Source organism: Arthrobacter sp. zg-Y895, from assembly GCF_020731025.1.
Classification (GTDB): Bacteria; Actinomycetota; Actinomycetes; order Actinomycetales; family Micrococcaceae; genus Arthrobacter_B.
Genome location: NZ_JAJFZY010000010.1, coordinates 113541 through 171211 on the forward strand (window position 1 = coordinate 113541; position 57671 = coordinate 171211).

General features: G+C 64.7%; 53 protein-coding genes (2 of these 53 cut by a window edge). 39 read left to right on the forward strand and 14 right to left on the reverse strand.

The features are described 5' to 3' along the window. Window positions 1–444, forward strand: the 3' portion of a protein-coding gene (locus LJ760_RS14925; protein WP_227924112.1) for a Clp protease N-terminal domain-containing protein. 138 nt of this gene lie to the left of the window's left edge; only the last 444 of its 582 coding nucleotides appear in the window; the start codon falls outside the window, past its left edge; the stop codon is at window positions 442–444. A gap of 21 nt (window positions 445–465) precedes the next feature. Here LJ760_RS14925 and LJ760_RS14930 read toward each other — a convergent pair whose 3' ends face one another. From LJ760_RS14930 to LJ760_RS14950, 5 genes are all read right to left on the reverse strand, one after another. Then, entirely contained in the window at window positions 466–1071 is a 606-nt protein-coding gene (locus LJ760_RS14930) for a class I SAM-dependent methyltransferase (protein ID WP_227924114.1), read from the reverse strand. A gap of 76 nt (window positions 1072–1147) precedes the next feature. After that, the gene (locus LJ760_RS14935) at window positions 1148–1708 is read right to left on the reverse strand and encodes a hypothetical protein (RefSeq protein ID WP_227924115.1); all 561 of its coding nucleotides are present in this window, start codon (window positions 1706–1708) and stop codon (window positions 1148–1150) included. A gap of 109 nt (window positions 1709–1817) precedes the next feature. Continuing rightward, window positions 1818–3038 carry an N-acetylglucosamine-6-phosphate deacetylase gene (locus tag LJ760_RS14940; protein ID WP_227924118.1) on the reverse strand — a complete coding sequence of 407 codons (1221 nt, stop codon included), beginning with the start codon at window positions 3036–3038 and terminating at the stop codon, window positions 1818–1820. Between the two features lie 21 nt (window positions 3039–3059). Then, entirely contained in the window at window positions 3060–3767 is a 708-nt protein-coding gene (locus LJ760_RS14945; protein ID WP_442860671.1) for a glucosamine-6-phosphate deaminase, read from the reverse strand. 35 nt (window positions 3768–3802) lie between these two features. Then, window positions 3803–4540: a FadR/GntR family transcriptional regulator gene (locus LJ760_RS14950; protein ID WP_227924120.1), complete on the reverse strand. Its 738-nt coding sequence runs from the start codon at window positions 4538–4540 to the stop codon at window positions 3803–3805. 200 nt (window positions 4541–4740) lie between these two features. On the opposite strand from LJ760_RS14950, the gene LJ760_RS14955 reads away from it, so the two are divergent. From LJ760_RS14955 to LJ760_RS15020, 15 genes are all read left to right on the forward strand, one after another. Then, window positions 4741–6351, forward strand: coding sequence for an ABC transporter substrate-binding protein (locus tag LJ760_RS14955; RefSeq protein ID WP_227924121.1), 1611 nt, complete (start codon window positions 4741–4743; stop codon window positions 6349–6351). A 75-nt stretch (window positions 6352–6426) separates the two neighbouring features. Then, on the forward strand, window positions 6427–7380 hold the full coding sequence (locus LJ760_RS14960; protein WP_257793701.1) for an ABC transporter permease: 954 nt from the start codon (window positions 6427–6429) through the stop codon (window positions 7378–7380). A gap of 3 nt (window positions 7381–7383) precedes the next feature. Then, window positions 7384–9495: a dipeptide/oligopeptide/nickel ABC transporter permease/ATP-binding protein gene (locus LJ760_RS14965; protein ID WP_227924123.1), complete on the forward strand. Its 2112-nt coding sequence runs from the start codon at window positions 7384–7386 to the stop codon at window positions 9493–9495. Then, entirely contained in the window at window positions 9492–10307 is an 816-nt protein-coding gene (locus LJ760_RS14970) for an ATP-binding cassette domain-containing protein (RefSeq protein ID WP_227924124.1), read from the forward strand. Before LJ760_RS14965 ends, LJ760_RS14970 begins: the two co-directional genes overlap by 4 nt. 21 nt (window positions 10308–10328) lie before the next feature. After that, window positions 10329–11261: a dihydrodipicolinate synthase family protein gene (locus LJ760_RS14975; RefSeq protein ID WP_227924125.1), complete on the forward strand. Its 933-nt coding sequence runs from the start codon at window positions 10329–10331 to the stop codon at window positions 11259–11261. Between the two features lie 5 nt (window positions 11262–11266). Next, on the forward strand, window positions 11267–12232 hold the full coding sequence (locus tag LJ760_RS14980) for an ROK family protein (protein ID WP_227924126.1): 966 nt from the start codon (window positions 11267–11269) through the stop codon (window positions 12230–12232). After that, window positions 12225–12899 (forward strand): N-acetylmannosamine-6-phosphate 2-epimerase, encoded by a 675-nt coding sequence (locus LJ760_RS14985; RefSeq protein ID WP_227924127.1) that lies wholly within the window; start codon window positions 12225–12227, stop codon window positions 12897–12899. The genes LJ760_RS14980 and LJ760_RS14985 overlap by 8 nt, the downstream gene beginning before the upstream one ends. Continuing rightward, window positions 12896–13879, forward strand: a complete 984-nt coding sequence (locus LJ760_RS14990; protein WP_227924128.1) for an alpha/beta hydrolase — start codon at window positions 12896–12898, stop codon at window positions 13877–13879. The genes LJ760_RS14985 and LJ760_RS14990 overlap by 4 nt, the downstream gene beginning before the upstream one ends. Next, window positions 13876–14142 carry a Sec-independent protein translocase subunit TatA gene (gene tatA / locus LJ760_RS14995; protein WP_227924129.1) on the forward strand — a complete coding sequence of 89 codons (267 nt, stop codon included), beginning with the start codon at window positions 13876–13878 and terminating at the stop codon, window positions 14140–14142. Before LJ760_RS14990 ends, tatA begins: the two co-directional genes overlap by 4 nt. A gap of 105 nt (window positions 14143–14247) precedes the next feature. Next, entirely contained in the window at window positions 14248–14373 is a 126-nt protein-coding gene (locus tag LJ760_RS17430; protein ID WP_257793697.1) for a hypothetical protein, read from the forward strand. Window positions 14374–14484: 111 nt separating this feature from the next. Next, on the forward strand, window positions 14485–14877 hold the full coding sequence (locus LJ760_RS15000; protein WP_227924130.1) for a hypothetical protein: 393 nt from the start codon (window positions 14485–14487) through the stop codon (window positions 14875–14877). Between the two features lie 53 nt (window positions 14878–14930). After that, the gene (locus LJ760_RS15005; RefSeq protein ID WP_227924131.1) at window positions 14931–15953 is read left to right on the forward strand and encodes an NADPH:quinone reductase; all 1023 of its coding nucleotides are present in this window, start codon (window positions 14931–14933) and stop codon (window positions 15951–15953) included. A gap of 158 nt (window positions 15954–16111) precedes the next feature. Further along, complete coding sequence (locus LJ760_RS15010) at window positions 16112–17653, forward strand: LTA synthase family protein (protein WP_227924132.1); 1542 nt, start codon at window positions 16112–16114, stop codon at window positions 17651–17653. A gap of 102 nt (window positions 17654–17755) precedes the next feature. Then, window positions 17756–17902 carry a hypothetical protein gene (locus LJ760_RS15015; RefSeq protein ID WP_227924133.1) on the forward strand — a complete coding sequence of 49 codons (147 nt, stop codon included), beginning with the start codon at window positions 17756–17758 and terminating at the stop codon, window positions 17900–17902. 8 nt (window positions 17903–17910) lie between these two features. Then, window positions 17911–19059, forward strand: a complete 1149-nt coding sequence (locus LJ760_RS15020) for a N(5)-(carboxyethyl)ornithine synthase (protein ID WP_227924134.1) — start codon at window positions 17911–17913, stop codon at window positions 19057–19059. Window positions 19060–19070: 11 nt separating this feature from the next. On the opposite strand, the gene LJ760_RS15025 is transcribed toward LJ760_RS15020, so the two are convergent. Then, window positions 19071–19496, reverse strand: coding sequence for a winged helix-turn-helix transcriptional regulator (locus LJ760_RS15025; protein WP_227924135.1), 426 nt, complete (start codon window positions 19494–19496; stop codon window positions 19071–19073). 115 nt (window positions 19497–19611) lie between these two features. Between LJ760_RS15025 and LJ760_RS15030 the strand changes: the two genes are divergently transcribed. The 5 genes from LJ760_RS15030 to LJ760_RS15050 all read left to right on the forward strand — a co-directional run bounded on the left by LJ760_RS15030 (window position 19612) and on the right by LJ760_RS15050 (window position 27007). Then, the gene (locus LJ760_RS15030; RefSeq protein ID WP_227924136.1) at window positions 19612–20484 is read left to right on the forward strand and encodes an aldo/keto reductase family oxidoreductase; all 873 of its coding nucleotides are present in this window, start codon (window positions 19612–19614) and stop codon (window positions 20482–20484) included. A gap of 37 nt (window positions 20485–20521) precedes the next feature. After that, entirely contained in the window at window positions 20522–22237 is a 1716-nt protein-coding gene (murJ, locus tag LJ760_RS15035; protein ID WP_227924137.1) for a murein biosynthesis integral membrane protein MurJ, read from the forward strand. Window positions 22238–22311: 74 nt separating this feature from the next. After that, the gene (locus LJ760_RS15040) at window positions 22312–23385 is read left to right on the forward strand and encodes a DNA polymerase IV (protein ID WP_442860667.1); all 1074 of its coding nucleotides are present in this window, start codon (window positions 22312–22314) and stop codon (window positions 23383–23385) included. 313 nt (window positions 23386–23698) lie between these two features. Next, the gene (locus LJ760_RS15045) at window positions 23699–25192 is read left to right on the forward strand and encodes an amino acid permease (RefSeq protein WP_227924138.1); all 1494 of its coding nucleotides are present in this window, start codon (window positions 23699–23701) and stop codon (window positions 25190–25192) included. Between the two features lie 123 nt (window positions 25193–25315). Further along, on the forward strand, window positions 25316–27007 hold the full coding sequence (locus tag LJ760_RS15050) for an FAD-dependent oxidoreductase (protein ID WP_227924139.1): 1692 nt from the start codon (window positions 25316–25318) through the stop codon (window positions 27005–27007). Here the strand turns inward: LJ760_RS15050 and LJ760_RS15055 are convergent. Continuing rightward, window positions 26973–27809, reverse strand: coding sequence for a PhzF family phenazine biosynthesis protein (locus LJ760_RS15055; RefSeq protein WP_227924140.1), 837 nt, complete (start codon window positions 27807–27809; stop codon window positions 26973–26975). The genes LJ760_RS15050 and LJ760_RS15055 overlap by 35 nt on opposite strands. Before the next feature lie 237 nt (window positions 27810–28046). Here LJ760_RS15055 and LJ760_RS15060 point away from each other — a divergent pair, with 237 nt between their 5' ends. From LJ760_RS15060 to LJ760_RS15075, 4 genes are all read left to right on the forward strand, one after another. Beyond that, window positions 28047–28847, forward strand: a complete 801-nt coding sequence (locus LJ760_RS15060) for a hypothetical protein (RefSeq protein WP_227924141.1) — start codon at window positions 28047–28049, stop codon at window positions 28845–28847. A gap of 121 nt (window positions 28848–28968) precedes the next feature. Continuing rightward, complete coding sequence (locus tag LJ760_RS15065; protein ID WP_227924142.1) at window positions 28969–30354, forward strand: flavin-containing monooxygenase; 1386 nt, start codon at window positions 28969–28971, stop codon at window positions 30352–30354. 1 nt (window position 30355) lies between these two features. Further along, window positions 30356–31186, forward strand: coding sequence for an SDR family oxidoreductase (locus LJ760_RS15070; RefSeq protein WP_227924143.1), 831 nt, complete (start codon window positions 30356–30358; stop codon window positions 31184–31186). Between the two features lie 204 nt (window positions 31187–31390). After that, a complete protein-coding gene (locus LJ760_RS15075) occupies window positions 31391–31978 on the forward strand; it encodes a DUF3060 domain-containing protein (RefSeq protein WP_227924144.1) in 588 nt (195 codons plus the stop codon). A 162-nt stretch (window positions 31979–32140) separates the two neighbouring features. Here LJ760_RS15075 and LJ760_RS15080 read toward each other — a convergent pair whose 3' ends face one another. Then, window positions 32141–33241 carry a fatty acid desaturase family protein gene (locus tag LJ760_RS15080; RefSeq protein ID WP_227924145.1) on the reverse strand — a complete coding sequence of 367 codons (1101 nt, stop codon included), beginning with the start codon at window positions 33239–33241 and terminating at the stop codon, window positions 32141–32143. A gap of 307 nt (window positions 33242–33548) precedes the next feature. Between LJ760_RS15080 and LJ760_RS15085 the strand changes: the two genes are divergently transcribed. Then, on the forward strand, window positions 33549–34835 hold the full coding sequence (locus LJ760_RS15085) for a DUF3500 domain-containing protein (protein WP_227924146.1): 1287 nt from the start codon (window positions 33549–33551) through the stop codon (window positions 34833–34835). Here the strand turns inward: LJ760_RS15085 and LJ760_RS15090 are convergent. Both LJ760_RS15090 and LJ760_RS15095 read right to left on the reverse strand, forming a co-directional pair. Then, the gene (locus LJ760_RS15090; protein WP_227924147.1) at window positions 34832–36175 is read right to left on the reverse strand and encodes an APC family permease; all 1344 of its coding nucleotides are present in this window, start codon (window positions 36173–36175) and stop codon (window positions 34832–34834) included. The genes LJ760_RS15085 and LJ760_RS15090 overlap by 4 nt on opposite strands. A gap of 121 nt (window positions 36176–36296) precedes the next feature. Continuing rightward, window positions 36297–37223 (reverse strand): LysR family transcriptional regulator, encoded by a 927-nt coding sequence (locus tag LJ760_RS15095; protein ID WP_227924148.1) that lies wholly within the window; start codon window positions 37221–37223, stop codon window positions 36297–36299. Between the two features lie 114 nt (window positions 37224–37337). Here LJ760_RS15095 and LJ760_RS15100 point away from each other — a divergent pair, with 114 nt between their 5' ends. Together LJ760_RS15100 and LJ760_RS15105 are read left to right on the forward strand one after the other, a co-directional pair. Continuing rightward, window positions 37338–38258: a DMT family transporter gene (locus tag LJ760_RS15100; RefSeq protein ID WP_227924149.1), complete on the forward strand. Its 921-nt coding sequence runs from the start codon at window positions 37338–37340 to the stop codon at window positions 38256–38258. Window positions 38259–38311: 53 nt separating this feature from the next. Next, a complete protein-coding gene (locus LJ760_RS15105; RefSeq protein WP_227924150.1) occupies window positions 38312–38725 on the forward strand; it encodes a VOC family protein in 414 nt (137 codons plus the stop codon). 851 nt (window positions 38726–39576) lie between these two features. Here the strand turns inward: LJ760_RS15105 and LJ760_RS15110 are convergent. Beyond that, window positions 39577–40062, reverse strand: a complete 486-nt coding sequence (locus tag LJ760_RS15110) for a nucleoside 2-deoxyribosyltransferase (protein ID WP_227924151.1) — start codon at window positions 40060–40062, stop codon at window positions 39577–39579. Between the two features lie 120 nt (window positions 40063–40182). Here LJ760_RS15110 and LJ760_RS15115 point away from each other — a divergent pair, with 120 nt between their 5' ends. From LJ760_RS15115 to LJ760_RS15125, 3 genes are read left to right on the forward strand one after another with little or no spacing between them, the layout of a single operon-like run. Then, a complete protein-coding gene (locus LJ760_RS15115) occupies window positions 40183–40884 on the forward strand; it encodes a histidine phosphatase family protein (protein WP_227924152.1) in 702 nt (233 codons plus the stop codon). Between the two features lie 15 nt (window positions 40885–40899). Beyond that, a complete protein-coding gene (locus LJ760_RS15120) occupies window positions 40900–41460 on the forward strand; it encodes a DUF3090 family protein (RefSeq protein ID WP_227924153.1) in 561 nt (186 codons plus the stop codon). Continuing rightward, a complete protein-coding gene (locus LJ760_RS15125; RefSeq protein ID WP_227924154.1) occupies window positions 41460–42227 on the forward strand; it encodes an SCO1664 family protein in 768 nt (255 codons plus the stop codon). The genes LJ760_RS15120 and LJ760_RS15125 overlap by 1 nt, the downstream gene beginning before the upstream one ends. A 224-nt stretch (window positions 42228–42451) precedes the next feature. On the opposite strand, the gene LJ760_RS15130 is transcribed toward LJ760_RS15125, so the two are convergent. Together LJ760_RS15130 and poxB are read right to left on the reverse strand one after the other, a co-directional pair. Continuing rightward, window positions 42452–43390: a hypothetical protein gene (locus LJ760_RS15130; RefSeq protein WP_227924155.1), complete on the reverse strand. Its 939-nt coding sequence runs from the start codon at window positions 43388–43390 to the stop codon at window positions 42452–42454. A gap of 177 nt (window positions 43391–43567) precedes the next feature. Continuing rightward, window positions 43568–45286, reverse strand: coding sequence for a ubiquinone-dependent pyruvate dehydrogenase (gene poxB, locus LJ760_RS15135; RefSeq protein ID WP_227924156.1), 1719 nt, complete (start codon window positions 45284–45286; stop codon window positions 43568–43570). A gap of 732 nt (window positions 45287–46018) precedes the next feature. On the opposite strand from poxB, the gene LJ760_RS15140 reads away from it, so the two are divergent. Together LJ760_RS15140 and LJ760_RS15145 are read left to right on the forward strand one after the other, a co-directional pair. After that, a complete protein-coding gene (locus LJ760_RS15140) occupies window positions 46019–46765 on the forward strand; it encodes a hypothetical protein (protein WP_227924157.1) in 747 nt (248 codons plus the stop codon). 615 nt (window positions 46766–47380) lie between these two features. Further along, window positions 47381–47530 carry a hypothetical protein gene (locus LJ760_RS15145; protein WP_227924158.1) on the forward strand — a complete coding sequence of 50 codons (150 nt, stop codon included), beginning with the start codon at window positions 47381–47383 and terminating at the stop codon, window positions 47528–47530. Window positions 47531–48530: 1000 nt separating this feature from the next. On the opposite strand, the gene LJ760_RS15150 is transcribed toward LJ760_RS15145, so the two are convergent. Beyond that, window positions 48531–50204: a hypothetical protein gene (locus LJ760_RS15150; RefSeq protein ID WP_227924159.1), complete on the reverse strand. Its 1674-nt coding sequence runs from the start codon at window positions 50202–50204 to the stop codon at window positions 48531–48533. Window positions 50205–50375: 171 nt separating this feature from the next. Between LJ760_RS15150 and LJ760_RS15155 the strand changes: the two genes are divergently transcribed. From LJ760_RS15155 to uriT, 6 genes are all read left to right on the forward strand, one after another. Then, complete coding sequence (locus tag LJ760_RS15155; protein WP_227924160.1) at window positions 50376–51821, forward strand: DUF3375 domain-containing protein; 1446 nt, start codon at window positions 50376–50378, stop codon at window positions 51819–51821. After that, entirely contained in the window at window positions 51818–52603 is a 786-nt protein-coding gene (locus LJ760_RS15160; protein ID WP_227924161.1) for a DUF4194 domain-containing protein, read from the forward strand. Before LJ760_RS15155 ends, LJ760_RS15160 begins: the two co-directional genes overlap by 4 nt. Further along, on the forward strand, window positions 52600–55911 hold the full coding sequence (locus LJ760_RS15165) for an ATP-binding protein (protein ID WP_227924162.1): 3312 nt from the start codon (window positions 52600–52602) through the stop codon (window positions 55909–55911). Before LJ760_RS15160 ends, LJ760_RS15165 begins: the two co-directional genes overlap by 4 nt. 21 nt (window positions 55912–55932) lie before the next feature. Further along, window positions 55933–56127, forward strand: coding sequence for a hypothetical protein (locus LJ760_RS15170; RefSeq protein WP_227924163.1), 195 nt, complete (start codon window positions 55933–55935; stop codon window positions 56125–56127). 106 nt (window positions 56128–56233) lie between these two features. Next, window positions 56234–57154 (forward strand): oxygenase MpaB family protein, encoded by a 921-nt coding sequence (locus LJ760_RS15175; protein WP_227924164.1) that lies wholly within the window; start codon window positions 56234–56236, stop codon window positions 57152–57154. A gap of 269 nt (window positions 57155–57423) precedes the next feature. Beyond that, on the forward strand, window positions 57424–57671 hold the 5' end (the start) of the coding sequence (gene uriT, locus LJ760_RS15180) for a uridine transporter UriT (protein ID WP_331460733.1). It continues 1231 nt past the right edge of the window; the window shows 248 of its 1479 coding nt (coding positions 1–248); it begins with the start codon at window positions 57424–57426; its stop codon lies off the right edge, out of view.

A 57671-nucleotide genomic window follows, 5' to 3' on the forward strand; every position in this document is an offset into this window, starting at 1 on the left:
CAGCTGGCGTCCGTGCTGGCCGAGTGCGGCCTCACGTCAACGCAGCTGCGTGCGGACCTACGTGCCATGGGCCCGGACTCCGCGTACGACGACGCCGCCGCCTTGGAATCCGTCGGTATCGACCTGGACGAGGTGCGCCGCGCCGTCGACGCACAATTCGGTGAAGGCACCCTGGATGCGGCCGCCGGTGCCGCCCCGCGGCGACGTCGCCTGTTCGACTCCCTCAAAGGCGGGCACCTGCCCTTCAGCAGCGGCGCGAAAGCCGTACTGACGAACAGCCTGCGCGAATCAACGGCCCGGAAGGACGGCTACATCGGGACGGAACATCTCCTGCTGGGAGTCCTCCGCGGCGCCGATCCCGCAGCCATGTCCCTGATCAGCCGGCATGTCGGGCCGGAGGACCTAAGGGTGCGGATTCTCGGCACCATGGACGCCGCGGCCTAGGCTTCAGGCGCACCCTAGGCCTCAGGCGCGCCCCAGCACCGCCACCAGGAAGTCCGACTCGGGCGTGAACGGCCGCAGGTCCCACGTGGAGAACCGCTGCTGGACGTCAAGGCCGGCCGCGGCGGCGTCGTCGAAGAAGGCCTCGAAGGCATACCCGCGGTTTCCGCCGAACCCGATAACCACCCGGCCGTCGGCTGCAAGGTGCTCGCGCATCCGGGTCAGGACGTCGACGGCGGTTCCCGGTGCCAGGAAGGTCATCACGTTGCCGGCGCAGACAATCAGGTCGAACGGATCGGGAACGCCTTCGGCGCGCAGGTCCAGTTCCGAGAGGTCCCCGACGAACCACTGCAGGTCCGGGAAGTCCTGCCGGGCGGCGTCGATAAGTTCCGGATCGACGTCGACGCCGACGACAGCGTGGCCGCGCCGCGCCAGTTCCCCGCCAACCCGGCCGGGACCGCAGCCGGCATCGAGGATCCGGGCTCCCCGCGGCAGCATGGCGTCGATCAGCCGGGCTTCGCCGTCGAGGTCCTGGCCCTGCTCCCGCATGGCTTCGAACCGCGAGATGTACCAGGCGGAATGCCCGGGATTCTGCCGCTTTTTCGCTTCCCAGAGGGTTTCGTTTCGCATCTTCCAAGCCTACGTCGCGAAACCGGCGGCCGGTCAGCCAACAGGGCTGCCGGCCGCCGGGCCGAGAAGCGTCAGCCTAGGCTTTGACGGGCTTCTTGCCCTTGCGGTACTGCCCCATCGACTTGAAGTAGTGATTCGACGGGGTCAGGAACAGCAGCACCGTTGCGGCCAGTGACAGCAGGACGGATACCAAAGTCACCCAGGCTGCCGGGTAGACCGTCACGACACTCGCGAAGAACTGCACCCGCGTGTTCAGCGCGGTGGAAATCACGACGAGGATAAGGACTATCCGGGGCCAGCCAAAGCCCATCCGCGACAGCAGGGCAATCGCCGTGAGGATGACGGCGGTAAAGATACCCCCCGACACATAGCCGGAGATTTCCTCGGAGGTCCACCAGGGGATGTTGGCCGTACCGAAGATCGACCCTACTTCCTCCTTGTGCTTCTCGGAGTTCACGGCTGCGATTCCCACCGGAATCCGGATGAGCACCAAAGCCGCGGCAGCGATCAGCAGCCAGAAGGCGGTCTCCACTGTCTTCGGCCGCGCCGGAGCTGCGACGGGAGCTGTAGCGGGCGTTGCCGGCTGGACTCCTGCGTAAGGATTGTAATTGGCGTCCTGCGCCATTTGCTCGGACATGCTTCCCCCATAAAGCTGGCTGATTCCGCGGCAGGTTTGCCGCGACGGTAGGTAAGCCTATCCGACAGCAGGCTGTCTTTTGCACACGTCGTCCGCCACCTCTGCGGACCTATGGGGCGGCCCGGTACAGCCATTTCCCCCGCCGCATAACCCCGCGGAGCTCCAGGTCCGGGCCCAGGACGAGCACGTCCGCAGCGCCGCCCTGCATCAGCTGTCCAATCTGCTGCTCCATCCCGAGAACCCGGGCCGGCACCACTGCTGCTGCGGTCACGGCATCCGCCAGGCTGACACCGGCACGGACACTGTTCCGCACCAGGTCGAGCATGGAAGCCGTCCCGCCGGCAATCGCTCCGGTGTCCGAAATCCGAGCCGTACCCGCGAGCACCGTGACCGCTGCGGGGCCCAGCCGGTAGTTCCCGTCCTCCAGCCCGGCAGCGGCCATCGAGTCCGTCACCAGGGCAATGTTGTCTGCACCGAGGAGCTCGAACATGGTGGCCACCAGCGCGGGGTCCAGATGGACATTGTCGGCGATCAGCTCGACGACGGCGGCGCCCGCCTTCGCTGCCCGGAGGCAGGCGGTGAGCGCGCCCGGCGCCCGGTGATGCAGCGGGTCCATGGCGTTGAACATGTGGGTGACCGTCGGGCGGGGTGGAACTGCGGACGGTACCTGCCGGGACAGTGCCTGCCGGGAGCGGGCAAGGGCCTGCCCGGCCTGTTCCGGGGAACAGGCCGTGTGGCCGAGCGAGGGAATGATGCCGTTGCCGGCCAGGAGCTCAATAAGCTCGTCCGCGCCGGAGCGCTCGGGAGCGTAGGTCATGGTCCGCAGGGTGCCCCGGGCGGCGGAAATGAACTTCTGCGCCAGGGCAGGCTCGGGGTCCAGCAGCCACCGGGGATCCTGCGCGCCGCAGCGGGCTTCGGCCAGGAAGGGCCCCTCCAGATGCGTCCCGGCAATCAGTTCCTCCTCGGCCAGGCCCGCCAGGACCTCCAGCTGCGGGAGAAGGGCGTCCGGGGAGTCGGTGACGAGGCTGGCCAGGAACGTGGTGGTGCCTGTCGCGTGCAGGGCAGCAATTCCGCGGCGCATCTCCGCCGTGTCGGCGCCGGAGAAATCCACACCGTGGCCGCCGTGGCAGTGCAGGTCCACCAGTCCAGGTACCAGGACCTCGCCGGCGGCCAGCTCTACCAGCAGGTCTCCGGGCCGCGGCTCGAATCCCTCCGTCGGTCCCGCGTACGCAAGTACGGCCCCCTCCACCGCAACGGTCGCGTCCGGCAGTGTTCTGCCGTCCGTGACGGCTCCCCCGCGCAGGACGGTTCGGGCAGTCAGCTGGTTCACACGGTGTCCGTTTCTGTTTCGCTAGGCCAGAAGCGCGGCAGCGGCGTCGTCGGCAAGGACGGTGACGTTGCCGTGCAGCTGCAGCACCGATGCGGGGCAATCCGGTGTCACCGGGCCGGTCAGGGCGCGTGCCAGGGCTTCGGCTTTGCCCTCGCCCCGCGCAATCAGGAGCAGGTGCTTGGCCTCCAGTATGGTTCCGAGCCCCTGGGTGAGGCAGTGTGTCGGCACCTCATCGAGGGAGTCGAAGAAGCGCTGGTTGGCGCGGCGGGTATCTTCGGTAAGGGTTTCGACCCGGGTGCGTGAGTCCAGCGCAGCTCCGGGCTCGTTGAACGCCAGATGGCCGTTGCGGCCGATACCCAGAATCTGCAGGTCGATGCCCCCCGCATCGGCGATGCGTCCCTCATAGTCGGTTCCGGCGTCCTGCAGGTTATGTCCGTGCGGGTCCGGTACATGGACGCGGCTGGGGTTCAGACCCAGGGGTTCGATGATTTCCCTGCGGAGCACCTCGGCATAGCTCTGCGGATGGCCGGGCCGCAGCCCCACATATTCATCGAGCGCGAACCACGTCACGCCGGTGAAATCGCGGCCGCTGCCGGCCAGCGCGTCATACAGCGCCGAGGGCGAGGAGCCGGTGGCGACGCCGATCACGGGGGCGGGCCGAAGGTCCAGTGTTCCCAGGACGACGTCGGCGCCGGCCGGCCCGATTCGGGACGGGCTGAGCCGCCGGATGTCCGGTGCGGGGAGGTGCTGAAGGGAACGGGTACTCACGGGGCATCCCGCAGCTTCGTCAGCTGGGCACGGATGCCGTCGAAGTGCCGCCGCAGGCGTTCGGAGGCCAGGTCCTTGTCGCCGGCTTTGACCGCTTCGAAAATCCCGCGGTGGACGGCGGCCGTCTCCACCAGGCTGATCAGCGGATCCTCGCCGAGCTCCAGGTGGATCTTTCGGTAGACCTTCCAGAACACGGACATCAGGTTCAGGAGCAGCTCATTGCCGAGCGGTTCGAACAGCTGGAAATGGAACGTCTGGTCCACCTCCGTGAATCCTTCGCCGCTGTCCGCCAGCGCCTCCATCCGCTGGACCGTGGCTTCGATCTCGGCCAGGTGCTCCGGCGTGGACAGGTCCATGGCCTCGCCGATCAGGCCCGCTTCCAGGGCCTGGCGGACGTCCACGAGCTGCAGCGCTTCATTGCCTTCATGGCGCAGGGACAGCCGCCCCCGGAAGGTCAGCCCGTCGGCCAGCGCATCGAAATTGGCCGGCGCAACAAACATGCCAAAGCCGTGGCGGATTTCGACCACGCCCAGGGCCTGCAGCACCTTGAGGGCTTCGCGCAGGGTATTGCGGCCGATCCCCAGGGCCTGGGTGAGCTCGGCCTCGGTGGGAAGCGCGTCACCCGCCTTGAGGTCGCGGTCGAGGATCAGCTCCATGATGTCCGCCTGGAGGGCACGGGAACGGTTCTGGGCACTGAACCGTGCCGGCGGCAGCGAGCCATCGGGCACACTCATTCGGATCTCCTGGGACGGGTGGTGAAAACGGACTCAGAAACAAAAAGCTGGTTGTTGCCCTCAGGATATAGGATGTCCTATCTCCAGAAAAGACTTCTGCCGATCGCGCTTGACGTTCCGATGTGATGAACCTTACAGTTTCGGAACGACCATCGGACATCCTACGTCCGATAAGTGACATGGATGGGTGAGGCGCAACGATGAGCAACACTTTTGAAAGCAGCGGGCTCCTGAAGGATTCGAGCCGGCGTAACTTCCTCAAGCTGGCCGGCGTTATGGGCGCCGCAGCAGCCTTTGCAGGGTCCATCTCGGCCTGCAGCCCGGGTGGAAGCCCTGCCACGGGCGGCGGCACAGCGGCCGCTGAAGGCACCGGCTCGATTGAGGCCGGTATCTCCTACCAGCTCTCCACCGGGTTTGACCCGATGCTTTCCACGGGCGCCACGCCGCAGGCAGCGAACCTGCACATTTTCGAAGGCCTGACCGAACTCCATCCGGCTACCCGGGAACGGTATCTCGCCCTGGCTGCTGCGGAACCGCAGATGGTGGACGACACCACCTACGAGGTCAAGCTGCGCGACGGCGCGAAGTTCCACAACGGTGAGCCAGTGACCACCGCCGACGTCGTCTTCTCCTTCCAGCGCGTCCTCGATCCGGCCAACAAGTCACTCTTCGCCGGCTTCATCCCGTTCATCGACACCGTGACCGCCAAGGACGATTCGACCGTCCAGTTCAAGTTGAAGTACCCCTTCCCGGGCTTCAGCTCGCGCATCTCGGTCATCAAGGTGGTGCCCGAAGCCGCAGTGAAGGCCGACCCGGCCGGTTTCGACCTGAAACCCATCGGCTCCGGCCCCTACAGCCTGGTCTCGGCCGTCAAGGAAGACCGCCTCGTCTTCAAGAAGTTCGACGACTACAACGGCAAGTACCCGGCACGCGTAGCGGACATGACCTGGCTGCTGCTGGCCGATCCGGCTGCACGGGTGGCCGCAGTACCCTCCCGGACCCAGGCCATCGAGGATGTCCCCTACCTGGATGTTGACCAGCTCGCGAGCAAGGTCGACGTCGAATCGGTGCAGTCCTTCGGCCTGCTGTTCCTGATGTTCAACTGCGCCAAGTTCCCCGACAAGCGGGTGCGTCAGGCGCTGCATTACGCCATCGACACGGACGCGGTCATCAGCAAGGCCCTCCTGGGCAACGCCACTGCAGCCTCGTCCTACTTCCAGGAGGGACACCCCTCCTACAGCAAGGCGTCCACCGTCTACGCGTATGACGCCGCGAAGGCGAAATCCCTGCTGAAGGAAGCGGGGATGGAGAACATCACCATCACCCTGACCTCCACGGATACCGGCTGGGTGACCCGCGTGGTTCCCCTGATCAAGGAGTACTGGGACGCCATCGGCGTGACCACCACCCTGGAAATCCTCCAGTCCGCCGCGGTCTACGCGCCGGAGAAGGTGGGCGGCAAGAACTTCGATGTGCTCTGCGCCCCCGGCGACCCCTCGGTCTTCGGCAACGACGGCGACATCCTCCTCAGCTGGTTCTACCGCGGCGCCACCTGGATGGAGGCCCGTGCCGGCTGGAACACCACCCCGGAATTCGCCGCCGTGCAGGACAAGCTGGACCAGGCCGTCAAGGTGGATCCGGACAAGGCCAAGGGCATCCACGCAGAGGTCATCGACATCGTCTCCGAGGAAGCTCCGCTGTACCCGCTGTTCCACCGCAAGCTGCCCACCGCCTGGGACAGCAACGCACTCGACGGCTTCCAGCCGCTGCCCACGACCGGTGTCTCCTTCGTAGGCGTAGGACGCAAGTAGCGAGACAACCGACGGCGGGGCGCCTCCCCTTCAAGCGCCCCGCCGCACCCCCTGCATTGGAGTTATTGAGTGACAATGTTTATCCGCCTGTTAGGGCGCCGGCTGGCTGTCCTGCCGATCATGCTGCTGGGCGTCACCGTGATGGTGTTTATCGTGCTGTCGGTGGTTCCGGCGGACCGCGCCACGGCTGTCCTGGGTGAAAACGCCAGCGAGGACGCCAAGGAAGCCTGGCGGGAGGAACGCGGACTCAACGCTCCGCTGGTGGTCCAGTTCTTCCGCTACCTGGGCGGTGTGCTCCGGCTCGATTTCGGCGTGACCAACCCGCCGGAGGAGTCGGTGGCCAGCAAGATCGCCACCGCCTTCCCGGTGACCCTGCAGCTGACCTTCCTGGGCATCCTCCTGGCCGTTGTCCTCGCCCTCACGCTCGGTATCCTCGGTGCGCTCTACCGGGACCGCTGGCCGGACCAGGCCATCCGCGTGTTCTCCATCGCCGCAATCGCCACCCCCTCCTTCTGGCTGGCGATCCTGCTGATCCAGTGGTTCGCCCTGCCCGAAGGCTCTATCTTCCCCACCGGCGGGCTGGCCTGGGCGGACCAGTACGGCTTCGTCGGCTGGCTGTACTCCATGGCCCTGCCGGCCCTCGCGCTCGGCATCCCCGTCTCGGCGTCGCTCATCCGGGTGGTCCGCACCTCGATGGTGGAGGAACTCGACCGGGACTACGTCCGCACGGCCATCGGCAACGGCGTGCCCTACCGCACCGTCGTCGCCCGCAACGTCCTGCGCAACGCCCTGGTGACTCCCGTGACGGTGCTGGGACTCCGGGTGGGCTACCTGCTCGGCGGCGCCGTCGTCATCGAAAAGATCTTCAGCCTCAACGGCATGGGTGACCTGATTGTGGTGGGCCTGACGACGTCGGACACCAACCTCGTGCAGGGCGCGGTGCTCACCATCGCCGTCGCCTTCGTCCTGGTCAACATCGTGGTTGACCTGCTGTACCTGCTTATCAACCCCCGAATCCGGACGGTGTAACCCATGCGCAATTCACTGGCCGAACGGCTCAGCAGCGGCGGAGCACGCTTCACCGCACTGAACCTCAGTTCAAAACTCGCCCTCGGATTCCTCGGGTTCATTGTCCTCGTGGCAATTTTCGGCCCGTTCCTGGCTCCCTACGGCGAGAACGAGTCAAGCGTCCCGGTTCTTTCCCCCAACGGTGAGCACCTCTTCGGCACCGACGGTTCCAGCTACGACGTGTTCTCCCGGATGCTCTACGGCGCCCGGGTGTCCATCGCCATCGGCCTCGGCGCCGTGGCCGTGGCCCTGGTCCTCGGTTCCATCCTCGGCGCGGTTGCCGCGACGTCGCGCAAGGCCGTCAGCGAGACGGTCATGCGCATCCTCGACATCATGATGGCCTTCCCCGGCATCGCCCTGGCCGCCGCGCTACTGTTTGCCCTCCGCGAGCATTCGCTGAACCTCTTCGGCTCCACCGTCCCGGTGATCATCCTAGCCATCGCCATTGTCTACACCCCGCAGCTGGCACGGGTGGTCCGCGCCAATGTCCTGGCCCAGTACGGCGAGGACTATGTACGGGCCGAACGGGTGATCGGCGCCAGCCGCACCTACATCCTCCTGCGCCACATTGCCCGCAACTGCGCGGCGCCCATCCTGGTGTTCGCCACCGTGATGGTGGCCGATGCCATCATCCTGGAAGCCTCGCTGTCCTTCCTCGGCGCCGGCGTGCAGCAGCCCGCCGCGTCCTGGGGCAACGTCATGGCGGACGGGCGCAACGTGGTCTTCAGCGGCGCCTGGTGGCCGACGACGTTCGGCGGCATCACCATCCTGCTCACCGTCCTGGCACTGAACATCCTGGCGGAAGGACTCACCGACGCCATGGTCAACCCGGGCGTCCGGAAGGCCGGCCGGAAGGCGGCACCGGCCGCCGTCGAGGCCGTCGCCACCGCAGCACAGCCGTCCGCACTCGATGCCGCCGGGACGTCGCTGACGCAGGCCGACGGCGGCCGGGAGCTGGAAGCCGCACCGGTCATCGGCACGAACGTCAACCAACCCGGATCCCTGGCCGCCCTGGCCGTGGAGCTGGAGATGCTGGCCGCCGTCGAGGCCTCCCGCACGGACCGGCTCCCCGCCGTGGCCGACGACGCCCCGGTGATCCTGGAAGTGAAGGACCTGTCCATCCGCTTCCCGGAGCGCTACGGAGACACCGCCATTGTGGACAGGGTCAGCTTCACCGTCCGCGAGGGCGAAACCATGGGTTTGGTGGGCGAGTCCGGCTGTGGAAAGTCCATCACCTCCCTGGCGATCATGGGGCTGCTCCCCCGCACCGCCCGGCTCTCCGGATCCATCCGGTTTCGCGGCGAGGAACTGCTGACCAACGATCCCAAGGAACGCGACCGGCTTTACAAGGGCCTGCGCGGCGAGCAGATTGCCATGGTCTACCAGGACGCACTCAGCTCCCTGAACCCCTCGATGCTCATCAAGGACCAGCTGCAGCAGCTCACCAGGCGCGGCGGACGCAAGACCCCGCGCGAACTGCTCGAAATGGTGAAGCTGGACCCGGACCGCACCCTGAAGAGCTACCCGCACGAACTCTCCGGCGGGCAGCGGCAGCGCGTGCTGATCGCCATGGCCCTGTCCCGGTCGCCGAAGATCGTGGTGGCGGACGAACCCACCACGGCGCTGGACGTGACCGTGCAGAAGCAGGTAGTCGATCTGCTCAACGAACTGCGCGAGCAGCTCGGCTTCGCCATGGTGTTCGTCAGCCACGACCTGGCCCTGGTTGCCTCCCTGGCCCACCGGGTCACCGTGATGTACGCCGGGCAGGTAGTGGAATCCGGCAACGTCCCGGACCTGCTGCGCGATCCCCGCCACGAATACACCCGCGGCCTCCTCGGCGCGGTGCTGTCCATCGAAGCCGGCGCCGAACGCCTGCACCAGATCCAGGGCACCGTCCCCTCCCCCGGAGATTTCGCCCGCGGCGACCGCTTCGCCGAACGCTCCCTGCGTCCGGACGCAGATCCGGAGCAGGTCCTGGAATTTGTCCGCATCGGCGAAACCAACCACTACTGGGCCAGCCACGAAAAACCCGCGGCATTAGTGGACACCGGCACAACAGCAAGGCAGCAGGCATGAGCAACAACGCAGAAAACAGCACCGCACCGGTCCTGGAGCTAAAGGACATCAAGGTCTACCACCGGGCCCGCTCGGGCTCCCTGTTCCGCCCGAACATCGTCAAGGCGGTGGACGGCGTGGACTTCACCGTCCGCCGCGGCGAGACCGTGGGCATTGTGGGGGAATCGGGCTGCGGCAAGTCCACCCTGGCCTCCGTGCTGGTGGGGCTGCAGGAGCCGACGGCGGGAGAGGTCCTGTTCCACGGGAAAAAGGTCAGCACCAAGGCCTCCTCGTCCAAGAAGACCTTCGGCCGCGACGTCGGCGTGGTGTTCCAGGACCCGGCCACTGCCCTGAATCCGCGGATGACCATCCATGACATCCTCACCGACCCGCTGCAGGTCCACGGGATCGGCACCCAGCAGAGCCGGGACGCCAAGGTGAAGGACCTGCTTTCCCTGGTGGGCCTGCCGCAGTCCGCCGCCGCGGTCACTCCGCACCAGGTCTCGGGCGGCCAGCGCCAGCGCGTCGCCATCGCCCGGGCGCTGTGCCTGGACCCGTCGGTCATCGTGGCCGACGAGCCGACGTCGGCCCTGGACGTTTCGGTCCGTGCCCAGGTGCTGAACCTGCTTTCGGACCTGAAACGGGAACTGAACCTCGGCATGGTCTTCATCTCCCATGACATCCAGACCGTCCGGTACGTTTCCGACCGCATCTGCGTGATGTATTTCGGCCGGATCGTCGAGGAAGGTCCCGCCCGGGACGTCTTTGATTCCCCGGCCAACGACTACACCAAGAGCCTGCTCGGAGCAGCGCCCAGCCTTTTGCACATCTAGAACCAAGCACTGGAGAACTACTTGTCACACGCAACACAGTCCCGCTTCCACGGAGTCATCCCCCCGGTGGTCACGCCCCGCACCGCGGACGGCGCCGTCGATACCGCGTCGCTGGAAAAGCTCACCAAACACCTGCTCGACGGCGGCGTCTCCGGACTGTTCGTCCTGGGCTCCTCCGCCGAGGTGCCCTACCTGACCAATGACGAACGCGACCTGGTGGTGCGGACCATTGCCGGCGTCAACGCCGGTGAAGTGCCCATCCTCGCCGGTGCGGCCGAGCAGACCACTCCCCGCGTGATCGAGGAGGGACGCCGGCTCATCGGCCTCGGGGCGGACGCAATCGTGGCAACCTCGCAGTTCTACGCCATTTCGGATGCCGCGGAAACGGAGATCCACTTCCGCGCCCTGCACGCCGCCTTCGACGTTCCCCTGTTTGCCTATGACGTGCCCGTCCGGACCCACTTCAAGCTGCCGCTGGACCTGCTGGTACGGCTCGCCCGGGACGGCGTCCTCGCGGGTGTCAAGGATTCCTCGGGCGACGACGTCGGGTTCCGGCAGCTTCTGCTGGCCACCCGGGATCTGCCGGACTTCGCCGTCTTCACCGGACACGAGGTAGTGGTGGACGGTGCGCTGCTGGGCGGCGCCCACGGCGTGGTTCCGGGGCTCGGCAACGTGGACCCGGCCGGCTATGCGGCGCTGTACAACGCCGCGCGCAGCGGCGACCACGCCGAAGCGGCCCGGATCCAGGACCGGCTGGCCTCCCTCTTCAACATTGTGTACACGCCCACTCCCGGCCGCGTCTCACCCGGCGCGGCAGGACTCGGGGCCTTCAAGACGGCGCTGATGCTGCTCGGCGTCATCGACACCAATGCAATGTCCGCCCCGATGGTGCCGCTCAACGAGGCCGAAACCGCTGCCATCCGAAGCATCCTCGAGTCCAACGGGCTGCTCTGATACCCATGCGCCATGTGATTGGGCTCGATCTGGGCGGCACCAAAACCGCCGGCGCAGTGGTCGACGGCGAGGGGCGGATCGTCTCCTCCTCCACAGTGGCGACGCCGGCCCAGGCCGGGTCCGACGCCGTCCTGGCCGCCGCTGCGGGCCTCGTGGCTTCCCTCCGCGCGGACGCTTTGGACACCGGGGTAGCCGTTGATGCGTTGGGCATTGGCGCCGCCGGCGTGATCGATTCCCGCCGCGGCGCCGTCGTCTCGGCCACGGACGCGATCCGCGGCTGGGGCGGCACCGAGCTGACTGCCGAGCTCACCCGTCGAACCGGCCTGCCCGCCACAGCCATTAACGACGTGCATGCCCACGCCCTGGGAGAGTGCTGGCTCGGCGCAGGCACCGGGGTGCCCAGCGTGCTGTTCATCGGCATGGGCACCGGCGTGGGCGGCAGCTACGTCCTGAACGGCGAATGCGTCGAAGGGGCCAGCTTCACCGCCGGACACGTAGGGCACTTCGCGTCCCCGTTCGCGTACGAGGCAGGCGCGTTTGAGAACGGCCTGCCGTGCAGCTGCGGCGGGGCGGGACATGTGGAAGCCGTCGCGTCCGGGCCGGGAATCTTCGCGCTGTACTCCCGCCTCGGCGGAGTTGGGGCCGAGGACACCCGCGGGGTGTACCGCCTCGCCGCCGCAGGACACCCCATTGCCGCCGAGGCACTTCGCCGCGGAGCAACGGCTGCCGGCAGCGCCATCGGCGGATTGGCGAACATCCTGGACCCGCACGTCGTCGTCGTTGGCGGCGGGCTTGCCTTTGCCGGGGAACTCTGGTGGGACGCAATGGAGCAGGCGGCCCGCCGCGAGCTCCTGCGTCCGCTGACCGGACTGCCGGTTGTTCCCGCACAGCTCGGTGAAACGGCCGCCATCCGCGGTGCCGCCCGCCGGGCACTGACACTGAATCCCGTCTCAGAAGGGCAGCATGTTTAATCTCGAGAGCCTCCGCTCCTCCCTCATCGTTTCCTGCCAGGCCTACCCCGGCGAACCGATGCGGGATCCGCGCACCACGGCGCAGGTGGCGCAGTCCGCCGTGATCGGCGGGGCCGCCGGAGTACGCGTCCAGGGAATCAGTGACATCCAGGCCGTACGGTCCGCCCTGGAAGTTCCGGTGATCGGGTTGTGGAAGGACGGGCACGACGGCGTGTTCATCACCCCTACGCTGCGCCATGCCCTGGCCTGCGCGGACGCCGGCGCGCACATCGTAGCCCTGGACGGCACCCGGCGGGAGAGGCCGGACGGGCTCTCCCTGGCTCAGACCATTGCCGCCGTCCACGAGCAGACCTCTGCACTGGTCATGGCGGACTGCGGGTCCGCCGCCGACGCGGTCGCTGCGGCCGACGCCGGAGCGGACATCATAGGCACCACGCTTGCGGGCTATACCGGGGAACGGGCAAAAACGTCCGGGCCTGATCTGGAACTGCTTCAGGAGCTGACGGATCTGGGACTTGATGTTCCGGTGATTGCCGAAGGCCGCATCCATACCCCGGACCAGGGCCGGGCCGCGCTGGACACGGGAGCGTTCGCCGTCGTCGTCGGCACCGCCATCACCCATCCGGCCACGATCACCAGCTGGTTCGCCGCTGCCCTAGAGTCATGACCGGGTTCCGCGACCGGGTTGATCCGGAGCTGCTGCCGGGACTGGAGTATTCGGAGGCTCATCCGCCGCCCACGACGGTGGCGGAGCTCGCGGTGTTCCGGGCCGGGACTTCCCCGGCGGCACCCACCTGCACCGGCGGGGCCTTCCGGGACTACTCAACGGACGGAATTCCCCTGCGTGTTTTCAGCCCCGCAGGGACCGGCCCGCATCCAGCTATCTACTGGATCCACGGCGGCGGCATGATTGCCGGGAGCATCGAGGGCGATACGTCCTACTGCGCGGATCTGTGTGCCCGGACCGGAGCCGTGGTGGTTGCCGTGGATTACCGGCTCGCTCCGGAGCACCAGTTCCCGGCACCCCTGGATGACGTGACGGCCGGGCTGAAGTGGCTGTTTGCCTCAGCCGACGCCCTGTCTGTAGATCCGCAGCGGGTGGCCGTAGCCGGTTCCAGTGCAGGCGGCGGCCTGGCTGCCGCACTCACCCTGCGGAACCGGGACTCCGGCGGTCCGGCGATTGCCTTCCAATACCTGATGTATCCGATGCTGGACTCCTCGCACACCTCCGGTTCAGCAGTCGAGTTCGCTGACATTCCCACCTGGAACGCCGCGCACAGCCGGTTCGCGTGGGAGTGCTATTTGGGCGGTACGCCTGCGAGCGCCCATGCGGTTCCGGCTCTCGCAGAAGATCTACGCAGCCTGCCGCCTACCCTCATCCAGGTGGGCGAACTGGACCTGTTCCGGGACGAGGACATTTCCTTCGCAGCCCGCCTGCTGCAGGCCGGCGTGCCCACCGAGCTGCACGTGTATCCCGGCGCCTATCACGGGTTCGAGCTGAACTGTCCGGACTCGTATGTCGGCGCACAGAGCCTGCGCGACCGGGACCGTGCGCTGGCCCGGGCCCTCCACGGTTTCGGCACCGCCGATTCCCCCGCAACCTATTCCTCCCCCACCCATACCCCGATGGAAGGTTCCCCGTTATGAGGCTTGAAGGCTGGCAAATCATCGTGGTCGTCGTTCTGGCCATAGTCCTGTTCGGTGCACCGAAGCTGCCGGGACTGGCGCGCAGTGTCGGCCAGTCCCTGCGGATCTTTAAGTCGGAGGTGCGGCAGCTTAAAGACGAGAACAATGCACCCGAGGTCCCGGCGGATACCCTGGCTGGCGGCACGGTTCCAGCTGCGGCACCCGCGCCGGTACAAGTGCCGGTACCAGTGCCGAAGGACGGCAACGCCACCACCCCGCAATAAAAATCACCTGCACCCGGGTTCCTAACCTGCCCATGTGGGGCAGGATGGGTGTACCCAGCCGGGGCCGCATGAGCTCCGGACCGCACAGAGGGAAGGCATTATCCAATGGCAGATCTAGGCGGCATGGCAGACAAGGCGAAGGACGCAGCCAAGGACAACCCGGAGAAGGTTGACCAGGTTAAAGACAAGGCGAAGGACGCCGTGGACGGAAACAAGGACGACAAGAAGTAGTAACCGTCGTCAAACAGAGCCGGACCGTCCCCGCGGGGGCGGTCCGGCTCTTTGCAGAACTCGTTGCAGAACCGAGTCGACACCCCGGGGGTCGGGGGAAATGGGGGAACAATGTCGCTGAGCACGTCGCGGGTGAGCATCGTTGCGGATCTGCTCTCGTACGGTGAGGACGCCGCTGCACAGTGGGCGTGGGAAGCGCCCCGAGAGGTGCTGGAGGAGGTTCTGACCGTCGCAAGCTGGGTGCTCTACAACGGTCCTGGCTTGGCCGACGGTTCCAGCATGCTGATCAGCAAGGCGGTCGCCCTGGCGGGGGTCTACGTCCACGAATCCCGCCCCCGGGACCTGCACCGCAAGCGACGGGATTTGCGGCTCTACGCTGCCACCGTCGCCAATGACACCCCTTACGCACAGGAGCGCTTCCTCGGCAGCGATGACTACGATGCCGTCGGCCCTGATGCCCGCAGTTATTGGGGCCAGCAGCAGCTGCCGCAGGCGAGCACCTGACCCGATTGTCCGCACCGGGGAATAGAACTCCGCCCGGGTTTCTTGTACCGCCCATGAAAGCAATCGTGTACTCCGCCACCGGCCCCTCGTCCGTCCTCTCCCTCGTTGACCGCGACGCCGCCGCCCCCGGCCCCGGCGAAGTGCGGGTTCGGGTTACCGTTTCCGGCGTGAACCCCACCGACTGGAAAGCCCGCGCCGGCAGCAGCCTGGCGTTCCCCGAAGTGGTGCCGAACCAGGACGGCGCCGGGATTGTCGACGCCGTCGGCGAGGGCGTGACCGACCTTCAGGTGGGCGACCGGGTGTGGATCTACCTCGCCGCCCACGGCCGTCCGACCGGGACCGCCCAGGAATTCACCGTCCTCCCCGCTGACCGGGCGGTGCGGCTCCCGGAAGGCATCGGCTTCGACGTCGCGGCCAGCCTCGGTGTCCCTGCCATGACCGCACACCGCGCCCTCACCGTCCACGAGCACGGCCCGTCCAGGCTCGCCCCGGGCGCCCTGGCCGGACGCACCGTCCTGGTTCAGGGAGGCGCCGGAGCCGTGGGCCATGCCGTCATCCAGTTCGCCGCCTGGGCCGGCGCCACCGTGATCGCGACGGTCAGCAGCGACGCGAAGGCAGAGCTCGCCACCGCTGCCGGCGCCCACCACATCGTCCGCTACCCCGACGACGCCGAGGCCGACCGGATCCGCGAACTCGCCCCGGACGGCGTCGACCACATTGTCGAGGTGTCCCCCGCCCAGAACGCCGCCCTTGATGTGGACGTAATCGCCAACCACGGCAGCATCGCCTACTACGCCAACAACAACGGCGAGGAATTCACGGCGCCGATCGTTGCGAGCTTCGCGAAAAATGTCCGTTGGCAGGGCGTCCTTATATATACGGTGGGAACCCAGGCCCAGCACGTCGCGGCAGAGGACATCACCGCAGCACTGCAGGACGGCGCGCTGCCCGTCGGCGAGTCCGAGGGACTGCCCCTCACCTGGTTCCCCCTCGAGGAAACCGCCGCTGCGCACGACGCCGTCGAGAACGGAATCACCGGCAAGATCCTCATCCGCGTTGGTGACGAAAGCGCCTAGACCACAGATCTTTCGCGGAGGTGTCCAGCCCGTTCCTGAGGGATGAACCAAGGTTGAACAGGTAGCATGACGGTACTATTCTTCTTTGACCCCGAGATCGGGTTGGATGTCAAGGGTGCTCGGCGAGAAGGCGGGCATCTGGAACGCGAGGTATCAACATGTCTGGCCAGATTCTTGACGTGACCCGACGGGTCGGCGTCGTTATGGGACGCGTCTTGGTCTACGTCCTGATCTGGCTCGGCTTGGCGATGCTTATTGCCGCCGCGGGTATCCGGTTCTTCTGGGGGGAAATCTCCGTGGGCCAGATGCTCCTGAACCTCGTCTCGGTGGAGACCGACGGCGGCGGCGGGGGCATTGTCTGGCTCGGCATCCTGGGGGTCGGCGTCCTGCCCCTGCTCCTCACCGGCGGGATCGCCCTGTGGCAGTACTTCCGCCGCCGCAAGCGCCGCAACGGGGAGGACACTGCTCCTAACCGCCCGCCGTGGATTATGCGCACGGTCTCCACCGTCCTGGTAGGCGCAGTGGTCATTGGCGGCACCACCGCCTTCGCCAGCACGGTGGGCATGGCCGACTACATCAAGGCGGCGAACTCCAAGTACAACATCGGCGACTACTACGTGGAGCCGACCGTCACCGGGGCGGAGCAGAAGCGCAACCTGGTGCTGATTTACCTCGAGTCCGGGGAAGCCACCCTCGCGGATGACCAGCTCTTCGAAAAGGACGCCTTCGTTCCCCTCAAGGACACCACGCAGCCCTCCGAGGGGTGGCAGAGCGTGGAGAATTTCCAGCAGTACGAGGGCGGCGGCTGGACCATGGCCGGCCTTGTCTCCACGCAGTGCGGCGTCCCCCTGAAGGGCGTGGGCTCCTCCGAGGAGAGCAGCGACGCGAGCAACCTCGACGACGACGGCGACACGTACCTGGGCGGGTCAACCTGCCTTGGGGATGTCCTGGAAGAGCAGGGTTACACCAACGTTTTCCTGGGCGGCGCCAACGCCTCCTTCGCCGCGAAGGACACCTTCCTGGGCACCCATGGCTACTCCGAAGTGAAGGACCTCTCCGACTGGCGCGACGCCGGCGAACCGCAAGAGAACTTCCGCAAGGACTGGGGCCTGAGCGATGAACGCCTTATGGCACATGCCAAGGAGGAGGTCGACAGGCTGCACGCCGAGGCGGAGGAAACCGGGAAGCCGTTCAACCTCTCCATGCTGACGCTGGACACCCACGAACCGGTGCACGTCTACGACTACTGCGACGTGGATACCGAGAACAATGTGACCTCCGTGTTCGCCTGCTCCATGACCGAGGTGGCCGGATTCGTGGAGTACATGGAACAGCAGGGGTACCTCGAGGACACCGCCGTGGTGATCATGGGCGACCATCTCAAGCACATGAGTGCCGGCGACGCTTTCCACGAGCAGCTGGACCATCACACCAACCGCACTATCTTCAACCGGGTCTGGGTTCCGGGCCAGGCACCAGGCACTCCGCTGCGCCCCGGTGCGGACCAGCTGAACATGTACCCGACCATCCTCGAAGCCGCAGGCCTGACCCTCAAGGATCGTCAGGCCGGGCTGGGCGTATCCGCCTTCACCTCGGAGATTCCGGCCGAATCGGCGCAGGCCATGGAGCGCGATGCGTATATCGAACTGCTGGAATCGCTTTCCCCGCAGTTCTACGCGGAGGCCTGGGCCGGGCGGTAGGCCCCACAAGCAGGCCCTGTTCGCTCCGCCTCCAAGCGCCCGGCTGCGGTGCATGTATGGTTCAGAGTCAGGAACCGCCTCGGTTCCGCTACAGGAGCGAACATGTCTGACAAGTCCCCGCGCCAAGCAGCATCGAAAAAGTCCGGCAAGTCCATCAAGGAAAAGCGTGCCGATAAGAAGGCCGCCGCGGCTCCGCCCGCCCTCGACAAGGCCGCCGGCGCCAAACCCGCACCGCCCAAAAAGAAGTGAACCGCCCCGTGGAGCGTCTCACCCTCGGCGTCCTGTCCAGCACACGCAAGCCCGATGAGCGGCGGCTGGCCATCCACCCGCTTCATCTGGAACGCATCGCCCCGGAGCTTCGGCGGCAGCTGCTCCTGGAAGAAGGCTACGGAGAGAAGTTCGGCGTTTCAGACATGGAACTGAAACCGCTCGTTGGCGCCGTGCTCCCGCGGGCACAGATCGTGGCGGAGGCCGACGTCGTCCTCCTGCCCAAGCCGCAGCCCGAGGACCTGGCCGAACTGCGGGACGGGCAGACCCTCTGGGGCTGGCCGCACTGCGTCCAGGACCGCGCCGTCACCCAGCTCGCCATCGACAAAAAGCTCACGCTGATCGCCTTCGAAGCGATGAACCACTGGGCCGGCGACGGCGGTTTCGGCCTGCATGTCTTCCACAAGAACAACGAGCTGGCCGGGTACTGCTCCGTCCTGCACGCCCTCAGCCTGACCGGCTCAACGGGCGACTACGGCCGTCGGCTCAGCGCCGTCGTCATCGGCTTCGGCGCAACGGCACGCGGCGCAGTCACAGCCCTGAATGCCCATGGCATCCACGACGTCCAGGTCCTGACCAACCGCGGCGTCGCGGCGGTCGGGTCCCCGATCCACTCGGCGCGGATTGTCCAGTTCGACCATGACGACAACTCGCCGTTCCTCAGCGAGGTCATCACCGAAGAGGGGCGGGTGCCGCTGGCCCCGTTCCTTGCCGAGAGCGACATCGTGGTCAACTGCACTTTGCAGGATCCCAACGCCCCGCTGACCTACCTGCGCACCGATGACCTGGAGGCGTTCCGGGCCGGCAGCCTGATCGTGGACGTGTCCTGCGACGAAGGCATGGGCTTCGAGTGGGCGAAATCCACCACCTTCACCGACCCGATATTCGAGGTGGGCGAGCACATCAACTACTACGCCGTCGATCACAGCCCGTCCTACCTTTGGAACTCCGCCAGCTGGGAAATCAGCGAGGCGCTCCTGCCCTTCCTGGAAACGGTCATTGCCGGTCCTGCGGCGTGGGCGGAGAACGAAACCATCCGGCGGGCAATCGAAATCCGCGACGGCGTGATCCTCAACGAGGACGTGCTGCAGTTCCAGCAGCGGGAGCCCGCATACCCGCATGCGGCGTTGGGTTCCTAGCCCGGGAGGGGTCAGTCGCCGCTGGTGTCGTAGGCGGCGCGCTCGGCGAAGACGTCATCCATGTGCTGTTCCGCCCAGGCCTTGATGCCGCGGGTTAGTCCGTGCAGGGAGCGCCCGAGATCGGTCAGCTCATAACTGACGGTCACCGGCACCGTGGGGGTGACGGTGCGGGTGAGAAGACCGTCCCGCTCCAATGAGCGCAGTGTCTGGGTGAGCATCTTCTGGCTTACACCGGCCAGCACCCGGGACAGCTCGGAGAAACGCAGCGGGCGGGGATCGCCGTCGCAGTCCGGCCCGCTGCCGAGGGCGGCCAGGACCAGCGTTACCCATTTATCGGAGATCCGGTCCAGCAGCTGCCGGCTGGGACATACATCCAGGAACGCGTTGTACTCCGCCTTGTCCTGCGCTCGTTTCTCTGCCGCTGTCATCGTGGCCATTGCTGCCCTGCCTTCCGGGTTACTTACGCACTTTCAGGTGCCTACTTCCTGCTGGGAAGTTGCGTCTCCATAGTGGACTGCGGAAGTAAGGACCACCACCCCTGAAAGGCAGAACATGAGCACACTTACCACATCGCTTCCCGGCGGCACCTGGACCTTGGGCGACCTTGAGGTGTCCCGCTTTGGATACGGGGCCATGCAACTCGCCGGGCCGGGGGTGATGGGGCCTCCGCTGGATTACGAAGGCGCCCTCGCGGTCCTGCGCGAGGCCGTCACTCTCGGCATCACCCACATCGACACCGCAGAGGCCTACGGGCCGCACATCACCAACTCGCTCATCCGCGAGGCGCTGCACCCCTACCCCCGAACCCTGCATGTGGTGACCAAGGTGGGGGCCGACCGCGACGACCAGGGCGGATGGACGCCGGCACGGAAGCCTGACCAGCTGCGCCGTGCCGTCGAGGAGAACCTGGAAACACTCGGTCTGGATGTACTGGACCTGGTGAACCTCCGGATGGGCGACGCCCATGGAACCGTGCCCGGTTCCCTCGCCGAAGCGCTGGAGACACTCACGGAGCTCCAGCAGCAGGGGCTCATCCGGCACCTCGGGGTGAGCAACGTGCTGACCGAGCAGGTAGCCGAAGCACGCAGCATTGCCCCCATCGTCTCGGTGCAGAACATGTACAACCTTGCCTTCCGCCAGGACGACGGCCTGATCGACTCCCTCGCGCAGGACGGCATCGCCTACGTGCCGTTCTTCCCGCTGGGCGGTTTCAGTCCACTCCAATCTGAGGAACTCTCCGCCGTCGCCGCACGCCTGGGTTCAACCCCCATGTCCGTGGCCCTGGCGTGGCTGCTGCAGCGTTCTGAGAACATCCTGCTTATCCCCGGCACCTCCTCCGTGGCGCATCTGCGGGAAAACGTGACCGGTGCTGCGCTGATGCTGTCCGCGGAGGATGTTGCGGAGCTGGACACCATCGGCGGGTAGCGCGGGTTCCTGCCGCGTATCTGGAACGATGGCCTCCATGAGCTCAACCGCGGCGCCCACGAATGCCAAACAGGCAGACCGGGACGCCCGCGCGGCCCCGAACAGCGGTTCGACCGCGCGGGCCAGCGCTGTCATGGCAGCCGGCACCGTTGTGTCCCGGGTGCTCGGTCTGGTCCGGACGGCGCTGCTGGCCACGGCCATCGGCGCCTCGGCTGGGGTATCGGACCTGTTTTCCTACGCGAACGCCCTGCCGAACTTCATCTACCTGATGGTGGCGGGCGGGGTTTTCAACGCGGTTCTGGTGCCCCAGATTGTCCGGGCCAGCCGGCAGCCGGACCGGGGTGCAGATTACGTCAGCAGGATCCTGACCCTCTCCGTAGCGGCGTTGCTGGCCCTCACGGTGGTGGTGACGCTGGCGGCTCCCTTGATTATCAATGCGGCGACGCGTTTCACGGGCAGCAACCTCGCCTTGGCCACGGCGTTCGCCTACTGGTGCCTGCCGCAGATCTTTTTCTACGGGTTGTACGCCGTGCTGGGCCAGATCCTGAACGCCAACGGCTCCTTCGGTCCGTACATGTGGGCTCCCGTGGTGAACAACCTGGTGTCCATCGGGGCGCTGGTCGTGTTCCTGTCGCTGATGGGTGCCGAACAGTCGGAAGGCTATACGCCTGAGACGTGGACGCCGGAGCATACGTTCCTGCTGGCGGGAGGCATGACGCTCGGCGTCGCCCTTCAGGCGCTTTTGCTGTTCCTTCCGCTTCGCCGTCTGAAACTGGGCCTGAAGCCGAAGTTCGGGCTGCACGGCACGGGGCTTGGACGCACGGGCCGGTTGGCATCCGTCACGATCGTCACGATGCTGGTCGGCAACGGCCTGTACTTCGTCAATCTCTACGTTGCCACTATCGCCTCCGACTCCCGGCAAGCACTCACCGACCAGGGCCGGCCGGCCCGGATCGCTGGCTTGGCGAACCTGGACATCGGTGCCATGGTCTACCAACTGCCGCACGCCGTGATCACCCTGTCGCTGGCCACGGTCATGTTCAACCAGCTTTCCGCTGCCTATGCCGGCGGGAACCTTCCGGAGGTACGCGCGGTGCTGTCCCGGGGGCTGCGCGTCACCGGTGTCGCCACGGTGTTCGGCGCGGCTGCCCTGCTGGCGTTCGCCGGGCCGCTCGGAATGCTCTTCAGCGAATCGCCCGAGGTGGCCACCCTCAACGGAATCATCATCGCCATTCTCGCCGTCGGGGCTCCGTTCCTGAGCGCCAATTTCCTTCTCGGCCGGGTGTTCTATGCCGGCGAGGACGTGAAGACGCCGCTGAAAATCCAGCTGATCCTGTCCGGAGTTGGTGTCGTTCTCGCCGTTTTTGCGGGCATGCTCGATCCCCGGCTCATTGTGCCCGCCCTCGCGGCCGCCTATTCGCTCGGCAACGTGATCGCCGTCGTCATCAGTCATCTCTTCCTCGCGCGGGCGATTGGTCCTTACGGTGCCGGGCAGGTCTTTGACGTGCACGTCCGGTTCACGGTTGCCGGCCTTGTCGCCGCCCTCGCGGGGACGGCCGTGTCCTGGGCGTTCGGCGGGTACGACGCCGGCGGGTACCTTTGGCAGTCGAAGTTCCATGCCCTTGTGGTGCTCGCCGTGGGCGGCGTCGTTATGGGTGCCGTGTACCTGGGCATGCTGAAACTGCTTCGGGTGGCCGAGTTGGGCCAGCTTGCCGGGTCGCTGCAGATGTTGGTCCGGCGGGGCCGTAACTGACCGTCGCTGCGCCCCCGCAACCGATCGGCGCGGAAGCCGGTGCGTCCCAGCGTTCGTTAGGGCACACTGGTCGCGTGAACGCTATCCCCTGGGTGCTGCACGTCGACCTCGACCAGTTCATTGCCGCCGTCGAAGTGCTCCGGCGGCCGGAACTTGCCGGCAAGCCGATCATCGTCGGCGGCCGGGGCGACCCCACCGAACGTGCCGTGGTGTCCACCGCATCCTACGAGGCCCGGGCATTCGGCGTCGGGTCCGGGATGCCGCTGCGGATCGCGGCCCGGAAGGTGCCCGACGCCGTCATCCTGCCCGTCGATGCCGAGGCCTACCTCGAGGCGTCGGACACGGTGATGGCCACCCTGCGCGCCCAACCCGGCGCCGTCGTGCAGGTATTGGGCTGGGATGAAGCCTTTGTGGGTGTGGAGACGGAGGATCCGGAGGCCTACGCCCGCCAGCTTCAGGCCGAGGTCCTGGACCGCACGCAACTGCATTGCAGCGTGGGCATCGGCGACACCCTGATCCGCGCCAAGAACGCCACGGATTTCGGCAAGCCCGCCGGCGTTTTCCGCCTAACTACCGCGAACTGGCTCGACTTCATGGGCGGACGGCCCACCAAGGAGCTGTGGGGCGTCGGGAACAAGATCTCGGGCCGGCTGGCGAAGCTGGGGATCAATACTGTTGCCGAGCTCGCCGCGGCCGACCCGCAGACACTGGTTCCGGAGTTCGGGCCGAAAATGGGCCCTTGGTACAACGAACTCGGGCGCGGGGACGGCAGCAGCGTTGTGGACGACACCCCGTGGGTTGCCCGTGGGCACAGTCGGGAGACCACCTTCCAGCAGGACCTCACCGATCCGGCGCAGGTGGACGACGCCGTCCGCGAGCTGACCGCGCAGGTCCTGAAGGATGTGGCCGCTGAAGGGCGCCCGGTGATCGGGCTGACCCTCAAGGTCCGGTACGCACCGTTCACCACCAAGACGCATGCGCGGAAGATCCCCGAGACCTTCGACCGGGAGGACGTCCTCACCAGGGCCCTGGATCTCGCCGGTGCCATCGAACCCGGCCGACCGATCCGGCTGCTGGGCCTGCGGGCCGAAATGGCGATGCCCGACGACGCCCGGAAGGGTCACACGCCTACGCGCGGCGGGTGGTGAAGGGTCCGCACCCGTTTTGACGCTCCCGTGTGACTACTGCCATAGTCTTCGGGTGAACTTGTCAGGGATCCGAACATTCGGACAGCATGAGTTAGCACCTGCGAGCGCCCCTCAACGCATTCTGCGGCGATTCAGAGGCTGAGTAGGCGCCTGACAGAACACCGAAGAACCCCCGCCTTTCCCTGCCCTAGGGCCGCCACGCCCTGATCCGGCACAGGGAACCCGAACCCCGGTGGGCTGCCCGTCGGCGAGCAGCCCCCCGAACCCTTCAGCCCGCAGCACCCCGCGAGGCTGAGCAAGCAAAGGACCCCCCATGACACAGCCATCACCGGTCACGCAGAGGCCGGCGATCCCGGACTCCGCGCGTGCGGCGAACGCCCCTGAACCCACCTTCCACCACGAGGAAGAGGGCTACCACAAGGGACTCAAGCCCCGCCAGGTCCAGATGATCGCCATCGGCGGCGCCATCGGCACCGGGCTGTTTATGGGTGCCGGCGGCCGCTTGGCCACCGCAGGGCCGTCGCTGGTCATCAGCTACGCCGTCTGCGGTTTCTTTGCCTTCATGATTCTGCGGGCCCTCGGCGAACTGGTTATGCACCGGCCCTCCTCCGGCTCGTTCGTCTCCTACGCGCGCGAGTTCTTCGGCGAGAAGGCCGCCTTCGTCACCGGCTGGCTGTACTGGCTCAACTGGGCGATGACCGCGATCGTGGACATCACCGCCGTCGCGCTCTACATGAACTTCTTCCGGAAGTACTGGCCGCCCATCGCGGATGTACCGCAGTGGACCTGGGCGCTGGCCGCCCTGATCCTGGTGCTGGGCCTGAACCTGGTCAGCGTCAAGGTGTTCGGCGAACTCGAGTTCTGGTTCGCGCTGATCAAGGTGGTGGCACTGGTTTCCTTCCTGATCGTGGGCATCTGCTTCGTCATCTTCGGCACCCCGGTGGACGGCCAGCAGGTCGGCTTCAGCCTGATCTCGGACAACGGCGGCATGTTCCCCAACGGCCTGCTGCCCGCCGTCGTCGTAATGCAGGGCGTGGTGTTCGCCTACGCCTCGATCGAGCTCATCGGCACGGCCGCGGGCGAGACCGAGCACCCCGAAAAGATCATGCCCAAGGCCATCAACACGGTGATCGTGCGCATTGCGGTGTTCTACGTCGGCACCCTGGTGCTGCTCTCGCTGCTGCTGCCCTACAGCTCCTACAAGGCCGGCGAAAGCCCGTTCGTTACGTTCTTCGGCTCCATCGGGGTGGACGGTGTGGACGCGATCATGAACCTGGTGGTCCTGACCGCAGCGCTGTCCTCGCTCAATGCGGGCCTGTATTCCACCGGCCGCATCATGCGTTCCATGTCCGTTGCCGGCTCCGCTCCGAAGTTCGCCGGGCGGATGAACAAGGCGGGCGTCCCTTACGGCGGTATCGCCCTGACCGCGTTCGTTGCCCTGCTCGGCGTCGCCCTCAACGCCGTTGTTCCCGCCCAGGCCTTCGAAATCGTCCTGAACGTCGCGTCCCTGGGCATCATCAGCACCTGGGCCATGATCGTCCTGTGCCAGATGGAGCTAACGAAGCGGGCTCGGCGCGGCGAACTGTCCCGCCCGTCCTTCCGGATGCCGGGCGCACCCGTGAGCGGCTGGATCACCCTCGCGTTCCTTCTCGCCGTGCTAATCCTGATGGCCTTCGATTCGCCGGTGGGCACCTGGACCATCGCCTCCCTGGTGGTCATCATCCCCGCGCTGATGCTCGGCTGGCGGCTCTGCCGCGACCGCGTCCTGGAACTCGCGGCGGTCCGCGACGGCGACGCCGGGTTGTAGCCTCTGACTGTTCCGGCGGCCCATCCATTTCCAGGCCCAATCAGGTAATCTCACTGCATCCTCAATCCACCTCCCAGCTCCGCGTTTCTCCCGGATGAGCATCATCCCTGCGGAAGGATCAACATGACGGATGTCAGTGAGCACCCCGCCCAGCGAACCGGTGACGTGCCGCGTCTTTCCGACACCCAGTGGCAAAGACTCCTCGGCATGGCCGCACCCGCCGACGTCAACGCCGGCGACTATGTCTTTCGTGCAGGGGATTTGAACTATCCAATGATCCTCGTGGAATCAGGGTCCATTGAAATGGTTCGCGACCCGTTGTGGTGGGACGACGAAACCGTTCTCAGCACCCTGGGGCCACGCTCGTTCGGCGGTGAACTCGGGCTGCTCAACGGACAGGCCGCACTCCTGTCGGCGCGGGTAAAGGAATCCGGGCGCATTCGACGCCTGGCCCGCGAAGATCTGCGGCTGGTCATGAACCAGGACGACGATCTCGGCGGGATCGTTCTGCATACTCTGTGGGAGCGCCGCGAAGCGCTTCGCCGAGGCCCTGCCGCCATGACGCTCAAGTTCGTCGGGACGGACGCGTCGAGTGAACTGCTGGCTCTTCGCCGCTTCGCTGAGCGCCTGGATTTGATCCATACCGTCTTCGTCGTCCCGGCGGACGGCATGGGTGCCCTCGATGGCCACGGCATCGCAGCCGAGGACCTGCCGGCAGCGCTCATCCAGGGCAAGCTGATAAAGCGTGCGACGCCGGGGACTATCGCCGAGCGCCTCGGGTTGAGTTACCAGCCCCATCAGGAGGGCTCGACGGACCTGCTGGTCGTTGGCGGCGGACCTGCCGGGCTCGCGGCGGCCATCTATGCAGCCTCCGAAGGGCTGAGCACGGTGGTGCTCGACGCCGTCGCGCCCGGCGGCCAGGCGGCGTCGACCTCCCGAATCGAAAACTTCCTTGGTTTTCCCTTCGGAGTGGCCGGCGGAGACCTCATCCGCCAAGCGACACTGCAGGCAATTAAGTTCGGGGTAAGGATCTGGGCACCCTGCGATGCGGTGTCGCTCGAGACTATGAATGACGGCCTCAAGCTCACGCTGGGTGACGGCGCCACCCTCCATACCCGCACCGCATTGATTACGTCCGGGGCCTCCTATCGAAGTCTCGGAGTTCAGGGGTGGGAGGACTTCGAGGGACACGGAATCTATTACGCCGCTACCAGCCTCGAGGCGCGCCAAGTCGCAGGGCACCCTGTGGTTGTAGTGGGCGGGGCAAACTCCGCCGGCCAGGCCGCGCTCTATCTCGCGTCCCATGGCTGCCAGGTCCATCTGGTGGTGCGGGGAAGGGAGGTTGGGGCGCGGATGTCCTCCTACCTCGTGGACCGCCTGCGGGAGAATTCCCGGATCCATATCCATACCGAATCGAACATCATCGGCCTGGACGGCGGCTCCGCCCTGGAATCGGTCCGCATCGATACCACCGGCGCGGTGGATGCGCGCGGGCTGTTCTGCTTCATTGGAGCCGACCCGGCCAGCGCCTGGCTGCCCAGCCTGGACCGAGACACGGCAGGCTTCATCCGCACCGGAACCGACATTGCCATCCAATCCTTGGATCAGTGGCAGCCGTTGGGCCGTGAACCTATGCCCTTTGAAACCTCCACCCCACGGGTATTTGCAGCCGGCGATGTCCGTCACGGCTCCATGAAGCGCGTTGCGGCAGCGGTCGGCGAAGGGTCCAGCGCCGTCGCGTCCGTGCACCGGGCCCTTAGCGACCCTGCCAGCCTGCACGCTACAGCCGGACCGTCCCCTCGACGCAGCCCGTGACCTGTCCGCCCACCCAGATTCTCCCGTCGCTAAGACTGATGTGCACCCGTCCCTGGCGTCCGAGAACTGTTCCCTGGGAGGCCGCGTAGGGCGCTGTCGCCACAGCTGTGTCGGTGAGCCAGCGGGCCAGGCCCGCGTTCAGGCTGCCGGTGACGGGGTCTTCCCAGACGGGGTCGCCTCCGACGAAGGCACGCACCTCGACCTGGGTTTCCTCCATGGACTCGTGCGGTCCCACCACACCGATTTCCAGGTCACCGGCCTTTGCCGGGTCTGGTTGCAGGCTCAAGACTTCCTGTGCCGAGGAAAGCCGGACGCCAATCCATCGAGGACCATTAACCAGCCACGACGCATCGAGGATGTTCACCCGCGGGATTCCCAGGATTTCCGCTATCCGTTGGACGAGCGGCTCGTCCACGGGTTCGTAGCGGGTCAGCGGCGGCGCCTCGAAAGCCAGTTGATCCTCCGCTACACGGATCGGGATCAGCCCTGCCGCACATTCCTGGATGACCGTTCCGTCGAGCCTTGGCGATCCCCCGGCGTCCAGCCAGGCCTTGGCGGTTCCAAGCGTTGGATGGCCGGCGAAAGGCAGTTCTTCGATGGCGGTGAAGATCCTCACCCGGTAGTCGGCCTCCGGGCTGCTCGGGGCCAGGAGGAACGTCGTCTCCGAGAGGTTGGTCCACGTGGCGAACCGCTGCATCTCTTCGGTACTCAGGCCGTCGGCATCGTGAACAACCGCCAAGGCATTGCCCCGATACGGCTCAGAGGAGAAGACATCGACTTCGCTGTAGGGGCGCACTTTCATGCCGCCACTGTAACAAGGTGTGCCTCCGGCGGGCCTGGCGCTGAGGCCCGCGCGAATCCATCCTGGTGTTCAACCTCCGGGAATTCAAAGTCTGCCGGGACGGTTATATAGGGGTAGAACATCTGCTCTTGGGGCAGCCTAAACCGGGATCGGAGTCCACAGCCGATGACCGGGGTTTAGTTGTAATCTGGCCGTAGGTGGCTTGCGGCTCCGCCACCACCCATTCACGAGAGGATCATGATGTCTCGCCTTACTGCGGGGAACATCTTCAAAGTCACTGTCGCCCTCCTCTTCTTTCCTTTTATGCCTCTCCTGGTGCTGATGATCGGGGTGCGCAGGAGTAACTGGAAGGTGATCCTTGAGGGTGGCCTGTACGTTGCGCTCGTCCTGGCGGCCGTCGCCCTGCCCGGCAACGCAGCGCAGTTCATCCTTTCGTTCTTTGTGATTCTCGGACTCATCGCTGTAGCGGGCATGCGGTCCTACATGCTCCGGGACCTGTGGCTGCATCCCAGGGTCCGGGGACCGCAGGGCCAGGTTATGACCCAGTCCCCCGCGGCGAATCGGGAGGCCGGTGCCCCCGCCCAGCCAGGGGCATCGGCGCCGCCGGAGGACCTGTCCGCTGCTTTGGCCTGGTCAGCCGCCCTCGCCAGGCGAAACAAGAACCGGCTACCCGCTGACGCGTACGCCAGCATTCTGGAAACCTGCCAGACGCTGGACGCGGTGATCGACGCCGAAACTCGGCAGCCGCTGGGCGATCCCCAATTTGAGTACGAACTGTCCGCCACGGTGCGTGACTATCTGCCGAGCGTTCTGCGGAGTTACGTGGCCATTCCGCCTCGGATGCTGGAGACCAAACAGGCGAGCGGAAGGACCCCCAACGAGGAACTGGTCGAGCAGCTGCAGCTCCTTGCCGGACAGGCCGAGACACTGCACGCCAGCCGACACCGCCGCACCTCCGCGGAGCTGACCAACACGGGCAACTTCCTTCGGGAGCGGTTCGGGCACCTTCAGGGCGGCTACGACTTCGGCATTAAGTAGTCCCGGCTCGAAGCCGCGGGTCCGATGCTGCCCGCCGGAGTGTTGATGATGCTGGGCGCGGCCAGGTGAGCCTACAGTGACGTAGGTCACACGATCACACATCCACCTGCTTGGAGCGCCAATGATGACAGCCCACAGCACACCACCCACCGACGAGCTCGGCAGCAGCGAACGCGAGCGCGTGTGCGTCATCGGCGCCGGCTGCTCCGGAATCACGGCGGCCAAAGTCCTCCACGAACGGGGACTTGCCTTCGACTGCTTTGAACTCTCGGACCGGGTCGGCGGCAACTGGGTATGGGGCAACAGCAACGGAGTGTCCGCGGCCTACAAGTCTCTCCACATCAACACCTCGCGCAGCCGGATGGAGTTCAGCGACTTTCCGATGCCCGCGAACCTGCCCAATTTCGCCCGCCATGACCAGGTCGCGGCGTACTTCGACGCCTACGTCGACCACTTCGGGTTCCGGGACAAGATCACCTTCAACACCGGTGTGGAGCACGTGCGCCCCCTGCCCGGGGGCGGCTTCGAGGTTCGGTTGAGCACCGCGGAGACCCGGCGCTACGGTTCGGTCATAGTGGCCAACGGCCACCATTGGGACCCCCGCATGCCGGAGCCGGCCTTCCCCGGCGCCGAAGGCTTCACCGGCGAGCAGATGCACTCCCACGACTACAAGGACGAGCAACAGCTCACCGGCAAGCGGATCGTGGTGCTCGGGATGGGCAACTCGGCCATGGACATCTGCACAGATGCCAGCTATCACGCGGCCGAGACCTACCTCTCCCATCGGCGGGGCGTGCACATCATTCCCAAGTACGTCTTCGGCAAGCCCTTCGACGAGATCGGAGCGCACGAGAAGATCCCGTCCCGGGTCCGCTGGGCCGTCGCCCGCGTGATCATGCGCGCCGCCACCGGCCCGATGTCGCGTTACGGCCTCCAGGAACCCGACCACAAGTTCGCCCAGGCCCACCCGACCGTCTCCGGCCGGATACTCGACAGGCTTGCCCACGGAGATGTGGTCCCGAAGCCCAACATCCAGCGCTTCGACGGCGACAGCGTCGTCTTCACCGACGACACCCGCGTCGCGGCAGACCTCGTGATCTACTGCACCGGCTACAGAATCTCATTCCCTTTCTTTGACGCTGAGTTCCTCGACCCCTCCGGAGATAACGAGATCCGGCTCTACCAACGGATGTTCCACCCCACGGTGCCGGGGCTGTACTTCATCGGACTGGTCCAACCGCTCGGCGCGGTCATGCCGATCGCCGAGCGGCAGTCCGAGCTCGCCGCCGACCAACTCCAGGGCCGCTACGCCCTGCCCGAGCGGGCCGCGATGGACGCCGAGATCGACCGCCACCGCAAGGCGATCACCAAGCGGTACGTCACCAGCAAGCGGCACACCATCCAGGTGGATTTTGACGACTACATGCGTGCCCTGCGCAGGGAGCACGATGCCGGAGCGCGGCGCATAACCACTGCGCAGGCCGCAGCCCACCGTGTGGGGGCCTGACATGGCCGGGAACACTGAGCAGCACTCACGCCGCGTCGCCGTCGTCACCGGCGCCGCCCGCGGCATCGGGCACGCCACCGCGGCCCGGCTGCTGCGCAACGGATGGATAGTCGGTGCCTTCGACATCGAAAGTCACGGCTTGGCCGAACTCAAGGACATCGCTGCCGAGTACGGCACCACGGTGGTCACGGGAACACTCGATGTCCGGGACGCCCAGCAGTGGCGCGAAGCCCTGGCCTCCGTTTGCGAGGACCACTTGGACCTTCTGGTCAACAACGCCGGACTGCTGGCCGCCGGCCCGTTCGTTGATACCGATCTTGAACGGCACCGGGCGCTCGTGGACGTCAACGTTCTTGGGACGATCAATGGTGCGCATACCGCGTTCCCGTACCTGAAGAACGCCGACAGGCCGGTGCTACTCAACCTCGGATCCGCCTCAGCCATTTACGGGCAGCCCGATCTTGCCACCTACGGCGCCACGAAGTTCGCGGTCCGCGGCCTGACCGAGGCATTGGAGCTGGAATGGGCAGAGCATGGCATTGCCGTGCTCGATCTGTGGCCGCTGTTCGTCAACACCGCGATGGTCAAGGGCGTCAGTATCGGAGCAATCCAGTCGTTCGGCGTGCGGCTGAACGAAACCGATGTTGCCGCAGCCGCTGTCGCCGCCGTGGAACGCAGCATCAGGTCCCGCCGCAATCGGAAGTGGCCCCGCAACGTCCACCATGCCGTCGGATCGCAGGCACGCTTCCTGGCCACGCTCTCCCAGGTGACGCCGAACTGGGCCAACCGGCTCCTCACCGAACGTCTCACCCGGCGGCCGGGTTCTTCCTAGGTCTCGGCGACGGGGGATACCGGCCGACGGCGTCGGAGTATCGGCCCAGCATTCTGCGGAGTTACGTGGCCATCCCGTCCAAGATGCCGGACAATAAAACAGGCAAGCGGAAGAGCCCCAAATGAGGGATTGCTCGGGCAGCTGCATGTTCTCTCCGGGCAGGCCGACCCAACACCCAGCCCCGTCTAGCTGAGGAGAACCCGCATGTACCGAAGCTCCCGCATCACCGCCCCCGTGATCACCGCCGTTGCGGGCCTGGCACTCATCACCGGATGCTCTGCCGACCCGGCGCCGACACCCGAGGAAACCGGAACCCCATCCTCAACCAGCGTCGGAACACCGGAGAGCACGGCCACGGCCTCCGGGACAGACTCAAGCGCATCAACGTCATCAGGCTCCTCCGGTGCGACGATCACCCTCAGCCGGGGGCAAGAACATAAAATCACGGAAGCGAACACCAGCGTCAGCATTACCTGCTCCGGCGGCGGGGACATCGACGTCGAGACAAATGGCTCCACCGTGCGGACCACCGGTCAATGTGAAGACATCGACATCCGGGGCAATAACAACACAGTCAGCGGCGAGGACGCAGAAAGCCTCGACATTGAGGGCAGCAATAATGAAGCCACCCTCAGCAATGCGCCCGACATCGATGTGGACGGAACCGCGAACACTGTCAGTGTCGAGGAGACCCGTGACATCGACGTCGAAGGAGAGAACAACACCATTACCTACACCTCCGGGGACCCCTTGATCGAAACCGAGGGCACGAACTCCGTCTCGGTCCGCTGAACCCGAGCGTGGCCACCTGCTTATCTGATTAGCGTCCGCGAGCTGCCCTTGCCCGTGCCTTGATCGCCAGGATGACGTCGGTTTTGGCGTCGGCGTAGTCGTTCTTCCGGCCACCGGTCGTCGTAGCTGTGAAGGTGAAGTTGGAGGACCCTTGAACCGCCGTTACACGCGGTGCGTGCTGGCCAGCGGGCATGCCCACGTATCGACCCCACCGCGGCCCACCTTGTTGATGTAGGCGGTGACGTCCTTCAAGGACTGGCCAAACCCGGTTTCGGTGTACCGCACCCCCAGCTGATCGCAGTACTGGCGGACCAGCGGGGCGACTTTTCGCAAATTCGGGCGGGACATGGAGGGAAACAGGTGGTGTTCCACCTGGAAGTTCAGTCCTCCCATGAAGGTGTCCACCCACCGGCCGCCGGTGATGTTGCGGCTCATCAAGACCTGGCGGCGCAGGAAATCGATGCCTGCTTCCCGGGGCGCGATCGGCATGCCGATGTGGTTCGGGGCAAAGGAGATACCCATATACAGCCCGAAGACGGCGAGCTGGACGCCGATGAACGCTGCGCCCTTGCCCGGAGAAAGCACGGCGAAGACCAGCACCACGTAACTGGCCAGACGCACTGTGATGAAGCTAAGTTCCACCCACCGACGCTTGACCCGGCCCTTTCCCAGTACCCGCTTGATGCCCTGCACATGCAGGTTGACGCCCTCGAGCAGGAGCAGTGGGAAGAAAAAGTAACCCTGTTTGGTGGCGAGCCAGCGCGTGAAGCGGTTCTTGCGCGCTTCGGCGGCCTCGGGGGTAAAGGCCAGGACGCCGGGAGCGATGTCCGGATCCGTGCCGACCTTGTTTGGTGCGGCATGATGCTTGCTGTGTTTTGCATTCCACCAGCCAAGGCCCATGCCGGCAAAGAGGTTAACCACGATCAGCGAGACCCACTCATTCCACTTCGGCGACACGAAGATCTGCCGGTGTGCGGCGTCGTGCCCCAGGAACGCGATCTGCGTCATCAGTAGCGCCAGCACCACCGCGGTCACCATCTGCCACCAGGTGTCCCCCAGCAGGATGAAAGCCACGGCCAGCACCAGCCCAATCAGGGTTACCCCGATCAGCTTGGCCCAGTAGTAGCCGTAGTTCCGGCGCATATAACCGGCTTCCTGGATTTGCCGGGTCAAAGCCGTGAAGTCGCTGAGGTGCCGTTGGCGGGCCGGGCCAGCTGGCCGGCGTTTGCCTTCTCCACTCGAATCCACACTGGTCCCCGTCATAACGGCGTCTTCCATAATTCACTTTCATATCGGCGGACGTAGTCCATGTCATGTTAACCAACAGCACCGGATCCGCCCCGTTTGGCCGGGGTGGAGGTCCGCTGCTGTATGCATTTCCGGCTGGCCGCCGTCAAAGCTAAGTGTGCTTATCGTATATGGAAGACGTCTTCTCCCTTTCATTAGGGGGCGGAACGCTGAGCCGTGTTGACGCATAATCCGGCCCGTTTCCGGATATTCGACACACGGTTTCAGGAGGCTCTCAGCAACTAGGAAGCGAACGGCAAGCGGCTTTTTCTACTGTGTTCACATGAAGTCATTCAGAACCACCGATACCCTGCCCACGGCGTCGTCGTTGGTACGACGGCGCGCCCTGCGGGCCGTCTCGCTCCTCCTGGCAGGCGGCCTCGCCCTGACCGGCTGCGCGGCCGACGTCGCTTCCACCTCCGGCACGGCGTCCCCCTCTGCTGGGAGTGATTCGAGCAGCAGCAGCACGGCCGCGGATCCGAAAACAGGTGGGACGTCCTCGACGACAACCGAGGAGACGATTTCCTCGACGGCAGCTGCCGCTGACGCATTCCTGGCGACGCTCAGCGACGAGCAGCGCGAGACAGTCCTGCATGACTACGACGACGCGACGAAGACAACGTCCTGGTCAAACTTTCCCGTGACGTTCGTCGAGCGTGCCGGCCTGAACCTCGCCGACCTGACCGACGAGCAGAAGACCGCAGCACTGGCGGTCCTGCAGGCGCTCCTCAGCGACGAAGCGTACGACACGGTGTCCGGCATTATGGGCGGCGACGAGTATCTGCAGCAGAACAGCAGCAGCACCGAGCAGTCCCTCGGCCAGTACTACATCGCCTTCTTCGGCGCCCCGTCTGACGCCGGCGCCTTCGAAGTGCAGTTCGGCGGCCACCACCTCGGTATCAACGCGACGCTCGACGGCGCGACGGACGCGATCACGTTCGCTCCCACCCACCTCGGTGTGCAGCCTGCCGTTTACACCGACGCCGACGGCAACGAAGTGCGGCCGTTCGACGGCATCTACACCGATGCGTTCGCATTCTTTGACAGCTTGACGGGGGAACAGCAGGCAGCGCTCACATCGGGCGACGTCAGCATGTGTGCCCCTGGCGATACCTGTGATTTCGACGCCGGAGCCGGCCTCACCGGCGCCGATCTGACCGACGCGCAGAGGCAGTTGCTCCTCGATCTCATCGCGAACTGGTCCGGCATGGCTGACGAGCAGACCACAGCCGACTCCCGGGCGAAGATGGAGGCCACCCTCGATGACACCGTCATCGCGTGGACCGGGGAGACCACGTACGACATGAGCACTGGGGACGGTATCTCATTCTCGATCTCTGGGCCGAACGTTTATGTCGCCTTCCAGGCGCAGCAGGGGTCGGCAGGCGCAGATGTCGAAGGAGTGTCCACCTCCGGCTGGGGACACGTCCACACTATTTACCGCGACCCCACGAACGACTATGCCAACAGCGTGACGCAGCAAGCTGCTTCCGGTATGGGCGGCGGGACCGGTCCCGGCGGCGGGACCCCCGGCGGCGGGACCCCGCCCGACGGCGGCCCACCTCGTTAACTACGGGCGCTCACGCGCTCCTCGCGTTTGCGTCCGGCCCGGGCAGCGAGGAACAACAAGGATCCGACCACGATGTAGGCGGCGGCGCCGAGCCAGATGATCCCGGTTTGTTGTGAGAGCAGTGCGATGCTCGCAATGATCGCGAGGATCGGCAGGATTCGCGGGGCTGAGAAGTGGTCGTGGTCGACTTTGTCCTTTTTGAGGACGAGGACGCTGACGTTGGCAGAAAGGAACACCAGGAGTAGGAGCAGCACGGTGGTTTCGGCCAATGTGGCGACATTTCCCAGGAGGGTAAGGACGATCGTCAATCCGGCAACCACAACAATGGAGACCCACGGAGTGCGACGGCCTGGCAGCACGCGAGCGAAGGCACGAGGGAGCAGTTCCGCTTCTGCCAATCCGTAGCCGACACGGCTGGCCATAACCATGAACAGCAGTGCTCCGTTGGCAATAGCGATCAGGGCGATGATGCTGAACAGTCCGGGCGGGATTCCGACGCCGCTGGCGGCGACGACGTCGAGCAGAGGTCCGGTGGAATCGGCCAGTTCGGCCGGGGGCATGACAATGACCGCACCGAGAGCGATGAGGAGATAGACGACCCCGGCGGTGCAGATGGCACCGAACAGTGCGCGGGGGTACGCCCTGGATGGGTTACGTACTTCCTCGGCCATGTTTGCTGCGGCCTCGAAGCCCAGGAAAGAGAAAAACGCGACGATCGATGCGGCGAAGGCGCCCTGGAACGGCGGTACGTCCGGTGCGAACTCTAGGAGCCGGGAGGGGTCCCCGTTGCCGGAGGCGAGGACGATGGCGGCGACGATGATGACGATGACGAGGCCGGTTACCTCGATGACGGAAGCTACGAGGTTCGCGCCGAGGGACTCCTTAACGCCGCGAAGGTTGATCAACGTCAGCAAGATAATAAATACGATCGCCGCGGGGGCAGCTGGCACGTCGATGAGCGCGGTGAGGTAATCGCCCGCGAAGGCGTTCGCGAGGGCAGCGGCTGTGGTGATTCCCGAGGCCATCATCAGGAAGCCGACGAGGAATGACACGTAGGGGATGCCAAAAGCCCGGTCGGCGTAGCGCGCGGCTCCTCCAGCGTGCGGGTACTTGGTGATCAGCTCCGCGTAGGTCGCGGCAGTGAGTAGCGCGACGACCAGTGCGATCAGCAGGGGTATCCAGATCGCGCCACCGACATCGGCCGCCATGGTACCCACGAGGGTGTAGATGCCGGCACCGAGGGTGTCGCCCACGATAAACGCGAACAGCAGCGGCGTACCAATTGCCCGCTTCAGCCCGGTTGGTGCTTTTGATGCGGTCGTGCCGGGATCTTTCGTCATTGGGCTATTGGATTCCGTTTGCCGTCCCTGCGCAACTACTTTGGCGAAATCCAGTGCACCAAAATCGTTGGGGCAGGTAGTCGAGCACTATTTACCGGCTCGCGTCCCGCTGACCGGTTCCTCAGAGGATGCCAGCGGCTGGCACCGGGGGTTGGGCAGAAGACGTATTCCGTCGCAGAGTGGTGACGACCTGCTGGACTGCGGTCCGGTGGAGGGCTTCTGGACGGCAGAGGACGTCAACGCACCTGGCCAGCGGTAGATCGCGGATTGGTTTGAGAACAATTCCGCTGCCAGGCGGCGGGGAAGCGGTGTGGCGGGGCATCAGTGCGATGGCAGGTCCGGCGGATACGACCGCGGCCGCGATGAAGAACTCGTTGATCCGGTGCGTGACGTTGAGGGGTTGGCCGGCGTGAACGGCAATCGCCTGCAGAGCAGGCATGAGCGGAAATCCGTCCTGAACGGACACCCATTCTTCATCGATCAGGTCGGCGATGCTGACGCTTGGTGCGTTGGCGAGCCGATGTTGTTCTGACATGGCGATGTCCAGGGGCTCGCGCACCAGTGGCAAGACGGTGATGGATTCGGGCCACGGCGTGCTGTGCTCGAGGCGGTGCGCGATGACCAGGTCGTAATCCGCAGTCAGAGATGGAAACTCTTCCTGCCCCACATCCCGGTCGGAGCAGACCAGCCGCGGGCTGCCCTCCCCGGATAGGGCCTGGAGCAAGGGGCCGAAGTAGGTCAGGCCCGCGCTGTTGAACGCGCAAAGGCTCACCGTCGCGCAGGGGTCTTGGAGATAGTGGCTGACGGCCTGTTCGGCGGAGCGCATCGCAACGCTGATATCGACAGCAGCACGGGCCAAGGCCTGACCGGCACCGGTCAGGACAAGATTCCGTCCCCGTCGTTCGGTCAGGGGAACCTCGACTCGGCGCTGCAACGCCGTGAGTTGCTGCGACACGGCTGACGGAGAGACATGGAGCGCGCGGGCGACGGCGGCAAGGCTTCCCCGCTCGCCCAACTCCCTAAGCAACCGCAACTGGTGGAGATCCATAAGGGAAATCTAAACCATTAGTTCACCAAATGCCCTCTCGTCTTACGGGTACATTGCCATAAGACTTGTCGGGTGCCCTCCCCGTACCTCACTCCCGCCCCTCGCATACGCGATGTGCGACGTCGCCCCCTCTCCTCACGTGTCGCTGCGCGCAGGGTGGACCTGTTCCTGCTCCTGGTCGCTATCGCGTGGGGCAGCAGCTACCTTGCAGCCAAAACCCTCACCGACACGGTTGGCGTCACCGTCATCCTCTCGCTGCGTTTTCTCATCACCACGCTGGCACTGGCGCTGATCTGGCTGATCTGGAACCGCCGCCGGGCCGTGCGCCGCGAACTCATAGTCGGCGTCGTCCTGGGTCTCACCCAGGCCGCGGTGCTCATTCTCGAAACCCACGGGATCGCCGGCACCAGCGCAACGAACGCAGGGCTGATCATCAGTCTCGTCGTTGTTTTCACCCCTCTCACTGAAAGCGTTGCCTTCCGGGTGCGGGTGCCGCGCACGGTATTCATCGCGGGCGTCATCGCTGTCGTGGGCGTGTGCCTTCTTGTCTCCGGCGACGGATTCGCGGCACCGACTCTTGGGGACATGCTCGTGCTGGCCGCAGCGGTTGTACGGTCCATCCACGTCACCGCGGTCTCCGCCCTTACCCGGGGCCGTGGTTACAGCGCACTGAATTTGACCCTGGCCCAAAGCGCGGTCTGTGCCGTCGTCTATACCTGCGCCGATTACCAAGGTGTGCTTCAGGCAGTGCACAGCTTTGATGCGGGCGAATGGATGGGCGTGCTCTACCTTGGGCTGGCGTGCAGCGTGTTCGCTTTCCTCATCCAGACCTGGGCCATTCAACAAACATCCGCATCCCGGGTTAGCCTCCTGATGGGAACCGAACCCATCTGGGCCGTTCTCATCGGAATCACTATTGGCCGGGAAACCCTCACGCTTCTGGGCATCCTCGGTGCCGCACTCATCATCACCGGCACCTACCTGGGACTACGATCCGAAACACGCCACCGGGCAGCACCGATGCCGGCGGCTTGATGTGGTGTGGCGAAGGCTGGCCAGGGAACCTTGATGATGGTTAGTCTCGGCCCATGAGCGTATTCCCTCAGGTGCTTCACACGGTTCTCGACGCTACTGATGTGCGAGGACTGGCGGAGTTCTACCGTCATCTGCTCGGACTCCAGTATCGGCCTGGAGATGAGACCGCGGGTGAGGGCATGCCTGACGACGTCGATTGGCTCGTTCTCACTGATGGACAGGGCGACCGCAAGCTTGCTTTTCAGCACGTTGATCATTTGAAGAGGACAACATGGCCGCTGCCTGATGTGCCGATGCAGATGCACCTCGACCTAACAGTTCCTGACCGAGAGACACTCGAGCATCACCACTCCAGGGTGTTGGCGTTGGGGGCAGAGCTCCGCTTCGATCGTACGGACGACCTGAACGAGCCGTTGTACGTTTACGCCGATCCGGCCGGTCATCCGTTCTGCATCTTCGTAGCCTGAAGCGAGCATGACGTCCACTGTTCGTTGAAGGATCATTTAGCTCGAGGATCGCTAGATTGCTTTTGGCTGCCGGCATCCGTACTGGCACCGCTGCGGATCAAAGCGCATTCCCCCTTACCGGGCCCACCTCAGAGTCAATACGTGGGCGTTGGAGGAACCTCAGGTGGCACGTCTACAGCGTGCTTTCCCTCAAGGCCCGGCTGTAGTTAGCTGTGTTGTTTCTGGTGTCCGCAGATACGACTAGGTGCTGGTGGCTGAGGCGATGGGCAAAATACCCGCGGTATGGCAGGACGATAATGGTATCGATTCCGCTCTTCCAAGCAGGGATGAGTGCTTGAAGACTCCTGCGTTCGCCATCGTGCGGAAACTTGGGCATTAGGCGTTGTTCCCAAGCCTGGTAAGCGTCTCGGTCAAGGCCCTCCCATTCGTACCGCTGTGTCCAGAAGGGTGGGATGAACGGGTTCAAGCCCTGACTGGGATCTTGGGACTCGCGCATCTCGGCAGGCGTGGGAAGGTGCCCCCTCTCTTCGATCTCATACCAATTCAAAGCCTCGTTCCAAATCGTTTTCCAGCGCATATCCCACGTGGAGGCATCTGCTGAGTTAGGCATTTGCGAACGTCCACAATCAGGTTCGGGCTGCAACGGAGGGATGTCGATATCAGGGGCGAGGGACCACGCCTCCCGGACAAAGAGCAAGAGCGTCAGGTGGTGCGGAAGATCATTCACTCGGATCACCATGTCGTGCGGCCACGGATTACCCGGTACCAGCTTGCTCCATTGCATGTCGCTCTACCCCCGATTCAACGAACCGCCTCAGAGGCGCTCGTGTCTCAACAATGCACGCGGTTTATTAGCCTGTATAGGCATCCGGCGCCGTTGGGGCAACCGTGATTGGGCAGCCTCTGGATGCGACAGAATTCGAGTCAGGCCGAGGCGGCGGGCACTTCGCGATCATAGCCAGGAGGTCGTCCAGGGTTCCGTGGCACTTCTCCACCTCAGGTAGGTGGTAGAACGCGCTGGTGGTCTCAGGATTATTGATGTCGTCCGCCGAATACAGGATTATTCGTCTGCCTTGAGCGATCGCGATGCCAAGCTCGATGTGCGTGCCCTTCCCGCCCGGAAGCAGGATAACGACGACGTCGGCCCCCATCACTGCATCTCTCTCCTGCTGCCCGATAGAGCGCAGATCATCGAGGGTAACTGTCCCCGCATCCCGCGCTGACGCGTTCTGCGTCCAGTCGTACGCGTTGACGTAGCCCTTGCTTTCCAGCGTTTGCGCGACATACCGGACGTTGACGATATTTCTGAAGCTCGACGCAACATAGAACCTTTTCAAAGCTTCTCCCTCCAGATTCGAACTGCGCCCATTGTTCCTTACTGAGCTGGCCTCTAGGGAGCACGCCCCGCACCGTTCACCTGCGCGCCGGACCCTCGAGCACATGACTACTCTGGGGAGATGGCAACAGTAATCCTCGTGCGGCACGGCCGCACCACAGCGAACGCCACCGGAGTGCTGGCCGGCCGGACCCCCGGCGTCGAACTCGACCAGGTGGGCCGCGACCAGGCGGCCGCGACCGGCGACCGGCTCGCCGTCGTGCCCCTGGTCGGGGTGGTGTCCAGCCCGCTCGAGCGCTGCCGGCAGACCGCCCAGTTCATCCTGGACCGCCAGTCGGGCACCCCGCATGCGCCGGTCGACGTCGACCTCACCGAGTGCGACTACGGCTCCTGGCAGGGCCGCACGCTCGAGGAGCTCGCGAAGGAGAAGCTGTGGGCCACGGTGCAGTCGCAGCCCTCCGCCGTCACCTTTCCCGGCGGCGAGTCCATGGCCGCGATGCAGGCCCGCTCGGTGGCCGCGATCCGGCGCCACGATGCAGCCTTCGAAGCCGAGCACGGGCCCGGGGCCGTTTGGGTGGCGGTGAGCCACGGCGACATCATCAAGTCGGTCCTCGCCGACGCGCTCGGCATGCACCTCGATATGTTCCAGCGCCTCAACGTGGGCCCGGCCTCCGTGTCGATCGTGCACTACGGCACGGGACGCCCCACCGTCCTCGCGACCAACACCGACGCCGGGGACCTGTCTTGGCTGGCCGCTCGGCCGACGTCGGACGACGCCCCGGTGGGCGGTGGTGCAGGTCACGCGGCACCGCCGGCCCGATGAGCCTAGAGTAGTTCTATGCCTACAACCGTTCACGATTTCGACTGGCCGGACCGCGTCGTCGTCGGCACTGTCGGCGTTCCGGGCCAGCGCACGTTCTACCTGCAGGTGCGCGCCGGGAAGCAGATTGTCAGCATCGCTCTGGAGAAGCTGCAGTCGGCCCAGCTCGCCGAGAAGATCGACGAGATCCTCGACCAGCTTATGACCGTCGACGGCAACCCCTTCCACGTTCCCGCGAGCACTCCCCTGGAGCTCGTGGACAATGACGATCTCGATGCTGTGGAGGAACAGTTCCGCGCCGGCGTAATGAGCCTCGGCTGGGACCCGACGACGGCGCAGGTCGTCATCGAGGCCTACCCCCTCGACGAGGTGGATGAGGACGACGACGGCTTCCTCGAGGATGACGACGACGAGACCGACGACGCCGAAGAGGTGCTGCGGGTGCGGATGCCGGTCGGGACGGCCCGGGCCTTCGCCAAGCGCACGCGGGAAGTGGTGGGCGCCGGGCGTCCGATCTGCGTGATCTGTGGTCAGCCGATGGACGCCGACGGGCACACCTGCACCTTCCCCGAGGCCTAATGCCCGCGCCCGACCTCGTGACCGCCGAGCTGACACTCACCGGCCGGCTCACGACGGCGTCCAATGCCACTTTCCTGGGCAGCATCGGCGACGCGGCCGTCGTCTACAAACCGATAGCCGGCGAGAAGCCGCTCTGGGATTTTCCCGACGGATGTTTGGCGCACCGGGAGGTGGCCGCCTACCTGGTGTCGGAGGTGCTGGGCTGGAACATCGTGCCGCGCACCTGGCTGCGCGACGGCCGGTTTGGTGAAGGCATGGTGCAGCTCTGGCAGGAGACCGACCCGGAACAGACCGCGGTGGATCTGGTGCCGGAGGAGGACGTGCCGGAGACCGGGTGGAAAGAGGTCCTTCAGGGTCAGGATGAAAACGGGCGGATCGTTTCCCTTATTCATGAGGACACTCCGGCGCTGCGGCGGATGGCGGTGTTCGATGTCCTGGTCAACAATGCCGACCGCAAGGGCGACCACGTCCTCGCCATGAGCGATGGGCGCCGGTACGGGGTGGACCACGGGCTCACCTTCCACAGCGAGCACAAGCTGCGGACCGTGCTGTGGGGCTGGACCGGCGACGAGCTGAGCGCCGAGGAACTCGAGGGTGTTGACCGGGTACTCGAAGGACTGGACGGTGAGCTGGGCTCGCAGCTGGCGAAGCTGCTTACCGCTGAGGAGATTGCTTCGTTCGCTGAGCGTTGTGCCCGGTTGCGCTCAGCCGGGGAGTTTCCGGCTCCGAGCGGCGATATGCCTGCGGTGCCCTGGCCTCTGTTCTAAAGGGATTAGGCTTCGGTCATCGCAAGTTGTCTCACGTTTTGGTCCGGGCCTTCGGAGGTAACGACAGGTCTCATCTTGCTAGACCGTGCTCGACAAGCCAGACAATTCTACGTGAATATGTGAGAGTCAGGACAGGGTGCCCCTCAAAGGTCGCGTAGCAACCAGTAAAGGCAGCCTGGACGTGGCCACGGCCTTTAGCTGCTGTTCCTAGAAGGTGGACTCAACTACTTGTGTGAATCATCCAAGGATGCCAAGATCTCGTGAATGATGTTGTCCCTGACGATCTTCTTGAATTCCTCCTCGTCATTGCGGATTTGCCTCGAAACAATCGAGTGTATTTCGCTGGCAAGTAGCCAAGAATCATGATGCAACTTCTCGGTCGGTTGAATGTCCACATTTACCCAAAAATAAGGCTCGTGCTGCATCTCGAAATTATATGCAACTTTGCGGGCAGCCTTGGAGCTAGTTGCGATAACCCTGAATGCCAAATATAGGCCACCATTTCCATCATTGTCAGCGCCCCCAACCAAAGCAGAGAAAAACTGCTCATCACCCTCAAGAGGTTCCGAGAAAGTCCAAGGAATCGATCCCGCCGAAGTCAGGTCCCTTACATGGGCGAGGATCTTCTCATCCTGGTCATAGGTGAACCAACCGCTATCCAAGGCTTCTAAATGAGCAGACCGCTCCATTTGGTTTTCGGGGAACACTACTTCTTGAGTATCTGGATCCACCACTGTTGGGTTGTCGAGGAAATCTAGAACCGCTTTAAAGGCGTGCTCACGGATCATTTCCGAAACTTGATTCTGAGCAGCTTTAAAGAGACCTTTGAAGTCGGTTCCAGCTGCATTTCTCTTAGTTGTGACCCTTTTGCGCTCCTCGAAAGGCTCACCCGCGGTTTGCTTCGTCAGAAACAGTTCGTACGAGTAGTTTGCCTCGTATCCCCAAATATTGAGTGTGGTGCTGTCATCGATTGACGTCTCGTAGCTCAGTGTTCCACTAGGCCCCAGATCACTTTTAGACCATAATAGGTCTCGCGATATCGTCTTACGAATAGCCCTATCGACAATTTGCTTCCAGAGGTTTGCGTCCACGCTTAGGCCCTTTCGATGGCAGAAATAAGAGCCATCATAGTAGCCATCCATCCCGTTCGTGGCAGCTGCCATTAGGGATTCCAAGAACTTTCGACTGGGTGCCGAGGGAACGTGCTCACCATTCGTTGCTTGTTCTCGGCCTAGGGCCTACTGAGTTGGTTAGTGGCGTCTGGCGGGGGAATGGACATATCCCATTACCTCCGTTACCTGACCGCTTTCACCGCGTGGCTTCTCTGCGCTGCGTGGACCTCAAAGCAGCTGCCGCGCGTTGGCCTTTGCGAGATCGATGAGCTCGCGGCCATTCCCGGCGAGCACGGTGCGCATCGCGTAGACCGCAAAGCCCGTGGCCTGCTTCGCATCGATCTTCGGAGGCATGGAAAGCTCCTGCCGCTCCACCGCGACGGAGACGAGCGCGGGGCCGTCGTACGCGAACGCACGGCGCAGGGCGCCCTCGAGGTCCTCCGGACGCTTTACGCTCTCGCCGTGCATCCCCACCGCCTGCGCAACCGCACCGAAGTCCGGGTTCTCGAGCCCGGTGCCGAAGTTGACGATGCCCGCCGCCTTCATCTCCACCTCGACGAAGCTGAGCGCCGCATTGTCGAACACGACGATCTTGATCGGAAGCTTGTGCTGCACCACCGTCAGCAGATCACCGAGCATCATTGCGAGGCCGCCGTCGCCGGCGAGGACCACCACCTGCCGGTTCCGATCCACGGCCTGGGCGCCCATACCGAGCGGGGTGGCCGCCGCCATGGTGCCGTGCCAGAAGGAGCCGATCAGGCGCCGTCGCGCGCTGATGTGCAGGTGCCGGGAGGCCCAGATGACTGGAGTGCCGACGTCGGGCAGGAAGATCGCGTCGTCGGCCGCGAGCTTGTCGATCAGGTGGGCCAGGTGCTGCGGATGGATCGTGCCCGGGCCCTGCTTCTCGAGGTCGTCGAGCTGTGCGCGGGTGCGGCGGTAGTGGTCCAGCGACTTCTCGAGGTGGGTGCGGTTCGACTTCCGTTCGAGCAGCGGCAGCAGCGCCGCCGCCGTCGGGCGCACCCCGCCAACCATGCCCTGGGTGAGCGGCACACGGCGGCCGAGCTGCTCGCCCCGGATGTCGACCTGCAGGATCTTCGCCTTCTTCGGGTAGAACTGCTGGTACGGGAAGTCGGTGCCGAGCATCAGCAGCGCGTCGCAGTCCTCCATCGCCCGGTATCCCGATGCGAAGCCCAGGAGCCCGGTCATGCCGACGTCGAACGGGTTGTCGTGTTCGATGACCTCCTTGCCTCGGAGGGCATGCACGATCGGTGCTGCCAGTGCGTCGGCGAGGGCGAGGACCTCCTCGCGTGCCCCCTCGACGCCGGCGCCCGCCAGGATGGTGACGTTCCCGCAGGAGTTCAGCGTGGCGGCTGCTTCCTGCAGCTCCGCCGGGGAGGGCACGGTGACCGGGTCGGTGCGGCGGACCGTGAAGACGCGCTCGTCCACGGCGTCTTCCAGCGCGGTGTCGCCCGCCATCACGAGCACGGCGACACCCCTTTTCTCGATGGCCGTCCGCATGGCGATCTCCAGCAGCCGCGGCATCTGCTCAGGGCTCAGGACCATCTCGCAGAAGACCGTGCAGTCGCGGAACAGCTCGGTGGGCCGGGTCTCCTGGAAGTACTGGCTGCCGATCTCGTCGCTCGGGATGTGCGAGGCGATCGCGAGCACGGGAACCCGGCTGCGGTGTGCGTCGTAGAGCCCGTTGATGAGGTGCATGTTGCCGGGGCCGCAGCTGCCCGCACACACCGCGAGCTCGCCCGTCAGCGCCGCCTCCCCGGCGGCCGCGAACGCGGCCTCCTCCTCATGCCGGGTGAGCATCCACTCGATGCCCTTCTCCCGGCGGATGGCCTCGGTCACCGCGTTCAGGGAGTCACCGGGAACTCCCCAGATCCGCTGGATCCGATTGGCGGCGAGGTTATGGACAACGGTCTCGGCGATCGTGGGCATGCTGCTCCTCCGTTCGGCGCGCTCAGACGGCCCCGCCAGTCTAGGCGGCGGGATCGGGTGGGGGTAGAGGTGTGGCAGGTGGGTATTTGGCCTACCGTTCCCGCGGGCGGAACCTGGAGCTCATGGACAATGACGGGCTTGAGGCGGTTCCCCGCCGGCATGATGAGCCTGGGCTGGGACCTGACGCCGACGGGCACATTGATGGCTTCCGCGTACATCGAAGTTGTCGATGCTGTATCGAGAAGCTGTCCTCATCGACCATGAGCCGCTATGCGCGTATCAAACCACCGGGTGACCAAAGACCATTTGTCGACCATGGAACGGACTCGGCTCCTGACCCGCCACCTTTCTCGCAGCACGTTCCTGTTGCACGATACGGGGGTGCTGGCCGGTCGAGTTCTGGCCTAATTTTGCCCGGAGCAGCCACATATGATCCGGGCGGTTGCTGCCGGAACCGACTTTGAGGACCACCCCGACCCGATGGGACAGGTTCCCGCGCCCAGTACGGCTCGGAGATGGGCAAAGAAAGTTCCAAGTCACCACGGTTCCCGTTCGGCCGGTCAACGATTGCGCCCCGATGAAACGTCCCACTACTTTGGCATTTCAACGGGTTTTGAATTGGTAATTGCATCAGGCATTTGCATCGGAATTTGTTAATAGCACCCGCCAGTACGTCGATTCACCTGAGAGACCACGTCTCCTGAAACTTGCTTCGGGTGCTTAGATATACCCATGGACAAGCAACTAAAAGAAGCGCAAGAGAAGACGATCGCAGCGCTCGTCAAGCAATCAAAACGTAAGTCAGGCGTACCCATCCGTAACGACTTCACCCAGTACAGCAAAGAAAACTCGCCAGTTCCTGGCCGGCTGGGAGACATGGTCAAAAGCGGCAACGGAAGATCCCTGGATCTCTATCTCCTGCACCGTTTGATCGCCTCCGCCGCGCCATGGGACACGAGTCGTCCAGCTACCGTCTGGGCAAGAGCTTTGGGATTGGGAGGAGAGAAATACGGTAAGGACGCTGTCTCGAAGTGTTGGACCAAGCTCGAAGGCTATGGGCTGATCAAACGAGAGCGAGTGTCCCGTCAGGCTAAAATCACGACTCTCCATGAAAACGGTCAAGGAGATCCCTATACCTCGCCCGAAGGGAAGTACTTCAAGCTTCCCCTCGAATACTGGACCTCCGGTTGGAGCAGCAGCCTTTCGGTTGCGGGTAAAGCCGCACTGCTTATCGCAAGCTCGTTGCGCCCTGGTTTTTATCTGCCTGAATCTCAAGCCAACCGCTGGTACGGCATTTCTGCCGACTCGCTGGGCGATGGGTTGAGAGAGCTGCAAGGCCACGGACTATTAAGCTTCGAAACAGAGACCGTAGAAGACTGGGGAACATCGGACGTCGTCTTCCAGCGGCGACACTACACGTTGCATGCCCCGTTCGGAAAGGGTTCCAAGGACCCTATAAGCCTTTTTCTAGCATCATGAGCAACTCGCCTGCCAAGGGAAGGGAATAAGGAGATGAGAGGAGGTGATGTAGATGACCAGCCCAGCGCATGAACGGAAGAGAGCCGAGGTGGTCCGCAGGTGGTTGCACACGGTAGCGGTACTAATCTCAGCCCTAGCCCCGATCGCCGCGATATTGGTTCAAACCTGGCAACCGTAATTTCACAACACGAGAGACCGACGGATTCGGTTGGCGCCAGCCGACTCCTCAACAAGCACTTCCAAGGTTAGCCCGCAAAGACTATGCCCAGCAGTTACGGTGGCTGCCAGCGACATGTTCCGTGGCACAATCGTTGGTGCACTAAAAAAGGCCCCTAACGGGGCCCCAGAAAAAATTTATTTGACACGCATGCTACAATACTTTAGGCGTTTGCATTTTTCGCTGCTTGTATGTTCCCACATTCAAGCGATACTTCAGTTGGCGCTGGAGTATCTCTTTATTCATGATCCGCATGGGAAGGAGAGTGGTTCTAAATACTCACCAACAACAGAGTAAACCTACACGGGGGTCCAGTTGGATGTCAACTATGTTCATGTGACCCTCCTCGCCACACTGAGTGGCGACTCTTCTTGCGGTGACCTTTCAAAGGACACAGCATGACAGCAGGAACATCAACCCGTAAGACCCTCTGGACCAAGGCCTTCGATAAGACCGGGCGGGCCGCAAAGGCGATCTACAAAATCGTCTCAGCCGTGACCGTGGTTTGGCGTCTGGTTGAGTTCATAGGTGAGTGGGTGCCTATGTAGTCTCAATCCTGGTGTGGGCCGCTACGAGCGGGCCACACCAGGAATGACGCCGTTCGCCAACCGGCACCTCCTTGGCCGTGCACAAGCACTAGTCAAAGTTCTTCCAACAGCTCATCACCGGCCGAAGCCTTTGTCCTGATGGGGATTTACCTGCTGGCTATGGGGCTCAGGAGGGGTCGGCAATGAACCTGGTTCAGGGGGTTGCTGCAGAGGACAGAGGCGGGCTGAGGAAAGCTGAAGGCCATGCGGGTGCGCATGGTCCAATGGCTGGCTCGACCGGCTGGCCCACGGCGCTGTGCTCCCCAAGGCCCACACCCAGCGATTCGAGCCGACGCCCCGGTCTTCAACGACGGCACGCGTGTCGCGGCCGATCTGGGAGTCCACTGCGCCGGGTTCAAGATCTCGTTCCCTTCTTCGAGCGCCACTTCCCTGTTCCCGGCGGAGACAAGGTCAGGCCCTAGAAACGGATATTTTACCCGGCGATACACGAGCTGTACTTCATCGGACTGGTCTAGTCGCTCAGCGCGATCATCCTGATCTCCGCACGACAGTCCAAGCTCACTGCCGACCGCTTCCAGGGCTGCTCTGCCCTGGAGGACCAGACATAGATAGACGCGGAGATTGACCCCGCCATCAGAGGGCGATCACCAAGAGGTATGCGGGCAGCACACGGCACAGCATCCAGATGGATTTGGATAATTGCATGCGTGCACTGCGCCGAAAGCGTGAGCGGGGCGGGGACGTCAGTACTGTGCAGACTATAGCTGACCGCATGGTCACCCGACATGGCCAGGACCACTGTGCACTTTCACGCCACGTCGCCGACGTCACCCGCGAAGCCCCCGGCATTGGACACGCCACCGCCATTCCGCTTGTTGCGCATCGGCTCGCGAATCGGCGCGCCTTCGAGGTTGAGGGTCATAGCCTCGCCGCACTGGAGGACATCCCTGCTGCGCATGACACCGCAGCCGCCACTGGTCACCTCGACGCCTGTGCGACCCTACAGCGGCGCGACACCTTGGCGTCCTTGTGTGAGGACCGCCTGGTCGGACCTTCCATGCAATTCCACCAGCTTTGCTGCGATGCGCCGCTTGGCATTTAGAAGTTTCATTTCGCCTTCCGAGCTCAAGCGCTTTTGTACTTCGAGTTGATCCCGGACCGCCTCATCGATCTCTGAAAAGGCCTTTGCCAGCAGCGGGGCGGACAGAACTGGTGAGATACGGAAGTTATATTCACCGACGCCATGCCTAGGCTGAATTGCCACCCGTTCACGCAACATATCCGTTAGTGACTTGCGGTTGTCAAAGGTACCTATGGGTGCATACTCACCAAACCGAAGGTGCACGACGTCGTCTCGGATCCCTACAAGCAACTCTTCGTGGTCTCTGTACTCATCCCTCGACCACTTCACGCCCGTGACCCATGAGGGGATATCAGCACGAACAGCTGCAATCGACGCAGCATATTCACTACATTTCTCTTCGTCGGCTTTTTGTCTTTCTGATTCGGCTAACAACTTTTCCATAACTGCTTCTTCTGCTTGAACCATAGTGGCAGATAGTGTGGCCATTTCTTCAGAAAAATCTACGTCACCCACAGCACTCTTACTTATTTCGATAGTTCCATCTTCCAAAACGCGCCATATAGCACCAGTGGCCCTCTTTGGAAGCAACTCTCCTAGTGTTTGGGCCCACGCCGGGTAATCCTGCTCATTGGGAACATCCGCGATGCGAAACAGGGCGCGAACGTTCTCCCTGTACGTCGGTTCGACTACTAGACACTCCGCTATACGGGCAGGACCAGCCCCGGAACGGACCAACCGCCGGCCAACTGCGGCTCGATACTGGCGGCTCGGTGTCCAAGATTCTGATGCGCGTTCAAAATCAACGATCCACTCAAACGCGAATCCTAATACTCTTTCGGCGTCCTCATCATTAAGGACATCACCCTGCTCGCTAATCGTGGAAATAAACCACTCCGCTTCCGAGATGTTTGAAGCGAACGCAACGGCGCCCAGCACATCCTGCACTTCTCGCAGTTTTCCAGAGAGATAGTCGTAGCTCTTTTTATCGACTGGTTTCGTTGGAGAAAAGGTGAAGACGTTTCCGCGCCTACCTCGTAGCCGGTTCCACCGCGCCAACGCATCGCGATAAGCCGACCCAGCATGGTCTACGCACGCACGGTAATCACCGGTCTCTCTTGCTCGCTCTGCTTCATTTATCGCGTTACGAAGTTCGTCGTCGCGGATGGCATCCGATAGGACTACTTTTCTAATATCGACCGCAAAGTGCGCTTCAATAAGACTAGCGACATAGGATTCAGTAGCACCAGCCCATAGTGGCACCTGGTCACGGTCTGGTTCTAGGCCCTCATGCTGGGAGGCGTTACGTGCACGCCGCAAATGTTTGATGTCTTGAAGAACAACCGGCTTCCAGCGGTGTCCAAAATCCTGTACTAAACGGCTAATGAGATCATCAAGTTTGCCATTTGTGGGAATTGTCACCCCACGGCTAATCGCCACCATCGAGCTTGCGCGCTCTACAGCCGCGTCCAGAGCAACGATTGCGCTGCCACGGCGATACTTTCCAACGTGGCTGGCCCGGGACGTCGCATCCTCCAGCGCGAGACGGAGGTGCACGAGCTGTTCGACCTCGTGGAGTGTCAATGTAGTCATTGTTTTATTCTCTCTTGGCTCAGTTAGCGCATTGTATGTTGGCTTCCTGTCAACAGGGACAAACTGTGTGAAGAAGCGCGGGGCCGCCACGCCCCTGACCCACCCCACCCTCCCGCCCGGCTAAAATCGAGGAGGCCCGTTTTTCCCCACCGCACGGGCGGAAAGCGCAGAATGTCCTTCATCGAGAACGCCGTTGCCCGCTGGGCCGAACTGCAGCGGCTCCAGGCCTCCCCCGGCTGGAAACTGACCAATGCCAACGCCTGGGTCCCGGCGCTCTTCCGCGAAGCCTTCACCCGCACCCGGCCACGGGTTCCGCTGGACGATTTCCATGCCATGACGGACTCCTTCCTGAACCGGCTCCGCATGGACGGCGTCCAGCTGCGCGAAGACTGGACCGGACGGAACTACGCCGATGACTGGGTGGCCCGCCGCTTCCTGGCCCGGCCCCGCGCGGACGGAAAGTTCGTCTACGAACTCACCGAATCCTCCGCCCGCTTCCTCTCCTACCTGGACGGCTACACGAGCGACAAAACGTCCCTGAACTCCTCCCGCCTGGCCACCCTGCTGGACCGGGTGGAGAACCTCGCACAGGAATCCAACCCCGACCCCGCCGCCCGCATCGCCGTCCTTAAAGAAGAGGTCGCCCGGCGCGAGGAAATGATCCGCGCCCTGGAATCCGGCGAGGCTCCCCCGCCGCTGCCGGACGACACCGCCGTCGAAGCCGCCCGCGACATCCTCGACCTGGCCGCAGCTCTGCCCGCCGACTTCAAGCGGATGCGCGACGGCCTGGAAAAGATGCTGCATGACCTGCGCCAGGAAATGGTGGAATCCAACGCCGCCAAGGGCCTGACCATGGGCGAAATCCTCGAAGCCGACAAAAAGCTGCGCAGCACCGCCGAAGGCCGCACCTACGAGGGCTTCACCGCCTTCCTGAACGACGCCGACCAGCAGGCCCGCTTCCGCGCCGCCATCGCAGAGGTACTGGAACGGGACTTCGCCGACGACATGAGCCCCGAAGACCGGCAGAGCCTCTACCGGCTGATCAGCGACATGCGCGACCAGGCCACCGAAATCCACCGCATCTACGGCCGGCTCTCCGAATCCATGCACACCTACGTGCAGAGCGACGAGTACCGCGAATCCGTCCAGCTGCGCCAGCTCATCCGCGCCGCCGAAACCGCCATCCACAAGGCACCGCGCGGACGCCGCCGGGCCGCCGTCGTACCCGCACCGCAGCTGCACGGCTCGGGCTTCGAATCCCTCAGTATGGTCCGGGTCTACAACCCCGAGGACCACGCCGCCCCGCGCACCCTGCCCGAACCACCGCAGTTCACCGAGGCGGACATCCACCGCTCGGTCCGCACTCCGCGCGCGGACCGGCGGGTGCTGGCCGACGCCGTCTCCCGGGCGACGGCGACCCGCACCAGCGCCACCGTGGCCCAGGTATTCGAGCAGCTGCCGCCCGAACACCGGCACCTGAACAGCATCCGTGCCCTGCTCGCCGGCGGCTCAGCCGCTGGAGACACGCTTGAATCCGTCACCTTTACCCAGATCGACGGCAGCGAGCGCACCGCGCTGCTGCCCGCCGTCGCCGTCGCGAAAGCCCCCGAAAAATGAGCGAGACCACCGCAGAACTGTCCGAGGCCCCGGAGGAATTCGACCCGGAGCTGGAAGAAGAGCAGGAAGAGTCCGCACCGCGCGATCTCCTCGTGGACGGCCCGGAACTGTTCCCCGGCGACACCGGCACCCTGCCGCTGAAGCTGCGTCAGGCCCTCATCAGGCTGCTGCGCGGCCCGTACCTGGACGCGAACTCGAGCGACAACGTGTACGAGACCGTGGTGGACAACCAGGAGCAGCTGCGCGTCCGGCTGAGCGAACTGTTCCTCACCCTGGTCATTGACGAGGACCGCAAGGTCGCCCTGCTGCGCCCGGTGGAAATGGCCGAACCGCACACCTCCGCCCTGCAGCGGCAGCGCGAAATGACCCGCGAGGAAACCCTGCTGCTGCTGCGCATGCGGCTGATCCTGGACCGCCACACCGGCACCGGGAACGAGGCCACCATCGCCCGGCAGGACATCATCGAGGTGCTCGAGGGCTACGTGGATCCGGGCCAGCGCGACGCCAAATCCGTGGAGGACCTGGCCGACGCCGCCATCCGCAAGCTCGTGCAGGACCGCCGGCTGCTGCTCCCCACCGAGCTGGACAACGTCTGGGTCATTTCCAACGCCCTGCCGCTGGCCCTGCCGTACAGCCAGATCGGCGACATCATCACCTTTATGCAGACCCTCGGCGGGGACGACGCGGGGGACGACGACGCCGTCCCCGCCTTGGAGCTGGACGGCACCCCCGTGGACAGCATCCCCGCTGACGAAGAGAACGACGGCGAGGAGCCGGCATGAGCATCGAAACCACCCTCCCCATGGGAGACCTGATCAACCCCGGCCAGAACCGGCTCGCCTCCGTGCAGATCGTCAACTGGGGAACCTTCGACGGCGCGCACACCATCAAGGTGGACCGCGCCGGCACGCTGCTCACCGGCGACTCCGGCGTCGGCAAATCCACCATCTTCGACGCCATGCTCCAGGTCATGGACGCCCGCCCCCGGATGAACGAGGCCGCGCAGAACAACTCCGGCACCAACGCCGAGGAAAAGCGCAACGCCTTCTCCTACATGCGCGGACGCCTCGGCACCCAGGGGGCCGACGACGGCGCGGGCACCGCCTACCAGCGCCCCGGCGCCACCTGGTCCGCCGTCTGCCTGACGTTCGACAACGGCCTGGGGCAGATCACCAGCCTCTCCGTAGTCATGGACCTGCCCGCCACCGGCACCGAGCACAACCTGGGCCGCTACTACCTGGTCCACAATAAGCCGCTGGATCTCAAGGCCCTGCAGGCCGGCATGCGCGGCCGCTTCACCAAGGGAAGCCTGGAAAACCTGCTGCCCGGTGCGGCCGTGTTCGATTCGCACAAGATGTTCGCCGAACGCTACCGGCATGCCCTGGGTGTGGAGGACGAGAAGGCCTTCAACCTGCTGCGCATCCTGCAGACCGGCAAGGGCCTGGGCGGCACCGTCAATGACTTCTTCCGCAACCACGTGCTGGACACCCCGCGAACACTTACCGCCGCCGAAGAGGCCGTGGAGGACTTCAGCCACCTGCGCAGCATCCGCCGCCAGCTCGAACGCGCCCGGCAGCAGCGCGACCATCTGCAGTCCGTGCCCGAGCTGCACACCCGGTACCGCGAAGCGGCCGATGCGCTGGCGCACAACCGTGCCCTGGCGAAGGAAGGCCTGCCCGCGTACCGGCAGCGCCTCGCCCTCGAAGGCGCGCAGCGCACCGCAGAGAAGCTGGAGCAGGCCGCAACGGAAGCCCGCTCCGAACTCTCCGCCGCCGAAACCCGCCGGGCCACGCTGAAGGACCAGCGCGACGCGCTCAGCACCCGGTACACCGAAGAGGGCGGCGGAGCCATTGCCACCCTGGAACGGGAACTCGCGGCCGCCTCCGCGCAGCTGCGTTCCCGGGAAACCGTGGAAAACGCTGCGAAGGCCGAGCTTGCCGCGGCGGGGATCGACGTCGACTTCTCCCCCGCCGGCCTGGTCACCGCCCGCAGCCGCGCCGCGGAGCTGGTGAAGTCGCTCGGCACCGAGCTGGACGCCGCCCGCGAGCGCAGCAGCAACGCGCACGGCGAGGCATGGTCCCTCAAGGGGCAGATCGCGAAGCTGGAAAACGAGATCGGCTCCTTCCGCCGCCGCACCTCCAACATCCGGCAGGACTCCCTGGACCAGCGGACCCGGATCTGCGCCGCCACCGGCATCGATGAAGCGGACATGCCGTTCGCCGGGGAACTGATCGACCTGCCCAACGAGCACGCCCAGTGGCGTCCGGCCGCAGAACGTACCCTGCGTTCCCTCGCCACCGCCCTGCTGGTGCCCGGCGAGCACATGGCCGCCGTGACCCGCTACCTCAGCGAGAACGACGTGCACGGCTACGTCCGCTGCATCGACGTCTCCGTTCCCGTGGACGGCCCCACCGAACCGGGCCCGGATGACCTGATCACCAAGCTGCTCACCCACGACTCGGAAATGGGCGAGTGGGTCCGCCACAAGATCACCGCGCACTACGACTTCGTGTGCGTCGAGGACCCGGCCGGGCTGGCCGACGTCGCCAAGGGTGTGAGCCTGGGCGGTGCGGTCAAGCGCAACCGCAGCACCACGGAAAAGGATGACCGGCACACCAAGGCCTCGGACAACGTCCTGGGCTTTGACAACAAGGACACCGTCGCGGCCCTCGGCAACGAGCTGCTGGCCCTGCGCGGTGTCTTCGAGGAAGCGGACAACCTCTCCCGGCAGCACGCCTCCGAACAGGACGAGCTGGTCCGCCGGCTCGCCGCCGTGCGCGCCATCGCCGCCGATGAGCGGACGTGGGAGGACCTGTCGGCCGACGCCGCACGCGCCGCCGTCGCCGTCGCCAATGACCGGCTGGAGTCCGCCCGGGATGCCAACGCCGATCTGGAGCAGATCCGCTTCGAACTCGACACCGCCGAGCTGGACCTCACCGCCGCCACTGAGAAGGTCGGGGTGCTCAAGGGCGACGCCGCAAGGCTCGACGCCGACAGAGCCGCCGCCGTCGAACGCCGCACCGCGCTCTCGGCGAAGGCACCCGAAGCCCTGTCCGAGGGACTGCGTTCCGCGCTGGCCGACCTGTTCGAACCCTTCGGGGAACTGACCGACCCGGCCCGCCTGAAGGAGGCCGCCGGCGAGGTGGAACGGTCCCTGATCACCGAGCAGGCCCGGCTGGAGAAGACCCTGCTGGAAACCCGCGCGAAGCTGGAACGCACGTTCGAGACCTTCAGCGACAAGTGGGGTTCGGACTTCGGCACCTCGGTGGAATCCGCCGGCGCCTACGAGGACCGCTTCGAGGACATCATTTCCGAAGGCCTGCCGCAGCGCGAAGCCGAGTTCCGCGAATACTTCAACAACCGCACCTACGAACGTTTCAGCGACCTGCTGCAGCTGCTCGACGAGGAACGCCGCAGCATCTCTTCGCGTCTGCTTCCGCTGAACTCCGTGCTCCGCCGGGTGGAATACTCTGCCGGCAGCCACCTGGAGATCGAGGTCGCCACCACCGTTCCCGACGCCGCGCACAAGTTCCGTACCGAACTGAAGAACGCGCTGCCCATGATGGGCTCGCGGCAGGATAAGGCGGACATGGACGCCCGGTACGCCGCGCTCGAGGGCCTGGTGGACCGGCTGAAGGATCCCGAGGAGAAGCGCTGGCGGGCCGAGGTGCTCGATGTCCGCTCACACGTAACCATCACCTGCACCCACCGCCTTGCCAGCGGGCACACCTACACCAACCTGCAGGCATCGCTGATGTCCGGCGGCGAGGGCCAGCGGTTCACCGCGTTCATCATGGCCTCCGCGCTGGCCTACCAGCTGGGCATTGTGTCCCAGGGCTTCAGCACATACGGAACCGTAATGATGGACGAAGCGTTCGTTAAGTCGTCCCTGTCCTTTGCCGAGGCGTCCATCAACGCGCTGCACGAGTTCGGCTTCCAGCTGCTGCTCGCCGCACCGGAGGACAAGGTGGACCTCTCCCGGTTCCTGGGCTCGGTCACGGAAATCCTGCGCGACGACGTCACCAACCGTTCCGGCGTGATGGAACGGGCCATGGGCAACTCCCGGTCGGTGGACATCCTGCTGCGCTAGGCGTGTATGAAAGGTAATGACATGAAAGACAAGTACGCGGTAAACGCCGTGATGCTAGCCGGCGTTGCCTGCATTCTTCTTGCCACGTTAGGGCCGCTGGGGAACATTGCGGGCATTCTGTGGCTCGCTGCGCTGCTGTTCTTCGCAGCGGCCCCGGTGCTGGCCTTCCAGCGGCACCAGCGTGACGGAGGACCGGATTACGGCTCCCGTCCGTAGCCTGCGGGCCGGCAGTACCGGCCACCCAGCGGTCACAAGGGGCACCAGGCACTAGGGGCACTAGGGGCACTAGGCAAGCGATCCGGACGGATGGACACTGGGGAAGATGAGCGTCTTTTCTCCTCCCCGGTCGATCGCGTCGTGGCGCCGCCAGCTGATCGGCACGTTCAGCAACAACGCCGCCGAGATCCCGCAGTGGGAGCTCGACCTGGCGGAGGGCGACGACGTCGGGCACTTCGGTCCGGAGTCCGCCGTGTGGGCGGTGCATGGCTCGATGACGCCGATCATTGCCGGCATCCGCGCGCTGCTGCTCCAGGCTCTGCACCCCGGGGCGATGGCCGGGGTGCATGATTTCTCCGATTATCGGTCGGATCCGCTGGGCAGGCTTGCCGGAACCATCCGCTGGATCTTCACCGTCACCTACGGGGACACGGCCGCTGCGAAGGCGGGCTCGGACTGGGTGCTGCGGCTGCACGAACGCGTGCACGGCACTTATACGGACGCCGACGGCGCGGTGCAGCCGTATTCAGCCAACGATCCCGAGATTGCCCGCTGGGTCCATCTGGCCTTCACCGACGCGTTCCTCTCCTCGCACCAGCGTTACGGCGGACCGATTCCGGGCGGGGCTGATGCCTATGTGGCGGAGTGGGCGGTGGCGGGTGAGCTGATGGGCATCCCAGATCCGCCGCGTTCCGAAGCCGAACTGCGCAAGCAGATGGCCGGCTACGATACCCAGCTGCGCAGCAGCGGCTATGTGAACGAAGCCCTGTCGTTCCTGAAGCGTCCGCCGCTGCCGGGCAACCAACGGTTCGGGTACCGGGTGCTCTTTGCCGGGGCGGTGGCCAGCCTGGAACCGCGGCACCGGGAACTGCTGGGGCTGCGGGCTCCGCATCTGGGGCCGGTTCCGTTGCCGGTGAAGTTTCCCGTGAAACTTGTCTTGGGTGTCATCCGGCTTGGGCTCGGCCCGCAGGGACCCAGCGAACGGTCCGCCCGCGAGCGGATCGGGCGGCTTTCCACCGGGCAGTAGGGTTCTGCCGGGCAGTCCGAGCCGCCGCACGGAAGTCCAGACGCCCTGCGTCGGCCTGCCGGCCGGCGTCGTCGTCCTTGGGCGCTTACAGACAAATATCGCCATCCGCAGCTCCCACGATCCCTTGTTGTCCAGCAAACAGGGCATTCCAGAGAAATCTGTCTCAGAGGGCGATATTATTGTTAACCAAGCGTCCATTCTTCCGAGGCCTTCCTGTTACGACGTACTGGGGCCATGGGCGCCTTCAACTGAATTGGTGAGATAGACCCGTGAGTGAAATCACCCAGCGCCGCGTCAATGTAACCGCATTGATGACGGCGCTTCTGGCTGCCTGCATGGCATTCCAGCTGAACGCTTCCATGCTCTCCCCCGCACTGGTCACGGTTGAGAAAGAGCTGAACACGACCTCTGCGGCCGTCGCCCTGACCCAGACGGCATTCTTCACCTCCGCCGCGCTGTTCTGCCTCTTCCTGCCGCGGCTGGGGGACATCATCGGCCGCAAGAAGGTCCTTGGCGG

Coding starts and splice junctions, on each gene's coding strand:
- LJ760_RS15150 (WP_227924159.1), bottom strand. CDS start 50,204: ATGACTACATTGACACTCCACGAGGTCGAACAGCTCGTGCACCTCCGT.
- LJ760_RS15000 (WP_227924130.1), top strand. CDS start 14,485: ATGTCGCTGAGCACGTCGCGGGTGAGCATCGTTGCGGATCTGCTCTCG.
- LJ760_RS15030 (WP_227924136.1), top strand. CDS start 19,612: ATGAGCACACTTACCACATCGCTTCCCGGCGGCACCTGGACCTTGGGC.
- poxB (WP_227924156.1), bottom strand. CDS start 45,286: ATGCCCACGATCGCCGAGACCGTTGTCCATAACCTCGCCGCCAATCGG.
- LJ760_RS14960 (WP_257793701.1), top strand. CDS start 6,427: ATGTTTATCCGCCTGTTAGGGCGCCGGCTGGCTGTCCTGCCGATCATG.
- LJ760_RS15010 (WP_227924132.1), top strand. CDS start 16,112: ATGTCTGGCCAGATTCTTGACGTGACCCGACGGGTCGGCGTCGTTATG.
- LJ760_RS14955 (WP_227924121.1), top strand. CDS start 4,741: ATGAGCAACACTTTTGAAAGCAGCGGGCTCCTGAAGGATTCGAGCCGG.
- LJ760_RS14935 (WP_227924115.1), bottom strand. CDS start 1,708: ATGTCCGAGCAAATGGCGCAGGACGCCAATTACAATCCTTACGCAGGA.
- LJ760_RS15155 (WP_227924160.1), top strand. CDS start 50,376: ATGTCCTTCATCGAGAACGCCGTTGCCCGCTGGGCCGAACTGCAGCGG.
- LJ760_RS14965 (WP_227924123.1), top strand. CDS start 7,384: ATGCGCAATTCACTGGCCGAACGGCTCAGCAGCGGCGGAGCACGCTTC.
- LJ760_RS15140 (WP_227924157.1), top strand. CDS start 46,019: ATGGACAAGCAACTAAAAGAAGCGCAAGAGAAGACGATCGCAGCGCTC.
- LJ760_RS15130 (WP_227924155.1), bottom strand. CDS start 43,390: ATGGCAGCTGCCACGAACGGGATGGATGGCTACTATGATGGCTCTTAT.
- LJ760_RS14990 (WP_227924128.1), top strand. CDS start 12,896: ATGACCGGGTTCCGCGACCGGGTTGATCCGGAGCTGCTGCCGGGACTG.
- LJ760_RS15070 (WP_227924143.1), top strand. CDS start 30,356: ATGGCCGGGAACACTGAGCAGCACTCACGCCGCGTCGCCGTCGTCACC.
- LJ760_RS15025 (WP_227924135.1), bottom strand. CDS start 19,496: ATGGCCACGATGACAGCGGCAGAGAAACGAGCGCAGGACAAGGCGGAG.
- LJ760_RS15090 (WP_227924147.1), bottom strand. CDS start 36,175: ATGACGAAAGATCCCGGCACGACCGCATCAAAAGCACCAACCGGGCTG.
- LJ760_RS15105 (WP_227924150.1), top strand. CDS start 38,312: ATGAGCGTATTCCCTCAGGTGCTTCACACGGTTCTCGACGCTACTGAT.
- LJ760_RS15085 (WP_227924146.1), top strand. CDS start 33,549: ATGAAGTCATTCAGAACCACCGATACCCTGCCCACGGCGTCGTCGTTG.
- LJ760_RS15160 (WP_227924161.1), top strand. CDS start 51,818: ATGAGCGAGACCACCGCAGAACTGTCCGAGGCCCCGGAGGAATTCGAC.
- LJ760_RS14980 (WP_227924126.1), top strand. CDS start 11,267: ATGCGCCATGTGATTGGGCTCGATCTGGGCGGCACCAAAACCGCCGGC.
- LJ760_RS15050 (WP_227924139.1), top strand. CDS start 25,316: ATGACGGATGTCAGTGAGCACCCCGCCCAGCGAACCGGTGACGTGCCG.
- LJ760_RS15145 (WP_227924158.1), top strand. CDS start 47,381: ATGACAGCAGGAACATCAACCCGTAAGACCCTCTGGACCAAGGCCTTC.
- LJ760_RS15065 (WP_227924142.1), top strand. CDS start 28,969: ATGATGACAGCCCACAGCACACCACCCACCGACGAGCTCGGCAGCAGC.
- LJ760_RS14950 (WP_227924120.1), bottom strand. CDS start 4,540: ATGAGTGTGCCCGATGGCTCGCTGCCGCCGGCACGGTTCAGTGCCCAG.
- LJ760_RS15165 (WP_227924162.1), top strand. CDS start 52,600: ATGAGCATCGAAACCACCCTCCCCATGGGAGACCTGATCAACCCCGGC.
- LJ760_RS15055 (WP_227924140.1), bottom strand. CDS start 27,809: ATGAAAGTGCGCCCCTACAGCGAAGTCGATGTCTTCTCCTCTGAGCCG.
- LJ760_RS15170 (WP_227924163.1), top strand. CDS start 55,933: ATGAAAGACAAGTACGCGGTAAACGCCGTGATGCTAGCCGGCGTTGCC.
- LJ760_RS14930 (WP_227924114.1), bottom strand. CDS start 1,071: ATGCGAAACGAAACCCTCTGGGAAGCGAAAAAGCGGCAGAATCCCGGG.
- LJ760_RS15045 (WP_227924138.1), top strand. CDS start 23,699: ATGACACAGCCATCACCGGTCACGCAGAGGCCGGCGATCCCGGACTCC.
- LJ760_RS14970 (WP_227924124.1), top strand. CDS start 9,492: ATGAGCAACAACGCAGAAAACAGCACCGCACCGGTCCTGGAGCTAAAG.
- murJ (WP_227924137.1), top strand. CDS start 20,522: ATGAGCTCAACCGCGGCGCCCACGAATGCCAAACAGGCAGACCGGGAC.
- LJ760_RS15015 (WP_227924133.1), top strand. CDS start 17,756: ATGTCTGACAAGTCCCCGCGCCAAGCAGCATCGAAAAAGTCCGGCAAG.
- LJ760_RS15175 (WP_227924164.1), top strand. CDS start 56,234: ATGAGCGTCTTTTCTCCTCCCCGGTCGATCGCGTCGTGGCGCCGCCAG.
- LJ760_RS15125 (WP_227924154.1), top strand. CDS start 41,460: ATGCCCGCGCCCGACCTCGTGACCGCCGAGCTGACACTCACCGGCCGG.
- LJ760_RS14985 (WP_227924127.1), top strand. CDS start 12,225: ATGTTTAATCTCGAGAGCCTCCGCTCCTCCCTCATCGTTTCCTGCCAG.
- LJ760_RS15095 (WP_227924148.1), bottom strand. CDS start 37,223: ATGGATCTCCACCAGTTGCGGTTGCTTAGGGAGTTGGGCGAGCGGGGA.
- LJ760_RS15060 (WP_227924141.1), top strand. CDS start 28,047: ATGATGTCTCGCCTTACTGCGGGGAACATCTTCAAAGTCACTGTCGCC.
- LJ760_RS15120 (WP_227924153.1), top strand. CDS start 40,900: ATGCCTACAACCGTTCACGATTTCGACTGGCCGGACCGCGTCGTCGTC.
- LJ760_RS15115 (WP_227924152.1), top strand. CDS start 40,183: ATGGCAACAGTAATCCTCGTGCGGCACGGCCGCACCACAGCGAACGCC.
- tatA (WP_227924129.1), top strand. CDS start 13,876: ATGAGGCTTGAAGGCTGGCAAATCATCGTGGTCGTCGTTCTGGCCATA.
- LJ760_RS17430 (WP_257793697.1), top strand. CDS start 14,248: ATGGCAGATCTAGGCGGCATGGCAGACAAGGCGAAGGACGCAGCCAAG.
- LJ760_RS15005 (WP_227924131.1), top strand. CDS start 14,931: ATGAAAGCAATCGTGTACTCCGCCACCGGCCCCTCGTCCGTCCTCTCC.
- LJ760_RS15075 (WP_227924144.1), top strand. CDS start 31,391: ATGTACCGAAGCTCCCGCATCACCGCCCCCGTGATCACCGCCGTTGCG.
- LJ760_RS15080 (WP_227924145.1), bottom strand. CDS start 33,241: ATGACGGGGACCAGTGTGGATTCGAGTGGAGAAGGCAAACGCCGGCCA.